Annotated in this window: 51 protein-coding genes, 2 riboswitches and 3 other annotated features (2 of these 56 only partly in view); of the genes, 13 read left to right on the top strand and 38 right to left on the bottom strand. The window is 30.1% G+C overall.

Going from position 1 to position 57,671, the window contains the following annotated elements; genetic code table 11:
- The 16 genes from grdD to ABDZ93_RS13535 form a co-directional block, all read right to left on the bottom strand.
- Nucleotides 1-1,107, bottom strand: partial view of a glycine/sarcosine/betaine reductase complex component C subunit alpha gene (gene grdD, locus ABDZ93_RS13610; RefSeq protein WP_343826955.1) — the 5' portion only. The gene continues 57 nt to the left of window position 1, outside the view; 1,107 of the gene's 1,164 nt are visible here — the first part of the coding sequence; it begins with the start codon at nucleotides 1,105-1,107; its stop codon lies off the left edge, out of view.
- Between the two features lie 100 nt (nucleotides 1,108-1,207).
- Complete coding sequence (gene grdC / locus ABDZ93_RS13605; protein WP_343826954.1) at nucleotides 1,208-2,746, bottom strand: glycine/sarcosine/betaine reductase complex component C subunit beta; 1,539 nt, start codon at nucleotides 2,744-2,746, stop codon at nucleotides 1,208-1,210.
- Nucleotides 2,747-2,921: 175 nt separating this feature from the next.
- On the bottom strand, nucleotides 2,922-4,226 hold the full coding sequence (gene grdB, locus ABDZ93_RS13600; RefSeq protein ID WP_343826953.1) for a glycine reductase complex selenoprotein B: 1,305 nt from the start codon (nucleotides 4,224-4,226) through the stop codon (nucleotides 2,922-2,924).
- A gap of 86 nt (nucleotides 4,227-4,312) precedes the next feature.
- Nucleotides 4,313-4,780 carry a glycine/sarcosine/betaine reductase complex selenoprotein A gene (grdA, locus tag ABDZ93_RS13595; RefSeq protein ID WP_343826952.1) on the bottom strand — a complete coding sequence of 156 codons (468 nt, stop codon included), beginning with the start codon at nucleotides 4,778-4,780 and terminating at the stop codon, nucleotides 4,313-4,315.
- Nucleotides 4,781-4,844: 64 nt separating this feature from the next.
- Complete coding sequence (locus ABDZ93_RS13590; protein WP_343826951.1) at nucleotides 4,845-6,131, bottom strand: glycine/sarcosine/betaine reductase component B subunit; 1,287 nt, start codon at nucleotides 6,129-6,131, stop codon at nucleotides 4,845-4,847.
- Between the two features lie 99 nt (nucleotides 6,132-6,230).
- On the bottom strand, nucleotides 6,231-6,560 hold the full coding sequence (locus tag ABDZ93_RS13585; protein ID WP_343826950.1) for a thioredoxin family protein: 330 nt from the start codon (nucleotides 6,558-6,560) through the stop codon (nucleotides 6,231-6,233).
- Nucleotides 6,561-6,632: 72 nt separating this feature from the next.
- On the bottom strand, nucleotides 6,633-7,556 hold the full coding sequence (gene trxB, locus ABDZ93_RS13580) for a thioredoxin-disulfide reductase (protein ID WP_343826949.1): 924 nt from the start codon (nucleotides 7,554-7,556) through the stop codon (nucleotides 6,633-6,635).
- Between the two features lie 15 nt (nucleotides 7,557-7,571).
- Nucleotides 7,572-7,949: a GrdX family protein gene (locus ABDZ93_RS13575; protein WP_343826948.1), complete on the bottom strand. Its 378-nt coding sequence runs from the start codon at nucleotides 7,947-7,949 to the stop codon at nucleotides 7,572-7,574.
- 69 nt (nucleotides 7,950-8,018) lie between these two features.
- A riboswitch (glycine riboswitch) is annotated at nucleotides 8,019-8,073 on the bottom strand.
- Nucleotides 8,074-8,076: 3 nt separating this feature from the next.
- Nucleotides 8,077-8,182: riboswitch (glycine riboswitch) on the bottom strand.
- Between the two features lie 593 nt (nucleotides 8,183-8,775).
- Nucleotides 8,776-9,627, bottom strand: a complete 852-nt coding sequence (locus ABDZ93_RS13570; RefSeq protein ID WP_343826947.1) for a DegV family protein — start codon at nucleotides 9,625-9,627, stop codon at nucleotides 8,776-8,778.
- Between the two features lie 14 nt (nucleotides 9,628-9,641).
- On the bottom strand, nucleotides 9,642-10,109 hold the full coding sequence (locus ABDZ93_RS13565) for a tRNA (cytidine(34)-2'-O)-methyltransferase (protein WP_343826946.1): 468 nt from the start codon (nucleotides 10,107-10,109) through the stop codon (nucleotides 9,642-9,644).
- A gap of 105 nt (nucleotides 10,110-10,214) precedes the next feature.
- The gene (locus tag ABDZ93_RS13560) at nucleotides 10,215-11,036 is read right to left on the bottom strand and encodes a Cof-type HAD-IIB family hydrolase (protein ID WP_343826945.1); all 822 of its coding nucleotides are present in this window, start codon (nucleotides 11,034-11,036) and stop codon (nucleotides 10,215-10,217) included.
- Nucleotides 11,036-13,441, bottom strand: coding sequence for a transglutaminase-like domain-containing protein (locus ABDZ93_RS13555; protein ID WP_343826944.1), 2,406 nt, complete (start codon nucleotides 13,439-13,441; stop codon nucleotides 11,036-11,038). The genes ABDZ93_RS13560 and ABDZ93_RS13555 overlap by 1 nt, the downstream gene beginning before the upstream one ends.
- 4 nt (nucleotides 13,442-13,445) lie before the next feature.
- Nucleotides 13,446-14,507: a DUF58 domain-containing protein gene (locus tag ABDZ93_RS13550; RefSeq protein ID WP_343826943.1), complete on the bottom strand. Its 1,062-nt coding sequence runs from the start codon at nucleotides 14,505-14,507 to the stop codon at nucleotides 13,446-13,448.
- A 94-nt stretch (nucleotides 14,508-14,601) separates the two neighbouring features.
- Nucleotides 14,602-15,558 (bottom strand): AAA family ATPase, encoded by a 957-nt coding sequence (locus ABDZ93_RS13545; RefSeq protein WP_343826942.1) that lies wholly within the window; start codon nucleotides 15,556-15,558, stop codon nucleotides 14,602-14,604.
- A gap of 138 nt (nucleotides 15,559-15,696) precedes the next feature.
- Entirely contained in the window at nucleotides 15,697-17,046 is a 1,350-nt protein-coding gene (locus tag ABDZ93_RS13540) for a VanW family protein (RefSeq protein ID WP_343826941.1), read from the bottom strand.
- Nucleotides 17,047-17,184: 138 nt separating this feature from the next.
- The gene (locus ABDZ93_RS13535; protein ID WP_343826940.1) at nucleotides 17,185-18,447 is read right to left on the bottom strand and encodes a magnesium transporter MgtE N-terminal domain-containing protein; all 1,263 of its coding nucleotides are present in this window, start codon (nucleotides 18,445-18,447) and stop codon (nucleotides 17,185-17,187) included.
- A 490-nt stretch (nucleotides 18,448-18,937) separates the two neighbouring features.
- Here ABDZ93_RS13535 and ABDZ93_RS13530 point away from each other — a divergent pair, with 490 nt between their 5' ends.
- Nucleotides 18,938-20,869 carry a YgiQ family radical SAM protein gene (locus ABDZ93_RS13530; RefSeq protein ID WP_343826939.1) on the top strand — a complete coding sequence of 644 codons (1,932 nt, stop codon included), beginning with the start codon at nucleotides 18,938-18,940 and terminating at the stop codon, nucleotides 20,867-20,869.
- Nucleotides 20,870-20,950: 81 nt separating this feature from the next.
- Here ABDZ93_RS13530 and ABDZ93_RS13525 read toward each other — a convergent pair whose 3' ends face one another.
- Complete coding sequence (locus tag ABDZ93_RS13525) at nucleotides 20,951-21,256, bottom strand: hypothetical protein (protein WP_343826938.1); 306 nt, start codon at nucleotides 21,254-21,256, stop codon at nucleotides 20,951-20,953.
- Nucleotides 21,257-21,672: 416 nt separating this feature from the next.
- Nucleotides 21,673-22,560 (bottom strand): YegS/Rv2252/BmrU family lipid kinase, encoded by an 888-nt coding sequence (locus tag ABDZ93_RS13520; protein ID WP_343826937.1) that lies wholly within the window; start codon nucleotides 22,558-22,560, stop codon nucleotides 21,673-21,675.
- A gap of 238 nt (nucleotides 22,561-22,798) precedes the next feature.
- Between ABDZ93_RS13520 and pssA the strand changes: the two genes are divergently transcribed.
- Nucleotides 22,799-23,311, top strand: coding sequence for a CDP-diacylglycerol--serine O-phosphatidyltransferase (pssA, locus tag ABDZ93_RS13515; RefSeq protein ID WP_035132430.1), 513 nt, complete (start codon nucleotides 22,799-22,801; stop codon nucleotides 23,309-23,311).
- 62 nt (nucleotides 23,312-23,373) lie between these two features.
- Here the strand turns inward: pssA and cax are convergent, their stop codons facing one another.
- From cax to ABDZ93_RS13495, 4 genes are all read right to left on the bottom strand, one after another.
- Nucleotides 23,374-24,459, bottom strand: coding sequence for a calcium/proton exchanger (gene cax, locus ABDZ93_RS13510; RefSeq protein WP_343826936.1), 1,086 nt, complete (start codon nucleotides 24,457-24,459; stop codon nucleotides 23,374-23,376).
- A 114-nt stretch (nucleotides 24,460-24,573) separates the two neighbouring features.
- Nucleotides 24,574-25,452, bottom strand: coding sequence for an L-serine ammonia-lyase, iron-sulfur-dependent, subunit alpha (gene sdaAA, locus ABDZ93_RS13505; RefSeq protein WP_343826935.1), 879 nt, complete (start codon nucleotides 25,450-25,452; stop codon nucleotides 24,574-24,576).
- A gap of 5 nt (nucleotides 25,453-25,457) precedes the next feature.
- Entirely contained in the window at nucleotides 25,458-26,138 is a 681-nt protein-coding gene (sdaAB, locus tag ABDZ93_RS13500) for an L-serine ammonia-lyase, iron-sulfur-dependent subunit beta (RefSeq protein WP_343826934.1), read from the bottom strand.
- Nucleotides 26,139-26,425: 287 nt separating this feature from the next.
- On the bottom strand, nucleotides 26,426-28,081 hold the full coding sequence (locus tag ABDZ93_RS13495; RefSeq protein ID WP_343826932.1) for a nucleoside kinase: 1,656 nt from the start codon (nucleotides 28,079-28,081) through the stop codon (nucleotides 26,426-26,428).
- Nucleotides 28,082-28,290: 209 nt separating this feature from the next.
- Here ABDZ93_RS13495 and ABDZ93_RS13490 point away from each other — a divergent pair, with 209 nt between their 5' ends.
- The 3 genes from ABDZ93_RS13490 to fba all read left to right on the top strand — a co-directional run bounded on the left by ABDZ93_RS13490 (nucleotide 28,291) and on the right by fba (nucleotide 30,460).
- Entirely contained in the window at nucleotides 28,291-29,001 is a 711-nt protein-coding gene (locus ABDZ93_RS13490) for a DUF421 domain-containing protein (RefSeq protein WP_343826931.1), read from the top strand.
- Nucleotides 29,002-29,018: 17 nt separating this feature from the next.
- Nucleotides 29,019-29,399: a DUF4363 family protein gene (locus ABDZ93_RS13485; RefSeq protein ID WP_343826930.1), complete on the top strand. Its 381-nt coding sequence runs from the start codon at nucleotides 29,019-29,021 to the stop codon at nucleotides 29,397-29,399.
- 113 nt (nucleotides 29,400-29,512) lie between these two features.
- Complete coding sequence (gene fba, locus ABDZ93_RS13480) at nucleotides 29,513-30,460, top strand: class II fructose-1,6-bisphosphate aldolase (protein WP_343826929.1); 948 nt, start codon at nucleotides 29,513-29,515, stop codon at nucleotides 30,458-30,460.
- A gap of 46 nt (nucleotides 30,461-30,506) precedes the next feature.
- Here fba and ABDZ93_RS13475 read toward each other — a convergent pair whose 3' ends face one another.
- Nucleotides 30,507-31,547: a nucleoid-associated protein gene (locus ABDZ93_RS13475; protein ID WP_343826928.1), complete on the bottom strand. Its 1,041-nt coding sequence runs from the start codon at nucleotides 31,545-31,547 to the stop codon at nucleotides 30,507-30,509.
- 165 nt (nucleotides 31,548-31,712) lie between these two features.
- Between ABDZ93_RS13475 and ABDZ93_RS13470 the strand changes: the two genes are divergently transcribed.
- The 5 genes from ABDZ93_RS13470 to leuS all read left to right on the top strand — a co-directional run bounded on the left by ABDZ93_RS13470 (nucleotide 31,713) and on the right by leuS (nucleotide 37,041).
- Nucleotides 31,713-32,261 carry a class IV adenylate cyclase gene (locus ABDZ93_RS13470; protein WP_343826927.1) on the top strand — a complete coding sequence of 183 codons (549 nt, stop codon included), beginning with the start codon at nucleotides 31,713-31,715 and terminating at the stop codon, nucleotides 32,259-32,261.
- Nucleotides 32,261-33,133, top strand: a complete 873-nt coding sequence (locus ABDZ93_RS13465) for a DUF5685 family protein (RefSeq protein WP_343826926.1) — start codon at nucleotides 32,261-32,263, stop codon at nucleotides 33,131-33,133. Before ABDZ93_RS13470 ends, ABDZ93_RS13465 begins: the two co-directional genes overlap by 1 nt.
- Nucleotides 33,126-33,746: a J domain-containing protein gene (locus tag ABDZ93_RS13460; RefSeq protein WP_343826925.1), complete on the top strand. Its 621-nt coding sequence runs from the start codon at nucleotides 33,126-33,128 to the stop codon at nucleotides 33,744-33,746. Before ABDZ93_RS13465 ends, ABDZ93_RS13460 begins: the two co-directional genes overlap by 8 nt.
- A 12-nt stretch (nucleotides 33,747-33,758) precedes the next feature.
- Nucleotides 33,759-34,265 carry a hypothetical protein gene (locus ABDZ93_RS13455; RefSeq protein WP_343826923.1) on the top strand — a complete coding sequence of 169 codons (507 nt, stop codon included), beginning with the start codon at nucleotides 33,759-33,761 and terminating at the stop codon, nucleotides 34,263-34,265.
- 67 nt (nucleotides 34,266-34,332) lie between these two features.
- Nucleotides 34,333-34,537: a binding site (T-box leader), on the top strand.
- Between the two features lie 65 nt (nucleotides 34,538-34,602).
- Nucleotides 34,603-37,041, top strand: a complete 2,439-nt coding sequence (gene leuS, locus ABDZ93_RS13450) for a leucine--tRNA ligase (RefSeq protein WP_343826922.1) — start codon at nucleotides 34,603-34,605, stop codon at nucleotides 37,039-37,041.
- A gap of 36 nt (nucleotides 37,042-37,077) precedes the next feature.
- On the opposite strand, the gene ABDZ93_RS13445 is transcribed toward leuS, so the two are convergent.
- The 11 genes from ABDZ93_RS13445 to ABDZ93_RS13395 form a co-directional block, all read right to left on the bottom strand.
- Nucleotides 37,078-37,488, bottom strand: coding sequence for a carboxypeptidase-like regulatory domain-containing protein (locus ABDZ93_RS13445; protein ID WP_343826921.1), 411 nt, complete (start codon nucleotides 37,486-37,488; stop codon nucleotides 37,078-37,080).
- A 71-nt stretch (nucleotides 37,489-37,559) separates the two neighbouring features.
- Complete coding sequence (yjbM, locus tag ABDZ93_RS13440) at nucleotides 37,560-38,348, bottom strand: GTP diphosphokinase (protein ID WP_343826920.1); 789 nt, start codon at nucleotides 38,346-38,348, stop codon at nucleotides 37,560-37,562.
- Between the two features lie 102 nt (nucleotides 38,349-38,450).
- Complete coding sequence (locus ABDZ93_RS13435) at nucleotides 38,451-39,140, bottom strand: metallophosphoesterase (protein ID WP_343826919.1); 690 nt, start codon at nucleotides 39,138-39,140, stop codon at nucleotides 38,451-38,453.
- Between the two features lie 41 nt (nucleotides 39,141-39,181).
- Nucleotides 39,182-39,448 carry an EscU/YscU/HrcU family type III secretion system export apparatus switch protein gene (locus ABDZ93_RS13430; RefSeq protein WP_343826918.1) on the bottom strand — a complete coding sequence of 89 codons (267 nt, stop codon included), beginning with the start codon at nucleotides 39,446-39,448 and terminating at the stop codon, nucleotides 39,182-39,184.
- Between the two features lie 16 nt (nucleotides 39,449-39,464).
- On the bottom strand, nucleotides 39,465-41,102 hold the full coding sequence (locus ABDZ93_RS13425) for a hypothetical protein (RefSeq protein ID WP_343826917.1): 1,638 nt from the start codon (nucleotides 41,100-41,102) through the stop codon (nucleotides 39,465-39,467).
- Nucleotides 41,103-41,202: 100 nt separating this feature from the next.
- Nucleotides 41,203-42,432, bottom strand: a complete 1,230-nt coding sequence (gene tyrS / locus ABDZ93_RS13420; RefSeq protein WP_343826916.1) for a tyrosine--tRNA ligase — start codon at nucleotides 42,430-42,432, stop codon at nucleotides 41,203-41,205.
- 269 nt (nucleotides 42,433-42,701) lie between these two features.
- Nucleotides 42,702-42,925, bottom strand: a binding site (T-box leader).
- A gap of 67 nt (nucleotides 42,926-42,992) precedes the next feature.
- The gene (locus ABDZ93_RS13415) at nucleotides 42,993-43,403 is read right to left on the bottom strand and encodes a P-loop NTPase family protein (RefSeq protein ID WP_343826915.1); all 411 of its coding nucleotides are present in this window, start codon (nucleotides 43,401-43,403) and stop codon (nucleotides 42,993-42,995) included.
- A gap of 289 nt (nucleotides 43,404-43,692) precedes the next feature.
- Nucleotides 43,693-43,896 carry a heavy-metal-associated domain-containing protein gene (locus ABDZ93_RS13410; RefSeq protein WP_343826914.1) on the bottom strand — a complete coding sequence of 68 codons (204 nt, stop codon included), beginning with the start codon at nucleotides 43,894-43,896 and terminating at the stop codon, nucleotides 43,693-43,695.
- Nucleotides 43,897-44,173: 277 nt separating this feature from the next.
- The gene (locus tag ABDZ93_RS13405; RefSeq protein WP_343826913.1) at nucleotides 44,174-46,609 is read right to left on the bottom strand and encodes a heavy metal translocating P-type ATPase; all 2,436 of its coding nucleotides are present in this window, start codon (nucleotides 46,607-46,609) and stop codon (nucleotides 44,174-44,176) included.
- Between the two features lie 13 nt (nucleotides 46,610-46,622).
- The gene (locus tag ABDZ93_RS13400) at nucleotides 46,623-46,889 is read right to left on the bottom strand and encodes a metal-sensing transcriptional repressor (RefSeq protein ID WP_343826912.1); all 267 of its coding nucleotides are present in this window, start codon (nucleotides 46,887-46,889) and stop codon (nucleotides 46,623-46,625) included.
- A 174-nt stretch (nucleotides 46,890-47,063) separates the two neighbouring features.
- A complete protein-coding gene (locus ABDZ93_RS13395) occupies nucleotides 47,064-47,633 on the bottom strand; it encodes an ECF transporter S component (protein ID WP_343826911.1) in 570 nt (189 codons plus the stop codon).
- A 287-nt stretch (nucleotides 47,634-47,920) separates the two neighbouring features.
- On the opposite strand from ABDZ93_RS13395, the gene ABDZ93_RS13390 reads away from it, so the two are divergent.
- Nucleotides 47,921-48,052, top strand: a complete 132-nt coding sequence (locus ABDZ93_RS13390) for a hypothetical protein (RefSeq protein WP_343826910.1) — start codon at nucleotides 47,921-47,923, stop codon at nucleotides 48,050-48,052.
- A gap of 38 nt (nucleotides 48,053-48,090) precedes the next feature.
- On the opposite strand, the gene ABDZ93_RS13385 is transcribed toward ABDZ93_RS13390, so the two are convergent.
- Together ABDZ93_RS13385 and ABDZ93_RS13380 are read right to left on the bottom strand one after the other, a co-directional pair.
- Nucleotides 48,091-49,686: a peptide chain release factor 3 gene (locus ABDZ93_RS13385; protein WP_343826909.1), complete on the bottom strand. Its 1,596-nt coding sequence runs from the start codon at nucleotides 49,684-49,686 to the stop codon at nucleotides 48,091-48,093.
- 289 nt (nucleotides 49,687-49,975) lie between these two features.
- Nucleotides 49,976-50,506: a hypothetical protein gene (locus ABDZ93_RS13380; RefSeq protein ID WP_343826908.1), complete on the bottom strand. Its 531-nt coding sequence runs from the start codon at nucleotides 50,504-50,506 to the stop codon at nucleotides 49,976-49,978.
- Nucleotides 50,507-50,809: 303 nt separating this feature from the next.
- On the opposite strand from ABDZ93_RS13380, the gene ABDZ93_RS13375 reads away from it, so the two are divergent.
- On the top strand, nucleotides 50,810-51,394 hold the full coding sequence (locus ABDZ93_RS13375; RefSeq protein ID WP_343826907.1) for an AAA family ATPase: 585 nt from the start codon (nucleotides 50,810-50,812) through the stop codon (nucleotides 51,392-51,394).
- 59 nt (nucleotides 51,395-51,453) lie between these two features.
- Here the strand turns inward: ABDZ93_RS13375 and trpS are convergent, their stop codons facing one another.
- Nucleotides 51,454-52,452 carry a tryptophan--tRNA ligase gene (gene trpS / locus ABDZ93_RS13370; RefSeq protein ID WP_343826906.1) on the bottom strand — a complete coding sequence of 333 codons (999 nt, stop codon included), beginning with the start codon at nucleotides 52,450-52,452 and terminating at the stop codon, nucleotides 51,454-51,456.
- Nucleotides 52,453-52,518: 66 nt separating this feature from the next.
- Nucleotides 52,519-52,749: a binding site (T-box leader), on the bottom strand.
- Between the two features lie 283 nt (nucleotides 52,750-53,032).
- Between trpS and ABDZ93_RS13365 the strand changes: the two genes are divergently transcribed.
- The gene (locus tag ABDZ93_RS13365) at nucleotides 53,033-53,299 is read left to right on the top strand and encodes a hypothetical protein (protein ID WP_343826905.1); all 267 of its coding nucleotides are present in this window, start codon (nucleotides 53,033-53,035) and stop codon (nucleotides 53,297-53,299) included.
- 44 nt (nucleotides 53,300-53,343) lie between these two features.
- On the opposite strand, the gene ABDZ93_RS13360 is transcribed toward ABDZ93_RS13365, so the two are convergent.
- Nucleotides 53,344-57,671, bottom strand: partial view of a GH36-type glycosyl hydrolase domain-containing protein gene (locus tag ABDZ93_RS13360; RefSeq protein WP_343826904.1) — the 3' portion only. The gene runs 4,288 nt beyond the window's last position; the window shows 4,328 of its 8,616 coding nt (coding positions 4,289-8,616); its start codon lies off the right edge, out of view — the gene reads right to left on this strand; the stop codon is at nucleotides 53,344-53,346.

The following is a 57,671-nucleotide window of genomic DNA, read 5'->3' as shown; positions in this document are numbered from 1 at the left end:
AGCTACAAGCACTATAGGTCCCGTACATCCCATTCCACTTTCTGAATATATACCTTCTTTCCAAAGTGCTTTACATGCATTTTCAAGCTCTAATATATCAATCCCTGCTATAGAGAAAGTTACTACCTTTTTAGGTGGCATTTTTACTTCTTCCTCTTCTTGAGGTTTGTTAGCTTTTTTTGTAGTTTTATCTATAATCTCCTTTAATCCAGCTACATTAGCTGCCTTAAATTCATCTCTTGCTATGTCTAAAACCTTATTCTCTGCACAAGTTGCACAGAATCTTAAAGCTTCTGAAATAAGAGGCGCTCCTGAAGCTCTTGAAACTATATTAACTAATTTATCATAGTTTTCTCCAATTCCAGGACCATATCCAGCTCCTACAGTTTCATAATTTCCACCTGTAGTAAATGATGAAAATACTTTTACTAATAGGTTTCCTGTTAAAGAATCACAAACCATAACATCTGGAGTTCCTGCTAAAAGGTCATTTCCTCTCATTACAGCTCCACCATCAGCTCTTAATGATTCAGTAAAAGATATGTCATATCCACCTTCTTGAGCCTCTCTTAGAATTCTTTCTACTTGTCTAGCACCATCAAGATTTAATATTCCAACCTTTGGATTTACAATTCCATTAGCTTTAGCTACTGATATTCCAGATATAGCATTTTTAACCATTCCCTCAACTCTATTTGTAGAAGTAGTTCCTGTAGTTGTAGCTATTATCATCTCTTTTCCTTTACCAGGAGTCATCACTTTACCTACTGTAGAAACCCCTATTGGGAAATCAAAGTGTTGTGTAACACAACCATCTAATTCTCCACACTCTAACATAGATGTCATTTTTTTATGACCTTCTTCAGCTGTTTCTACTTCTACTACTTCAAAATCAACATCTATTTTAGGACCAATTAGAACTATATCAAAATCGCCGTATTTCACTTTTGCAAGTTCAGCAGCTTTAACCATCTCTTCAATTCCATGTTCAGACCCTAATATAGTTAAGCCTATTCTAACTTTTTTCTTGAATTGTCCGCTTTTTATTCCTGTTGCTATATCATTAAAGACTTCAGCAATCATTGCCTTAGTAGCATTTTGACTCATTTCTACACCCCGTTTCTTTAATAATCTCTTCTATTTAAAGAGATAAATTAGTAATTTTTAAGCGTCATAAGGAGAGTTCCTCCTTATGAGTTTAAAGACTCTATTTATCAGAGTTCATTAAAAAGCTTGCAAAATCCTTCATAGCATCTGCTACCATTGATTTAACTTCTTCTTTACTTACACCTGATTCATTGTCTAGTTTTCCAGTATTCTTTTCAACTAGTATAGAAACTCCATCGAATAGGTTAGTCATTCTTCCTAAGAATAAACTTCCTTTTCCTACAATCATAAAGTTATTTAAAACGCCATCTTTAATGTGATCTATTCCATGTCCAACTATTGGTACTCCAGATGGGATATGACCTTGAGTTGGAGCGTAACCTTGATATCCATGAGCTTTTATAAACCCTGGTAATTCTTTTCTATCTAATTGACCCTTCTTAACAGCTAAAGCACCAATCATTTTATAGTTTTGAGTTGGCACATCTCCTGCTCCTGCAGGTTCAGTTATATCTGGTGTTTGCATCTCTGGTGCATATTTATCTACATCTGTTACTTTAAGTCCAGCTGCTGTTAATGGATCAAGTACTAATGCTTCAAGTACAGCTTGTGGGGAGGCACCATGACCAATTGTATGTCTTCCTATTATATCAGTTCTTAAAATTGGACTTACTCCATCATTTTCAGAAACAAGAATAGCAAATCCTCCTAGACAGTCTTCAAGCACTGGTAATTCTTTCTTTATGTGATCTTTACCATTCATTCCAAGCTTAGCAGTAGCTCCACCTGCAACTACTAGTACATTTTTGAATATTCCACTCTTAACAAGTGATGCTGCATTTATTAATGCATGAGTAGGTCCTGCACAGAATCCTCTCATATCTGAACCAGTAGCTCCTGAAAGACCTACAACTTCACCTATAGACTTAGCAACATTTCCACCACCTCTTTGGTTCATATCTCCTATTGCTTCTTCTGAACACTCTATTATATATCCTATTTCTTCCACTGGAATATCTAAATTGTCAACTAGGTGCATTCCAGCAAGTACTCCTGAAGATTTAACTGCTAAATTTTCAAGCATATAGTGAGCTGAAAGGTTTGGGTCAAACTCATGTGCTCTTCTTACACAACCAACAAGTTTTCCATCTATATATAATCCTTCTGCTCCAGCATTATTAACTAGTTCTTCAATCTTAGCTATTTCATCACCAGCAATTTTTTCTGCTTTTTCCTTTAGTAATGGGTGCTTAGCTAATTTTTCTTTTATAGTTTCAACAAAGGATTCTTCTAATAAAACTAAATCAAATACATCAGAGATTTTCATTAAGCCATAGAACTCATCTTGTGGCATTATTTCTCCGTATTTACCAAATCTGTTAGCATTTTCTATATTCTTTCCAACCCATGGTCTTGGCATTTCGCCTAACTCTTCTGGTGTAATGTTTCCTATATAAGTTTGGTTTGGTGCATAAGCTACAACTTCCTCAAAACTTCTTAAATGACTTTTTATAGCCTTTAAATATTCTGAATCAGGATTTGTTTGTTTTTCTAATGTTTGTGTAGTTCCATTATGTATTACCATATCTGGAGTATTCACTAAAATATAAGATGCTTTCTTTATAACTGGAAAATTCATTTTTAATTCAACCTCCCTTAATAATGTGCCTTTATAATAATTAATTTTGTAATTTGCACAATCTATAATAAATGGATAAAAACTATTCATTGTACATTGTGCAAACTAACCAATCTGCTATCAATATATTTAGTAATTAGGGGATTACCCCTAATTACTAAATTATTAATTTCAATTATTCAAATATTTTTTGTCCATCAACTTCTGTTTCAAGAGCTTTTAAAGCTTTTTCAACAAGTTTTCTTCTTAATGAATATTCATCCTCTTTTGATAAATTTGGATTTCCAAGTGGGTGAGGAATAGCAACTGTAGGAATTATTCTGTTAGCTCCAACAGTTAAAGATACTGGAGTAATAGTACACATGTGAACTACTGGAAGTCCAGCTCTTTCTATTTCTTTAACAAGCGTTGCACCGCAACGTGTACAAGTTCCTCACGTAGAAGTTAATATAACTGCATCTACGCCGTCAGCTATTAATTCTTTAGCTGCAAACTCACCATATTTTTTAGAAGATGCAACAGCTGTACCATTACCAACTGTAGAATAGAAGTATCTGTGTAATGATCCTATTTTTCCTTCTTTTTCAAGCTCTCTTAGGACATCTACCGGGATAACTCTATCTGGATCTTCGTTAGCATACACTGGATCATGACCGCCGTGTGCTGTTTCAAAAGTTTCTCCAGTTAAATCATTAATTCCTTCTATATCATATTTACCAATTTTAGAAGCTGAAGATGACTCTATGTGATCTGGGTTTCCTTTTGGAACTATACCACCAGATGTAACTATAGCAATTTTAGCTTTAGTTATATCTTTTATTGCTGGCATTGGATCAACTCTATCAAAGTCAGGCATTTTAAATTCTGTAACGAATTCTTCACCTTTTATTTTTTTAACAAGCATGTCAACTGCTCTTTTAGATCCTCTTTCAGTTGCAAAATAGTTCTTTCTTATACCTCTCTCAATGTAGTTCTCTTCTACTGGAGAACCTACTTCTTCTCCCTTAGCTAATTTAATAGCTAATTTAGCCATTTTAGGTAATGCATCTCTCATACCTACAGCACTATTTCTTGTAGAGATAAGATATAAATCTTTTTTATACATGTCTGCGCCTGGATTTTCAATGTACATTCCAGATAATACAGGTATATTTAACTCTTCTTTAACTGCCTTACATACATCTCCACATGCAACACCATATCTTCCAGCGTTAAATGCAGGTCCAGCTATAAATAAATCCGGATTATATTTTTTAACCATTTCGATAATTTCTGCTTGTGCTTCTTTTGTATTCTCAGCATAGTAAGAATCTCCACAAATAACTGTAGCAACTATCTCAACGTCTTCTTTCTTTAATAACCCATTTAATCCAAGTCCAGGTCCTACAAACCCTTCACGAACCTCAGGTTTAATATCAGCTTTTTCTTCTCCGCCTATTCCTGCGTAGAATTGGTTTATATAATGAACAACTTTTAACATAGGTTTTCCCCCTTTCATGGGTATTGGCCTCTAGAAATTCTATTTCTTAGGTCAATTAACTTAACATTTTCTATTAAAATTATTTATTAAAGATATTTACAGAATTGGTCTCTTACATTTTTAACTTCTTCTATAATAGCATCAACATCAAGAACCATTTCCATCATTCCGCATTGTTCGTCATAGATAGCCTCATCACATTCTGCTTTCATTTCTGGTTCTACAACGTGGAATACAGATAATCCAAGGTCAACTCCTGCTAAAGGACCTGCAAATGTTGGGTCTCCAGCAGCAACTGTTTCAGCAGATAATCCAGATGCTTCTGCCTCTGCTCCTCCGATTACTACTACCATGTTTTCTGCACCATATTTTTCAGTTAGATCTTTAACTCTTTGTTGGATCTCCAGATCCATTGCACCTGCAGCTGTTCAGACAAAGCACTCTGTTGATGCAAAAACAACTTCTGCTCCTGCTGATTTAACACAAGCTTCTATAGCTGGTCCTGGTATTCCGTCTCTATCTCCTATACAGATAGCTTTTTTCCCTTGTAACATAATATCTATCTCCTTTTCAATATACTAATAATCATTAAACTAAACTTTTATTTATATTTTTAAATTAATATCCTTTAGCTGTTAAGTAGTTAAATCCGACTTCGCTAGTTGCTCCAGTAATAACTTGAATTTCGGCTTCAATTGATCCATCTTCTCTTAAACTTCCCATATGTCCACCAGCAATAATATTGGCAGCATCTACATGGCCTATTACTCTTTTCATAGGTGGTAGAACAACAACTTCGTTAGCATTTCCTCCAGTTACTACAGCATCCCCCTTTGGAGTCGAGTCTGCTAATGATTGAGACATACCGTCTTGACCAGCATACTCATCTGTTACTAGAACAGTTTTAATACCTTTAGCTGTAACTTTATTACAGTTCATAACTAAGTCCGCATCTGGGTTTCCAAATCCTTCTTCAGAAATTATAGCAGCATCAGCTCCTAAGAATTCTACTAACTTAGCAACCATATTTGATGATCTCTCTTTATCAGCTAGATATACGTTTTCATTCGTTATAACGCAACCTAAGAAGTTAAAGTCCTTACCATGTCTCTCATATAAATCTTCTATTATTGGATGATTCATATGAACATAAGAAGGATTCTTATCACAAGCAGATACACAGTTTCCACTTACGATAGCTCCATCAAATACTTCTGTTGGATAAATAAATGTAGGAATTATCTTCTTAGCATCTACTCCATATACATAAGTATCATGTAATAATCCTTGTGTTTGAAGCATATATACATATACTACCTTTGGTAACTCTGGATATTGCTGAACTTGTTGTAGAAGTGGTAATGTTTCATAACTTTTCACTTCATCAGGTTCTACATTCTTACCTGCTTTTCCAAGGTATGTAGCTGCTTTAAATCCTATAGTTCTTACTGCTTCTTCATGATCATGTTGTAAAATTCCTTCTTTTGGTTCACATATAACCACAAGATTATTTGTTTTTGAGAATGGTGTGTACTTAGCACCTTCTCCACTCATATCAACTATACCTTCTTGGAAACCAACGATTTTACCAGTAGTTACAACTGCAGCTCCTTTTAAAACATGCGTTCTACCAGAACCTACTGTATCTACTTTGCTAATGAAACCTGGGAATATTCCACCATTTCCTTCTACTTTAACTCTTGGTTCAACTACGTCTTTTACAGGTATTATTCTAACTTCCTCACCTGGTCTTGCAATATCAAAATCGATGCTTGCAATCCTTTCGTCACCAGATACTTCGCTTAATAATTCCTCTTTGTTTACATAAAGAACTCCGTTCTCAACTTTTGTTTCTGGTCCAAATTGAAGATCCTTAATAAATATCTTTCCAATCTCTAGACGCAAAACCTTCACCTCCTAAAAATATATAGGTCACTTTTATTTATTAGAAGATGGGAGGTAATCCTCCTCATCTAATAACCTTTTTAACCTTGAAAATTGAAATTATAATGTTTCGTAGTATTCTTTAATGAACCCTTCGATATCATCTAGTGTAGCAATTTTATCTGGAGTTATTGTAGCTACGCAAGCTCCACCATTGTAGATTTTCATGGTTGGAAGTCCTAGAACTTTTTGTCCTATAGCAACTCTTCTTGCTCCACCTATGTTTAAGCTAGCAAATTTTATTTTATCTTCATACTTAGGTTCTAAATCGTGAACACCTGGCATTAAAGATATACATATTTCACATTTATCTCCCCAAAAATCTACGAAAACTGGTTTATCACTGTTTAAAACTTCTGACTCAAAATTATCTTTGTTTAATTCTATCATTGTATTTTACCTACCTTTCAGATTATAAATATTTATTAATATATAATTTACCTAAAGTAAATAAATTATATTCTAATGTAAATTTTCTATATAATGCTCTGCATTAGTAGCTGCAATAGCTCCATCTGCTGCTGCTGTAATAACTTGTCTTAATGATTTTTCTCTAACATCTCCAGCTGCAAATACTCCTGGTATGTTAGTTCTCATTTCTTCGTCAGTTATTATATCTCCTCTTTCGGTCATATTTACTTTATCTTTAAATAGCTCTGATATTGGTAAATATCCAACAAATACGAAGCAACCGTTAACTTCTAAAGTGCTAACTTCACCAGTTTTTCTATTTTTAATAGTCAAACTTTCTAGAATTTCATCTCCATTAGCTTCCTCTACAACAGAATCCCAAATGAATTTAATTTTAGGATTTGCAAAAGCTTTTTCTTGTAATGATTTAGCTGCTCTTAATGAATCTCTTCTATGAATTACAGTAACAGTTTCACCAAATTTAGCAAGATATATAGCTTCAGTAATAGCTGAGTCTCCACCACCAATTACAGCAATATCAAGCTCAGTAAAGAAGTCTGCATCACAAGTAGCACAATAAGAAACTCCTCTTCCTCTTAATTCTATCTCATTTTTAAATCCACCAAGTCTTGGAGTTGCTCCAGTTGCGATTATTATTGTCTTAGCTTGATATTCACCTTTTCTACATTTAATAACTTTAACATCGCCTTCTAAAACAGTATCAACTACTTCGTCTTTAACAAACTCAGTACCAAAATCTTCTGCTTGCTGTCTCATTCTTTGACTTAATGTTGTTCCAGTACATTCTTCAATTGAACCTGGATAATTCTCTAGTTCATCAGTTGTTGTTGCCTGACCACCATATTTTGCTCTCTCAATGATTAACGTTTTCATTCGTGATCTTGAAGCATATAGTCCTGCTGATAATCCTGCAGGTCCGCCTCCAATTATTATAGTGTCATAAATTTGTGACATATCAATATACCTCCCTTAGTTAATAGCATGATCTATTAAGTCTGAATCTATTAATTGAAAATCTGCTAATATTTTTTCACTCCATTGTGGAGTGTTAAAATCTCTTAAAAATTTTTCTGTTGTAACTATAGAATTTTCCATAATTTCCAAAGACTGCAAATCAACCCCATCGACAACCTCCACTGAAACACAAACAGTTCTGTAAGGAGTTTCATTAGGCTTTACACTACCCATCAATGGATGAGTAAGTATTCTATTGCCCTTATGAATATAATTTCTTACCTTTTTTAGTATATCCAACTGCGGCACATCTATAAACTCAACTTTATACTTTCCCTCAAATTTCTCCTTTGACATAGGATTGTTAGTTACAATAAATAATGGTTCTATCATTTAAATACCTCCTATTAGGTGCACATAAAAAGGCATAGGGCAAAATATTAAATATATTTTGCCCTATGCCTCTGTATTTTAACCTGAGAGTTTTGCTCCTTCGGTGCATATACGCTTTCCAGAGTTTTGTCCATTTTCGGTCCTTTTGCCTGAGAGTTTCATATTTATTCGGCAAAATAAATACTTGCTTCTTCGGCTACCTAATTTAATAGATTCTCTTCCGAAAATGTCATCCAAACTTACTATTTTATTTAATTTCTTTCTTTAATATTAGTATATAATAAATTTGTCTAATATTCTACATATTTTTATTGTTTTATTATTTGATTTTTCTATAGTTTCTATAAAGTTTTTTTAATATAAATATTCTGTCAATTATATATGTTATCATTACCTTCATATATGTTTTTTCTTAATATGGCTAAATCCCTTGCATATCAACACTAAGCGCCTATTTGTTCTACTATTATTTCTTTGGAGAAAAATATTTCAAAGAAATAAATTTCTAATATATTTAAATTTATCCTTTTATATACTTGAAAATGCATTGATATTTTTTTAACTTTTTAAATATGGTTATTATTTTTTCTATAAATTAATTTTGTACTTCATTAATACTTAAGATATTTGAAATACTTAATATACAATAAATTTATTTATATGTCATTATAAAATCCTATATCACTATTTCAAATATAATGTTATATTCTATTTGAAATTTAATATTTAAAGGATATGACCTTATAAAGTGCATCCTAAGTCAATGACATTTTATTAAATCATATCCTTTTTATTATATATAATAAAATTAATATTTAAATTAGTATTAATTTTTTCCAATAAAGAAAATGCCGCAAGCATTTTTCCCTGAATGTGTTCCTACTACACATCCAACCTCAGATTCTATAAATTCAATGTTATGTTCTTTTAAATAGTCTATAATTCCATTAAGTACACTTCTGTTTTCTTCATCAACTGTAGCATTTAAAACTATAGGTGTAACATCTTGTGAAATCCCACACTGATCTAAATAATCTATTAAACACTTAAGAGCCTTTTTACTCCCCCTTACCTTATCCCTTACAACCATTTCGCCATTTTCAACAGCTAAATTCAATTTTATTCCTAAAAGTCCACCTACAAATGCTGTAGCTTTACTAAGCCTTCCACCCTTAACTAAGTTATCTAGTGATTGGAAATTCAAGGTACTCTTTATATTAGGAATAATATCGTTGATAATTGAAGTTATTTCTTTAGCTCCTTTTCCTTCATCTCTAAGCTTACATGCTTTAAGCACTAGTATTCCCAGACCACTGGTAACATTTTGTGAATCTATTACATGTATCTTATCATTTCCTACCATATCTTTTGCTATTAAAGCTGATTGATACGTACCACTCATCTTAGAGGATAGGTGAAGAGAAATTATTTCATATTCCTCATGGATATACTCCTTATATATACTCTCAAACTTAGCTGGAGGTATTTGACTTGTTTTAGGAAGTTCTTCCGTCTTCTCCATCTCTTGAAAAAATGTTTCTACATCTATATCTACTCCATCTAAATAAGTATTATTGTTGATGGTTACTTGCAAAGGTATTACATGTACACCAAGAGATTTAACCAAATCCTGTGGTAAATCACATGTACTATCTGTTATTATTTTTACTTTTTTCAAACCTTTTTCACACCCTACTTCATATTTTCAAACCCTATTTGTCTCAATCCCTCATAAGCAATTATAGCAACTGTGTTAGAAAGGTTAAGAGATCTAGTTGTAGTATCTACCATAGGCACCTTTATAAGATTTTCTTTATTTTCTTCTCTTATATAATCAGGCAATCCCTTAGATTCTCTACCAAATACTAAAAAATCACCTTCTTTGAAATTTGGCTCATTATAATATTTAGTTCCTTTAGTAGTACAAAAATAAAATGTTCCATCCTTATATTTTTCTCTTAAAGCCTCATAACTTTCATGGATTTCTAACTCTAACTGTGGCCAATAGTCAAGTCCAGCCCTTCTTACTGCTTTTTCATCCAAGCTAAATCCTAGTGGTTTTATTAAATGCAGCTTACAGTTGGTAAGTACACAAGTTCTTCCTATATTCCCAGTGTTTTGAGGAATCTCTGGCTGAAATAATACTATATTTAAGTTCACTATTACGTCCTCCTAAAAATAAACCTATTAAGGCTTGATAAAGATATAATACTTCAATTCTATTTCTATGTAAAGTTTATAACTTTAAAAACTTTGTCTAATATTTTATTTTAATATAAACTCCTCGATGACATTAGCAACTCCATCCTCTTCATTGCTAAGGGTCACATAATCTGCTTGTTTTTTTACAAATTCTTCAGCATTGCCCATAGCTACACCTACCCCTGCGAATTTAATCATAGAAATATCGTTTTCGTTATCTCCCATACAAATTACTTCTTCTCTATCAATTCCATAATACTCACATATCTTCTTTACTGCTTCTCCCTTTGATGTTCCCTTTCTCATAATCTCAAAACTTCCATCCATAGAACTTACTACTTCAAAGCTTTTTAGCTCTAAAAACTCTTGCTTTGCAGCTATAACTCTCTCTTTATCTTCATGTACTACCATAACTTTAATTAAATTTACATTCTCTTCAAATAGTTTTTCCCATCGATCTATAATTCTTATGACTACCTGCCTATTTTTAGGTAAAGTTGCATTTGCCTTACTATATATTAATGCTGAATACTTTATCTCTTCTGTATATATTGTATCCGTACTATAAAATTGAGGCATAATACCATGCTTTTTTAATAACCTTAATATGACTCTACACTCTTCTTTATTTAAATATTCTTCATATATAGCTTTATCCATGTCTTTTTCTCTAATATATGCTCCATTTGAAGCTATAATAGGGGTTTTTACCCCTATTATATCTCCATAATAATTAGCTGATACAAATATTCTTCCTGTGGCAACTACAAATTTAGCCCCCTTATTATGTGCTTCATTAATTGCCTTTAAATTTCTTTTAGATATCTTCTTTTTATTATTCAATAATGTGCCGTCCATATCAACACAAATTAACTTATATTTCATTAGTACCTCCATATATTAAATACAAAATACTTATTAATAATGTATTTATACCATTTTTCTCTTTCCTTAATATAATTCTCAATATACATGAAATATTCTTTTTTTTCAAACGCACCTGGTAATATTTCTCCATAAAACTCATCATAGACCAAGTTTACAATATCTGTTAATCTATTTTGCAGCTCTATATCTCTTATAGAATCTACAAATTCTAGATCTCCACTGCTTTTACTTTTTGCTATACCTTGAGTCCTTAGCCTTTTTAAATAATAATTATATAAAGGTATTATGCTTTTATTCTTAACTATTCTCATTTTATTAATTTCATACAATCCAACAAATATAGTTATTATTATAATTACTGCTCCTATAGTTATATAGACTCCTATATATTTATTGAATTCACCATTTTCTCCCATTTCACCTTCATCTTCATTAAATCCTGGTTGATTTTTATTAATTTTATTATTCTTAGCTTCATTGTTTGGATTATTTTCCGTTGGTGTATTTTCTAATTCAATTTCTTCTTGAGCTTCTTCATATTCAGTTGGAGTTGGTGCTGAGTCTACTATGGCCCATTGATTTCTATATGGGTTTATAAGTATTTCTGCCCATGCATGAGCGTCAGCATTAGTTACCTTATAACTACCATCTTCTCCTTTATCATCTGACATTTTAAATCCTTCTGCATATCTAGCTGGAACACCTGCAATTCTACACATCATTACTGTTGCAGATGCAAAATAAGTACAATATCCCTTCTTATCTAAGAGTAAAAAATTACTTACAAAATCGCTATATTCATCATTCTCTCCCACATTAGTAACATACTTATAATTTTTCATCAAATAACTTCTTATAGCTAAGGCTTTTTCGTGAGTCGTTAGTTCCTCCACAGTCTTTTCTTTTGCTTGTGCTTCACTAATCAGTATATTATCAACTATTTTATATACTTCATCATTAATCGGAGCATCAAGCTGAAGATAATTCATGTAATGTAGCATAAAGTTATTTAAAAAAGCACTTTCTCTATTTACATATTCTATGCCTTTAGATGTATCTATTGATGAAATTAAATTCTCTCTATAAGAATAATCATCAACTCCAAACTCCCTTTGGGGCATTATATAATTTTCATTCAATGGAGTTTTTTTATACAAAGAATTTTGAATTCCTTCAAGATAATTATCAAAGTCACCATAAGATATATAACTAACCTTGTAAGGTTCCTTTATCTCTACATCACTCATAAATATCGGAATTAGATCTACAAACAGATTTTTACTATCATTAATGATATTATTACTATTATTAGGCGTAAAATATGAAGTAGTTTTAAAGTTCTTTCCTGGAACTATAGTTAATGTTTTTTCTTCGACTTCAAAATTTTCATCTTTTGTTGGCATTATAAGTTTATACATAGGCATATTGGAAGATTCATTAACCTCAACTTTTCTCATTACTTTTTCCTCAGATTTTGTCCATGATCTTCCTGTATAATAATCCATAGCCTTACCTCTTAAATAATAAGGCTTATCTGAAATTACTTTAAACACCTCTCTATGATTTATTGCTATAGATCCTCCTAATATTTTAGATGAATCACTATACCCACTTTGCTTCATTGAAAAGCTCCCCTTCAAAGCTTCCAAAGGTGGATTCTTTTCATTTTCTTTTTTCCTTGCAAATTCATTTTTAAAAAAAGTAGTAACACTGTTTACAGTTTTTCCTTTATATTCTTGAGGTAGTATCAATATTAATCTTGGAATTACTAGAGAAAATATGAGTATTAATGTAATCATGTATTTTATATTAATATCTATTTTAACTTCTCTACCTCTATATTCCCTACATTTTTTAATATATTCTCCTATTCCTAAGGTTATAATAACGATTCCTATAAAATAAGAAATGTTAGGAATAACATTTTTATAGAATATTTGATACCAGAAAATTATAAAAATGCCTATAGAAAAAAACAGAGGAGTATATCTAAATTTCTGAGTTATAGCTATAAGCACAGCTATAAGTAAAGGAATCGTTATGGAAAATATATGAACAAACTCCTCAAAATTAATATTTTTAGCCTTGAGGGCTGCACTATTTATATTTTTTAAATTAAGTGATATTACTTGAATTTCTTTTAATACAAATATTCCAGAAGTTGTATAAATGATTATCCCTAGTAAAATAAACGCAATTATAAAAAAGATTATTTTTTTTCTTGTATTATTAAGTACCTTAGAAAAAAACATGTAAATTAGTATACCCATAGAAAATAGTAGTATTAAAAATACAAAATTTAGTTCTTCTATTTTAAAACAATCTACTATAAGCTTTATTACTATTGTAAAATTTATAATAACTAAAAAAGATTTTAATATTTTTTCTTCAATAACTCTCATGGCATCACCTTATTTCTTCTATGCTATAACAATTTATACCCTTATTTAACATATGGGAAATAGCATCATAACTAACCTTAGGCATTTTATCTAAATAAAATAATGTAACTTGATATCCCTCTGTAGATAAACTTATAAAGTAATCTATATTCTCTTTACTCATATCATAGGTTACTATGACAACAGCACTTTTCTTATTCACATTAAACATGAACTTCTTCATAAAAAGAGGTAACTTACCTCTTCCTTCACTGTACTTACTTACCATACGAGTTTTTAATCCTTCCAAATGTTCCTTATTACTAATATTAAAAACTTCAGCATTTTCTCCTATAATTATAACTTGTGAATTAGCACTTTTATCCTGCATATAGTTTATTAGAGATAGGAAAAACTCTACAACATCTTCCTCTCTTACCCCATCTTTATCCAAACTAAAAGGATCTTTTCTTAAGTCTAAAAAAACATGTATACGTGGACTTTCACTACTTTCATATTCCTTTACAAATAATTTTCCATGCTTTGCAGTAACCTTCCAGTTTATTCTTCTATAACTATCTCCAATCCTATATTCTCTAATATTTTTGATAGTTTCTAAACTTTCAGGCCCCTTATTTAACTCTTTCATTACAGTCTTAGTATTAAACTCTCTTAGATTAGCTCCTTTTATCTTAATACTATTCAAGGGATAAATATTAGGATATACCTTTATAGTTTCATTATGGTTATATGAATTTTTCCAAGTAAAAACTCCAAATATATCACTAACTATACTAGTTGTACTACCTAATCTATAGTCACCTCTAATCGGTATATTTATACTTTTTTTCATAAATTTGTTACTATTTATATTTATAGAAATAATATCCCCTCTATATTTTTTCATAACTCCTTTTAAAAGGGAATTTTCAACTTCCATATATGATATTGGAAATATAGAATCATTGTATACCTTTATAATAATGTTATTATTTTGACCAGCAATAATTTCCTTTTTATCGCTAACTACATCAATATTTAAACTCTTTCTTACAAAATAAATATATATACTTGTAATAATTAACACTAAAAGAAGGCAATAAAAAATAGAATAGGGTAAATTTCCTCCTGAAAATAGAGCAAATATAAAAGCCAGAATAGTTAATATAAAATAGGATTTTTTAATCTTCAACATATATTCTTACCTTTGGTGCTATTACTAAATTTAAAATTTCTTCTAAAATATTCTCAGCCTTTATTCCCCTTGCAATAGAGCCATTGGTTAATATTATCCTATGAGAAAGAACTAATTTAACATTTTCCTTAACATCTTCCGGTATTACATAATTTCTACCCTTTATTAAGGCTGTAGCTTGTGCAATCCTAAGCAATCCTAAAGAAGCTCTCGTACTTCCACCTAATACTATTTCTTTATGATTTCTTGTAGCATCAATAATATTTACTATATATTTATTAATTTCATCATTAACCTTTATCTCCTTAACCTGTTGTTGAATGTTTATTATATCTTCCTTTGTTGCAACTGGAGTTAGTTCGTCTAATGGATTTTCCCTTCTATATAAATTTAAAATATATGCTTCATCCATTTTGCTTGGATAGCCAAGATGAACTTTTATCATAAATCTATCTAGCTGAGCCTCTGGCAAAGAAAAAGTCCCTTCATATTCAATAGGATTTTCTGTAGCCATTATAAAAAATGGCTTCTCTACCTCATAGGTTGCTCCCCCTTCTGAAACCTGCATTTCTTCCATTACTTCTAATAGTGCAGACTGTGTTTTAGGTGATGTTCTATTAATCTCATCCGCTAAAACTATATTTGAAAATATAGGTCCCTTATTAAAAATAAATTTTCCTGTGCCAGCATTATAAATTGAAATACCAGTAATATCTGACGGAAGTAAGTCAGGAGTAAATTGAATTCTACTGTATGATAAACTCAAGCTTTCTTTTATGGCTTTTATCAATGTTGTCTTCCCAACTCCTGGTACATCCTCTATTAAAATATGACCTCCCGAAATCATACCTTTCATGATATCATAAATCTCTTTTTGTTTTCCAACTATAACTTTTTCTATATTAGCTACAATATTTTCTATAAGTTCTACATTACTTCCCATTCCAAATCCCCCAATTTTGTCCATTATTTTATTCTTACTATTTCGGTATCATTATCAAAAAAACCTTTTAATTTTTTGAATTTTTTAAAAATTATTACCCAGATATAGACATTCTATGCCTATATCTGGGTAATAATTTTAGTCTTTTCCCATTCTAACAATAGTATTTTTACCTGCATATATACTTTCACCAACTAGAATTTTATCTACTACTTTACCACCTTCATATCTAATTCTATAGGTATTCACTATATAACCACTTTTGCCATTTTGCTCTATTACTATTTCTCCCTCAGCTAAACTATAATCATAAATGATTTCTTTTTTAGGCTTGATTTCCTTCGCAATTTCACTTTTTATTTCATAGTGTGGATCTCGCTCTTTTTCATTAGAAAATATATTAAAAGTTATTTCTTTATTTTGAACAATAACTTCAAGCAAAATAGGAAAACTATAGTTATTTTTAAACTTGAAATCTGAAGCTCCATAGGCAATCATAGCATCCTGCCCCATTGGAACATAGGATATTATCTTACTATGATTTTTCCTTTCAGTTATATATAAATTACTTTTTAATACTGCATTATATAAAGTTGAAGAAACTTGACATACCCCTCCTCCAATTTCATCTATGAATGTTCCATTTTTAATTACCTTTGCATATTCAAAACCTTTTCCTGGAGTAGTTGCTCCTACAACTCTATTGAAACTAAATTCATCTCCCGGCATAACTACTGTATTATCTATATACTTAGCTGCCATTTCAATATTTCTACATCTACCAAAGCTAGAATTTGTAAAACTAGTTGTATAAGATGCTATCTTAGTATTTATACTTTTTAAATCGTCTTCCAGAATTTTAGGATATACTTTATTAAAATCCACATTTACAATAATATCACTATCATCTAAACTATTATCTACTGCTTCTATAATACTTTTATTTAATGCATCTCCATTTATCTTTCTACCTATTTCATGGGGTGTTATAAGAAATCCACTCCACTCATGATCTATGGTTGCATTTACCGGTGATTTATTTTGTTCTTTTTCTATAATCTTTAAAAACTTGTTAAAGCCTTCTGCATCTAGGCTTGTCACTGTATAAAATTCCCTATCTATACCTTTATTAGCATTCTTATATCTATCTACAAAATTATCTTTCTTTCCATAAAGTAGTGCCATATCAACTATCTCTTCTACATTCTCACGAACACCTAATTCACTAAAAGATATTTCATAGCTTTTTTCATCAATTTGAACTTTTACATTTCTATTTACATTAATATCCGTTAAATCTTTACTTATTTTAAATATAGCTTCTTCTTTACTTAAAAGTGAAACATCTATTTTATTAATACTAACTCCTTTATATATAAGATTTTCGTGATTTCTAATAGTAATTTGCATCTTCATTAATATGAAAATACTAATAATAACTAATAATATTATTAATAAGATAGATATTCCTTTAAACTTTTTTTTCAAATCTTCCACCTCCATATGTAAAATATATGAGGCTAAGGAAATCATTATAATACCTAGTCACAAATTTTCAAAAATAAGCACTTAGATTAAATTCTTAATCCAAGTGCTTATTTAAATTTTTTATAATATTACATTGCATTATGCCATCCTCTTAATTCTACGCTTCCAGCTTGGTGACAAAATTTCATCTATAATATCTCCCATTACTGCAATCCCACATAACTTATTATCTGCATCCACCACAGGTACAGAGTATAGATCATATTTTACAGCTATAGCTATAGCAACATCAATTTCATCTGTATCTACCACTTTAAATGGTTCTGTATTCATAATAGATTTTAGTTTTACAGCTGAATCTGATATTACCAAATCTATTAGAGATACTATTCCTTGTAGCCTTTCTTCTTTGTCAACAATATATATATAATGCGCCACTTCTTCCTCCGGCTTAAGCTCTCTTATTATATTAATAGTTTCTTCTACAGTAATATCTATATTAAAGGATATAAAATCAGTATTCATTATATTACCAACTACTTCATCCTCATATTTCATAAGATCTCTTATTTCATTTTCATCATCATCATCTAAATTTACTAAAACACGATTAGTAGTTTCTTCATCCATATCATCTAACATATTAGCAATTTCATCATTAGGCATAATGTCTAATATTTTCTTTGCCTTATCTTCACTCAAATTATTCAGAATATCCTTTACCATATCATGGTCAATTTCTTCTAAGGTATCTGAAGCTAAATCTATATCTAACCCATCTATAACTTTAACTCTGTCCTCTAACGATAAATCTTCCACAATTTTAGCAATATCCGCTGGATGTAATTTACTCAACTTATTGTATGGTGTCGTTAGCTTTAAAGAGGAAGCTACCATCTCTAAAGATTGAACGCTCTCCCAATTTATTAGATTTTCTTTTGGTTCTTTATTAAATAGAGCATATACCTTCTTTATGGGATTCTCAATTTTCATTTTCCTTGCAATTGCTAAAGTACCTGACTCTACTCCAATCACAGTTACGTAGCCATTCCTTTTTACCATCTTTAAATCAACAACTCTTACTATTTTTTTACCATTTACATCTACTATATCTTTATCTAATAAATGTTGAGATAAAAGATATGAATATTTCCTTGGAATTATATCTTTAACTTGTACAACCCTTATAATATATTTCCCATTCTCTTTGTATACATCAATATTTCTAAATTCAAAGTTTTCAATTTCTCTTCCATTTTTAATCTTGTATCCAATAGCTCTTGGATATCCATAATCTGTAGTTACATAAATATCTTCTAACTTTCCTATACAATAATTTAATTCATCATAAACCCATCTGTTTAAGATACTACTTAGATAAAATTCTGATAGTTTCTCCATATTATTCCTCCTTCAATAGAGGAATATGTATATAAGTGTCTATAACTTAATAAACAGTATTCCTCTATTTCTATTCGATTTATAAATGTCATCACAGTCCTTACACAACAAAGGCCCACCGTCCATTAATTTCTCACCACCTAATTAAATATATTTTTATATATACTTATTATAGTCTACATATTTAATTTTGTAACTATATTATTCGAATTTGGTTGAATTTCTTCATATTTATTTAATATCACGACTTTTCTCTCTTTTCATTCAAATTACTACCTTATACTAAATGAATCTAACTTTTATATAGTATTTTCCTATAATAGTCCTATTCATATTTGTCTCTTATTATGTTAATATAGTTTAATGTACAAATTAGTGCGAGAAAGGAGGTATCTTATTATAAACTTACTGATATTAAAAAATTTAATACTGTCATTAGTATTCACCTTAAAAATTTAATTACTCGAGGTAAGTTTATATAAGAAAACCTATGAAAAATAATACGAAATTTTTACCTATCTCTAGAGAAGACATGAAAAAAAATCATATTTCTCAACTTGATTTTATAATAATAACTGGAGATGCATATATAGATCACCCATCCTTTGGAACTTCTATAATTGGAAGACTTTTAGAAAGTGAAGGTTTTTCTGTAGGAATTATAGCTCAACCTAGTTGGGACTCTTGTGATGACTTTAAAAAACTTGGTGAACCTAAATATGGCTTTCTTATAAACTCTGGAAATATAGATTCTATGGTAAATCACTATACCGTTGCTAAAAAGAAAAGACATGATGATCTTTATTCTCCTGGTGGTAAAGGCGGTTATAGACCAAATAGAGCTGTTATAGTATATTCAAACAGAGCTAGAGAAGCTTATAAAAATGTTCCTATAATTATAGGTGGTATAGAAGCTAGTCTTAGAAGATTTGCCCACTATGATTATTGGGATGATAAAATTAGAAAGAGTATAATTCTTGACTCTAAGGCGGATCTTTTAATATATGGTATGGGTGAAAAACCTATAGTTGAAATTGCCAATTTATTAAGATATGGAAAACCAATCAATCACATTACTTCAGTTAAAGGAACCTCCTATGTGACCAACAAACTAGATAAAATTAAAGACTATATATTACTGCCTCCCTTTGAAGAGATTACTTCTGATAAGAAAGCCTATGCTAACAGCTATTACCTTTCCTCTAGGGAGCAAGACTCAGTTTGGGGTAAGACATTAGTAGAGCCTTATGGTGACAGGTTTGTAGTTCAGAATTCACCTCAAACCCCTTTAAGCACTAAAGAAATGGATAATGTTTACAATTTACCTTATACTAGAACTTATCATCCTATTTATGAAGAAGCCGGTGGTATACCTGCTCTTAAGGAAGTTAAGTTTTCTATAACTAGCCATAGAGGTTGTTATGGCAGTTGTTCATTTTGTGCTCTAACTTATCATCAAGGTAGAGTTATTCAAAATAGGAGCCAAGATTCTATAGTATCTGAGGCTAAGCTTTTAACGGAGGATAAAGACTTTAAGGGATATATCCATGATATAGGTGGTCCAACAGCTAACTTTAGACAGCGAGCTTGTAAAAAACAAATTGACCATGGAGTTTGTAAGGATAGACAGTGCATGTTTCCTACACCTTGCAAAAACTTAATAATAGATCATACTGAATACTTAAGTCTTCTAAAAAAAGTTAGAACTTTACCTAAAATAAAAAAAGTTTTTATTCGTTCTGGTATAAGATATGATTATCTAATATATGATAAAAACTCAAAATTTTTTAATGAACTTTGTGAACACCATATAAGTGGTCAACTAAAAGTAGCTCCTGAACATATAAGTGATAAAGTACTTTGTGAAATGGGTAAACCATCTAAAGAAGTTTATGATAAATTTATAACCAAATATCATGCCATAAATAAAAACTTAGGAAAGAAACAATTTGTGGTACCCTACCTTATGTCTAGTCATCCTGGTAGTGATTTAAATGCTGCTATAGAGTTAGGACAATATATAAAATCCATGGGACATATGCCAGAACAGGTTCAGGACTTTTATCCTACACCAGGCAGTTTATCAACTACCATATATTATACTGGTATAAATCCTTTTACTAATAAAAAAGTTTATGTAACCAAGAGTCAAAAGGAAAAAAATACGCAAAGAGCTCTTTTACAATTTGGGAATCCTGAAAATCATAATCTAGTGAAATCGGCTTTAATTAGTTGCCATCGAGAAGATTTAATAGGCAACGGTAAAAATTGCCTAATCCCAACTAATCCTATTATAAGAAAAAAATCATCTTCACCTTCTAATAATAAGGAAAAAACTAATGTAAAAAGCCCTAATCTTAAAAAATCATCTAAAAATGTTACTAGAAATAAAAATTCTAAGAAAATCTCTTATAGAAAATAATTTATTAACCTTATTGTAACTGATAAAGGCTATTTAAGATTGAATACAAATCTCAAATAGCCTTTTACTTTAATATTTATTTTACATTTTCACTGTTTTATGTTTAAAGGTTCCAATACTTCCATACAATACTATAATCCAAGCCAAATCACCTATCAATAAGTAACCTATATTCTCACTACTTTGTAGTGTTATTGCAGTGGTTCCTACAAATACTAAAGAAGCTATACCAATTAACACTGTACCCCACTTCACACTATGCTTATACCTAAAGCTTTTTATACTTATAAAAAATGATAATCCATTGATACATAACAACATTTTATATGGCAACAAATTGCTTAAAATAATATTATATCCATAGGATAATGATATATAATACTCCATAGGAATCTTAAAAATACATATCAAATAAATAACTATTCCTGTAATAAAAATTCCATAAAACCAATTTATGTCTATCCTTGTATTTCTATAAAAAATATATATACAAATGTATATAATTATAGGAATATATATGATATTTAAAAACACTAAATTCTTCATTAAGTACACACTTTTCATATTATCTGCCAGAAGAAGCACTAATAAGCTAACTATTCTAAATATAATTAAAATAAAAGATATGGTAAGCACTTCTTTTATTTTAACCGGACAATATCTTATGCTTGAGGTTACAGACTCATAAGTCAAAAAAATCATGGCTAAAATCAAGAACAAGTATATATAAATATTCAATATCCACACTCCAAAATAATAATTATATTTATATATATTACTTTTTTATATATTTTATGAAAGTATTACTCCTCTTTATATCCTATTATTTTAATAGCCCTACGCTCACATGTGATTTCAAGTGGAAAATCAGGACCTTTTTCTCCATCAATATCAGTAGCTATATTCTCATCACACTCTATAGTTAGCTCCTTACATTTAAAATAAAGTATTCCATCCATATCTGTAACTTGGCCTTTTTTCATCATAATAATTAAATTATTAAAAGCATTCTTTAAAATTTCCTTTTTTATAACAACTACATCTAATAATCCATCATCTGCTTCTGAGTGATCTGCAAATTTAATATTTCCCGCTGTTTGACCATTAAACACAAGTATAGTATATATTTTTCCTTCAAAATTTACTACTGGAGAAGTAATCTTCACATTTATTTTTTTTAGATTTTTAACCTCTTCTGCAGCTTTTACATAATAAGCTAACTTTCCCATTGTATTTTTTAGATTATTATCAGTTTTTTGAGATATATCTGTAAACAATCCCGCGCTAGCCACATTTACAAAGTATTTATGATTTATTCTACCAAGATCGAAACGCTTAACCTTACCTTCTAAAATCTGTTTACAAGCAGCAGATATATCATTCGGTACTCCTAAGTATTTAGCAAAATCATTAGCTGTACCTACTGGTAAAAATCCTACAGGAATATCTATATTATTTTGCTTCATTTTATTTATTACTGAATCAATAGTACCATCCCCACCAGCTATAAGAATATACTTGTAGCTTTCATCTATTTCAATTAGAGCATCTCTAATATCCACATCATGACTAATTCTAAAAGGCTCTATAGTATATCCATACTGTTGATGAATTTTGATCACCTTATCTATGTTGTTTATTATTGAATTTTCTCCCGAGTAAGGATTATAAATAAATTTAACTCTTTCCATAATTTCCTCCTATATCATTTATAAACAATATAACTTAATTATGCCCACGAATATTATTTATAATTATATATTATACTTTGTTTACCTTAATCTCTATAATATTACCATTTTAAAAACCTTTTTTCAAATTTTAAAATTTATTCATATTTTTTAACATTTAATAATTAATTTTTACTTTCATTGCATATATATTTTACAATGGTAATCAAAATGTATATAATAAAATAGAGGTGATAGTGTGAATAAATCTATTATCCCAAATTCTATGACTTTGGGTAACTTAATTTGTGGAGTTTTATCAATACAATTTACTATAAATAATGATTTTACTACAGCTGGAATTTTAATTTTATTAGGAGGAATCCTTGATAGATATGATGGTACCGTAGCACGATTTTTAAACACTCATAGTGAACTGGGAAAAGAACTTGATTCTCTAGCGGACTTAGTTTCCTTTGGCGTAGCTCCATCAATTTTAGCCTTTTCCTTATATGGATTTAGTAATTTTGGACTTTTAGGTAAAATTTTATTAGTATTATTCCCTGTGGCAGGAGCTTTTCGTTTAGCTAGATATAATTGTACAGATTTTAATAATGTTTTTACTGGCATACCTATAACTATAGCTGGTAGTTTACTAGCTGTACTTGAGATTTTTTCTACGGTAAGACCCATCCCATCAATCATTCCAATGGTATTTATGACATTGCTTTCATACCTTATGGTTAGTCATTTTCAAATCAAAAAAAAATAAAATAGTAATATTAAAAGCAACTATTTTTAATAGTTGCTTTTAATATTACTTATAAATATATTCTAAACCACATAATAATATGAAAGAGTCACTACTATATATACTGCTATAAGCAACGCTCCTTCAAACCAATAGGTCTTACCATCTTGAAACACAAAATAAGACATACCCATAGCTATAGACATGGTTACTATTTGAAAAGCTGAAAATAGTAGGTTTACCTTGAATCCCATAAAGGAAGAGCAAATAATTAATATAGGAATTACAAACATAGTAATTTGTATACTTGAGCCTATTGCAGTTTCTAGGCTAGCGTCTATTTTATTTTCTAAAGCACAAACTATGCTTGACGCATTTTCACCAAAAGACCCCAAAAGTGGAATTAAAATTATTCCTAAAAATTCTTGTGAAATTTTATACTCTTCCACAATAGCATTTACACCACCAACTAATCTTTCACTTATAAAATATAAAAGTATAGTTACAATTATAATTAACCCAAATACTTTTCTAATTTCATTCTTATCGCCATTCTTATTCAGCATCTTTTTTTCATCTAATATAAATAAATTACTATGGGTATATAAAGAAAATATTAGCCCTAGTATATAAACACATATCAATACTCCACCTATAATTAAACTTAATTTTTGAAAGCTACAATTATCAACAAAAGAGTATCTATTTAAAGCTGATACAATTATTATAGTAAACATAACTAAAAATAACATATTTAAATTTGTACGTGCAATTATCTTATTAAATTTTTGTTCCCTATATTTTATCCCACCACAAAACACCGCAATTCCTAGACCAAGTAACATATTTGTAATAACAGCCCCCAAGAGTCCTGCCTTTGCCATAGAAATCATACCATACTTTATAGACCAAAGTCCCATCATAAGCTCTGGAACATTCCCTGCTGTAGCCGAAATGAGGCCTCCTCTTTTCTCACCTATATAATTTGATATTTTTGAAGTTGCTCTTCCCAATAAAATGGCTAAAGGAATCATTATTAATGAGTACATTATAACATTAACTATGTTAGAACCTATATTTATTAAAAGCAGTACCATAGAAACTAATACTACAGCCAATATGACTACTTCTTCTTTTCGAATAAAATCTTTTTTCTTAAAGTCTTTCATACTTTCCTCCACAATATAACATAGATATATATTTACTCTATTCATATAATAAAGAAACAGTTACATCTATATTTTTACTAAAGATGTAACTGCTATGAAATACTTTATATTTTTTTATTTATTAGAATATACTTTATCTTTTAACTTTTGGCCACATGGTGTTACAGCAAGACCACCTAAGGCAGTTTCCCTTAATTCACTAGGCAATGCCCTTCCTATTTTATACATAGAAATTACTGTATCATCAAAGGGAATTTTACTCTCAACTCCAGCCATTGCCACATCTGCCATAGTAAGAGCACTTACTGCTCCTGCCACATTTCTTTTAGCACATGGTATCTCAACTAATCCTGCTATTGGATCACAAACTAATCCTTCCACATTCTTTATTACCATAGCTCCTGCATCAAAGGCCATTTTAGGAGTTCCTCCCATCATTTCTACAATGGCAGCTGCAGCCATAGCAGCTGCACTACCACATTCTGCTTGACATCCACCTTCAGCACCTGCTAAGGTTGCATTTTGGGCAATTAGAATCCCGACCCCTGAAGCTGTAAATAATGCAGTTATCAGTTCATCATCAGTTTTATTTAATTTCTCTCCTGCTGTTATAATGGCTGCAGGTATAATACCACAGCTACCTGCAGTAGGTGCTGCTACTATTCTTCCCATGGCTGCATTAACTTCAGAACAAGATAAGGCTCTTGCCATAGCTTTAACTATAAAATCACCACATAAGGTTTCTTTTTTTTGGAAATACCTTCTGATCTTGGTTGCATCTCCCCCTATAAGTCCACTTATAGATATAATCTCTTTATCCATAGCTTCTTGCGTTGCAGACTTCATAACTTTTAGATTTTCTCTCATCATTTCTATTAATTTCTCCCTAGAAGTTTCTGAAGACTCCATTTCCTCTCTTATAGTGTATTCTGCAATGGATATATTCTCTCTATTACATACTTCAATTATTTCAGTTGCCTTTGATAAAAACATTAAAACTACTCTCCTTTCATTGGTGGTAAGATTTCCTCTACGTTTTTCACATTTTCTATGTTTCTTATTTTATCTACTACATGATTACTTACTATACCATCAGTTTCAACCACTGTTGAAGCTTCTAATCCCTTAGCTTTTCTATATACATTCATTGAGGCTATATTTATATTTTCATTAAATAAAAGATTGCTAACATTATATATCATTCCTGGTACATCTCGATGAGTAATTATAATAGTTGGATATTCTCCTGTAAAATGAATACTTTGTCCATCCAATTCAAATATAACTATATTTCCTCCTCCTATGGATGAACCTGTAACAGTGGTTTCTATTCCTTTAGAATCCTTCATTATAAATTTAACTGTATTAGGATGTACATCACCTAGATCAGTTTCTTCAAAGGTAAATTTTACTCCTCTTTCTTCTGCTATAGTAAACGACTCTTTTAATCTATAATCCCATGGATCCATTCCTAAAATTCCAGCTACTAGTGCCCTATCTGTACCATGTCCTTTATAAGTTTTTCCAAAGGAGCCATGAAGTAAAAATTTAACTTCCCTAACATCATCTTCTGCAATCTTTGCAGCTAATTTTGCAAGTCTTGCAGCTCCTGCTGTATGTGAACTTGACGGTCCAATCATTATAGGACCCAGAATATCAAACACGCTATAACTTTTCATAATTTCCTCCTATAAAATACCACTATAGAATATACCAAATTTAAACATTTCATTGACTCCTCAATTAATTATTTATTATTTAGTATACCCATTTAATATAATACCACTATTTAAAGATTAAAAATATCAAATTTTTAATCAGAATTATGTAAAAATATATCTATAATATTTATATCATAAATTTAATTTACAATATAAATATTATTTTTCGACATAAATAGAACTAGATAATAATATTACATGTGTAACAATATTATCTAGTCTATTTAACTAATATTTCTTATATTTTAATATTGGTAAAAACAACTTCCACCTATGAATTCTGTAATTAAAGAATTAGTTGGAACAACATCCTTATCTACTTCCTTAAAAAAATGTAAAAAATCTATAAGTCTTCTTGCTTCATTATAAACTGGGCTTTCTGGTTTCACTTTATATAGCTCTTCTAACGCATATTTCTTTAAAACTGCTAACTCATAGATAAGGGCTGAATTAAACATTACATCTGCATATTCTTGATAAGGAAAGATATTTTTATCTTCTCCTCGTCTTATAGATGCCCACATTTTTAGTGTATATTCCACATCATATCCTCTTGATAAATAATCTCTAACTATCCTTCTAATCATTCTTACATCAGTGGTTGCTATTCTATTGTGAGAATCCATATTTATTTGAGTTAATGGACTAATATATATTTTAAACTTATGATTATGAGGAATTGAAGCCGTTAAGACTTCATTTAAACCATGTATTCCCTCAATGACTATTACTCCTTTATCTGGAAGCTTAACTTTATTTCCTAACCATTCTCTTTTACCTGTTATAAAATTATATGTTGGAAGTTCTACTTCCTCTCCATTTAGAAGCATTTGAAGTTGTTCATTAAATAACTGCAAATCTAAGGCAGTTATACTCTCAAAATCATATTCTCCAAATTCATCCTTTGGAGTATGCTCTCTATCTATGAAATAATCATCTAGAGATATTGGTACCGGAATTAATCCATTAACTCTCATTTGAATTCCTAATCTTTTACAAAATGTTGTTTTTCCCGAAGATGAGGGTCCAGCTATTAATATTAATTTTATATTACCATTTTTCTTTATTTTATCAGCAATATTGGCTATCTTCTTTTCGTGCAAAGCCTCTGCAACCCTCACTAAAGTCACAATATCCCCATGCTCAATTTCATCATTTAAAGCACCTACATGGGCTATATTTAATATATCTCCCCACTTCTCAGCCTCATAAAATACCTTAGCTAGCTTCTTATGTTTTTCGAATCGTGGAATTTGTGTTGGCTCTTCTTGGGTTGGGAATCTAAGAATAAATCCTGGATCATAGTAAATTAAATCAAAATATTTTAGTATATCAGTATAAGGTATCATTAATCCATAAAAATAGCCAACTTCTTTTCCTAACTTATAAATTGTTATACTACCTTCATTTACATTTTTAAAAACACTAACCTTATCATCCATTCCAGCTTCTCTAAATAAATCTATAGCATCTTCCTTAATATAATTTTTCTTTTCAATTTTCATGTTAGCATCTATTATTTCATGCATTCTCTTTTTTATCGCATATACATCATCTATACCCAGATGTATGTCTTTATATATTTCACCAAATAATCCTTTACTTAAAGAATGTTCAATGATTATTTTACTCTCTGGAAATAAATCCTTAGTAGCTTTTATTAAAACAAATTGCAGACTTCTTATATAACACATCATTCCTTGCTTATCTGTAATATCAATAAATTCTATATTACAATCCTTCTCAAGAATAGTCGATAACTCCTTAAGTTTCCCATCTACTTTAACTAAAACTATTGGTGCTTTATGGTCATACCCATAATTTTTTATCAAATCATAACAAGTTATACCTCTATGAACTTCTATCATTCTTTCGTCTGTTCTTATCTTGATTTTATCCATGCCTTCACCTCTATTATAATTATTTAGTTATAATATATTGCTTCTTAATTTCTTAAAAATCTAATAAAATTTAAATTTAAATCAAATTATATATTTGTATTACTTATTATATTACATAATTGTAAATATGAAACCACCCAACCACAAATAATTTATTGTATTCTGTGCATACTATATTTAGCATTATATTAGAAATATAGGTGATATTTATGTTTATACTTATAATAAGAACAGTTATACTATATGTTTATTTAATTTTCATTATGCGAGTTATGGGTAAAAGACAACTTGGGCAATTAGAGCCTGTAGATTTTGTAGTTGCGTTAATGATTTCTGAACTTGCCACTCTTCCCATGGGAGATAATCGGATTCCACTAATATATGCTATAGTTCCTATAACCACTTTAGTTTTTCTTCAAGTAATGACTTCCTTTTTAGAACTTAAAAGTGAACACATTCGCTCTATCCTAAACGGTCAACCTAGTATACTTATAAAAGACGGACTAGTAAATGTGAAGGAATTAAAGCAAGTTAGATATAATCTTGATGACCTTTTAGGTGAGCTTAGACAAAATGGTTATTTTAATTTACAAGAAATACATTATGCAATTTTAGAAACTGATGGTTCTCTATCTATAGTTCCTTACACAGCCTATGAACCACCTACAAGGGAAGACTTTAAAATAAAAGTAGAAGATGAACCTCTTCCTATGCCAGTAATATTGGATGGTGTTATAAACAAAATCAATCTTAAGGCTATTGGAAAAGATAACTATTGGTTAGAAGAAAATTTGTCTAATAATAATATTAAAAGTTATAAAGATGTGCTCATTGCAATAGTTTATTCAAATACCCATAAATTCTACTTTCAACTTAAAAATGAAACTACTGATGCTAATGATAATGAAGAAGAGAGTTAAGGAGGAGTTCATATACAATGAAAAATTTGATAGCAACATGCATCATTTTCTTTCTAATGATATTTATTCTTTTTTTTGCCAGCAAATATATAGTATTAACTTGTGATAAGCTTTTAGACGTTTCATCAGAAATAGAAGAAAACATAGTAAATGATAATTGGGATGAAAGCTATATGCTGTCTTTTGAATTGTTAAATATCTATGAAGGACATGTGGCAAACTTAACTTTATTTTTAAATCATACAGACTTTGATAATATCTATAGTGAAATCATAAAGCTTAGTCAATATTCCAAATGTAAAAATAAAGATGAAGCTCTTTCATCTATTCATGTTGTAAAAACTCTAATTAACCAAGTAAAAGAATTAGAATCTATATCCATAGGAAACATTTTTTGATAAATTTTTGGTTACGATTTCAAAATGTGGTTTTCTATATAGCATTTAACTAAAGTTTGAACTATAATAAAATTATAGACTTAATCTTATAAATAGAAGGGTGGAATAATGTTATGGCATTAGTAACTACTAAAGAAATGTTTAAAAAGGCTTTTGAAGGCAAATACGCTATAGGAGCTTTCAATATTAACAATATGGAGATAATTCAGGGAATTGTAGATGGAGCTAAAGCTCAAAACTCTGCTGTAATACTTCAATGCTCTAGTGGAGCTATAAAATATATGAGACCAGCTTATTTAAGACATATGGTACTTGCTGCTGTAGAGGAAAGTGGAGTTGATGTAGCTCTACACCTAGACCACGGCGATTCTTTTGAGCTTTGTAAAGATTGCATAGACAACGGATTTACTTCTGTTATGTTTGATGGTTCTCACTATGATTATGAAGAAAACGTAAGACTTACAAAAGAAGTAGTAGAATATGCTCATGCTCATGGAGTGGTTGTTGAAGCTGAACTTGGAAAACTTGCTGGAGTTGAAGATGATGTAAATGTATCTGCTAAAGATGCTACTTACACTGATCCAGATCAAGCAGTTGACTTTGTTAAGAGAACTGGTGTTGACTCATTAGCAATAGCTATTGGAACAAGTCACGGTGCATACAAGTTTAAAGGTGAAGCTAAACTTGACTTTGAAAGACTTGAAACAATTACAAGAAAATTAGAAGAAGCTGGTTTTGAAAAATATCCAATAGTTCTTCACGGTGCTTCTGCTGTAGATCCAAAATATGTTGAAATGTGCAACGAAAATGGTGGAGACATAAAAGGTGCTAAGGGAGTACCTGTAGAAATGTTAAGAAAAGCTTCATCTATGGCTGTTTGTAAAATTAACATGGATACAGACTTAAGACTATGTGTTACTGGTTCTTGTAGAAAAGTATTTGCAGATAAACCAAGTGAGTTTGACCCAAGAAAATATCTTGGAGTAGCAAGAACTAACCTTCAACAATTAGTAGAAGATAAAATTACAGCTGTTTTAGGTTCAATAGATTCAATGAAATAATATAAAATAAAACATGGAATCTTTATTCCATGTTTTTTATTTTCATCTACTTCTCAGTATAATTGATAATATGCTTTATTTTCATATTTATACTACCATCCCCTACTCTTTCAATCTCAAATTTATTGATATCATTATAGGCTTCTTCCGATATATATAAATCTATATCTTTATCTATTTTCAGTCTAACTCTCTTCAGCTTCTTTTCTACCCATTGCTTATCTAAATCTACAGTTTCACTTACACCACTTTCAATGGCAAAGGTTCTAAAGTTTTCTTTTAGCGACTCATCTCCTTTAAATACCTCTTCAGCAAAATTATTTAAATCTATAGAATCTTCTTCTCTAAGCCTCTTCTTAACTTCTCTACGAACTATTTCTTGACTTTCTGCATTTTCATTTAGGGCGTTTTGAGTCCACTTTTCTGCTACCTTTAAAAATTGTTTTGTCTTATCTCTTTCATTTTCTATGATAGTACACCCTAAAAAGTTGTCTATAAAATAATTAGTACCATATTCTTTATTTTCTTTATTATTTTTACTTTGCTTATCAATAACTAATAAATCATAGGGGTTATCACTAGCCATAGCCTTAATAAATGCACACTTTTGTATTCTTGAACTACTTGAAGGGAGTCCTGTAAATTGAGGTACTATATCTATTCCAATCTTTCCATCTACAAACTCCACATTGTGCATATAATTTTTAATATAGTCCATCTTAAATACACCTATAAACGCTCCATATTCTGTAGTAAAGGATACAGTAAGCAAATCACAGGAAGGTATACTTCCTTTTGATCTCATCAAGATAAACATCTGACTAGCTAACTCCTTAGATACATTTGTTAGGCTATTTTCTCCATTTAGATATTCTTGACATACTTCCTTTACAATGTTTCTCTCCTTATTAAAAATCGCATATTTAAGCTCTTCATCCTTTAAACATCTTTGAATATGCTTAAATATAAAATTATACACTTCTTCAGTTAACTCTAGGGGATACTCATTTAAAACTGGCTCATCAGCATTGTTATCTAAAATATGAATAATTGCTTCATTTATATTAATTTCATTTATATATTCCATTACTTACCTCCATAAATTTAAATATACACGTATTTAGTATATCTACTATAGATTTTTAACCGTATAAGAATAATTATATATTTTTTTTTAACAATATCAATAAAATTTGTTATAATCTTAAACATAAGGTATAATGTCATCATTAAATAAAAAGGGGTGTTATCCTTGGAAGAAATGGAAACTAGAATTTTAAAGATAGATGTAGATGAGATAAAATCTAAATTAAATAATTTAGGATGTAAAAAAGTTAAAGATGAAAATCAAGTTAATAACCTCTATGATTTTCCAGATAGAAGAATGCTAAATAAAAAGGGTTATGCTAGAATTAGAATAGTGGAAGATAATTTAAATAATGCAGTAATAAATTATATGACTACTAAAAAACTTCTGAGCCAAGAAAAATGCAAAGTTATGGAAGAGAATGAGATTGTTATAGACAATAGTAACATTGGAAGTCAAATCTTCACTTCCCTAGGTCTTGAGCTAGTAGAATCTATAAAAAAACATAGAGAAAGCTATAAATATAAAAACTCTCTTATTGAAATCGATATAAACGATAAGAGCTTTTGTCCCTTCCCTTATTTAGAAATAGAATCAATGAATGAGGACGAAATAAAGGAAATTGTAGCTTTACTTGGGTATACTATGGAAGATACCACCTCTAAAACAATCTTTGAAATATTAAATGAGGAAGGATCAGTAAAAGGGATATAATGTTTGGTTATGTAACACCATATAAGATGGAATTGAAAATTAAAGACTATGAAATGTTTAAAGCTTACTATTGTGGATTATGTATATCTATAAAAAATAACTTTTCTAATTTGTGTAGAATGACTTTAAATTATGATATGACTTTTTTAGGTATACTTTTGGATAGTTTAGAATACAGTAAACATAAGTATGTAGTTACTAGATGTATGGCTCATCCTGTGAAAAAGAAGCCTAAGGTTATAGATAATAAGGCTTTGGATTATGCAGCTTTTTGTAATGTAGCTCTAGTTTACTACAAGTTATTAGATGATTATAATGACGATAATTCTCTAAATAAAAAATTCATTTCTATGTACATAAAAAAATTCATAAATAAATCTAAAGATGATTTATCTCCAATTTTAGTGAATATAGAAGAAAATATAAATAAATTAAGTTTTCTTGAAAAATCTCAGGATGTGATATCTATTGATGAACTCAGTGACCCTTTTGCTTCTTTAACAGCTTTTATAATATCTTACTATTATAAAGATGAGGACTTTTATAATGATTTATATAATTTAGGATATAATTTAGGACGATGGATTTATATAATTGATGCCTTTGATGATTTAAAGGAAGATATTGAAAAGCATAAATTTAACGCTATCAATAAAGCCTTTAATACTGAAAACCTATCCTATGAAGAGTTAATTATTAATCAAGGTAATAGAATTGAATTTAATCTATTAATGAGTGCAAATACCACCGTTGAAGCTTTAGATAAACTTCCTATAAATAAAAATAAAGACTTACTATTTAATATTTTACAATTAGGACTTATGAATAAAATAGAAACTATAAAATCAAGGAGTGACAAAAAACATGAATAATCCTTATGAAGTACTTGGAGTTAAAGAAAATGCCTCTCAAGATGAAATCAAAAAAGCTTATAGAGAGCTAGTAAAACAATATCATCCAGACAAGTATGTTAATAACCCGCTAAAAGATTTAGCAGAAGAAAAACTTAGAGAGATAAACGAAGCTTATGACGTATTAAGTAAAAAAGGTAATACTAGTAATGGATCTTCTAGCTATGGAAATCCTTCCTCAACCTATGGTGGTGGTTCTAACAGCTACAATGATCCTAATCTTCAATCTGTTAGAATGGATATTAATAGAGGAAATATAGGCGGCGCAGAAGCGAAACTTAATGCTATGACTAATAGAACTGCTGAATGGAACTTTTTAATGGGAGTTGTACATCTTAGAAAAGGTTGGTATGATAGCGCGAATAATTTAATAAATACAGCTTGTAGAATGGAGCCTAATAACTTTGAATATCGACAAATGCTTAATCAATTAAATCATACACAAAATAACTATAGAAGTACCTATTATGGTCAAAGAAATAGTTCTAATGATATGTGCAATACTTGCTTAAATATTTGGATGTTAGATACTTGTTGTGAATGTATGGGTGGAGATTGTATTAGTTGTTGTTAAAAGGAGGTTATTATGAAAGAAAATAAGGCTTCGAATATGGCAAAGGGCGGTATGCTTATTGCTTTTACTCTTATTATCTTGTATGCCGCTAATTTTATTACCTTTAACACTTTATTTTTATTAGGCTTAGCTTCAGCACTTATTCCTCTGGGAATACTTATTACTGATATGAAAACTACTTTATTAGTATATATAGGCTCCTCTGTATTAGCTTATTTCATAATCCCAGACAAAACTCTTTGTCTTTTTTATGTGATAATCTTTGGTCCCTATGGCATAGTAAAATTTTTTATAGAGCAAAAAAGAAATACATCTATAGAAATCATATTAAAACTAGTTTATTTTAATGTGATAACCTTTATAGCATTTCTTTTATATAAACAATTATTTATGCCTACTATTGAACTACGATATCCTTTAATAATTATGTTTGTAGGTGGAAATGTAGCCTTCTTTATATTTGACTATGTTCTTACAGTATTCATAAATAGTGTGAGAACTAAAAAATTTAAAATATAAGGACATATTATTTAAATCCCTTGACATATACTTCACTCTTAATGTATAATTTTTAAAAACTTAATTATTTATTGCAGTGATGAGGAGTAGTAATATAATTACTTATTTAAAGAGAGCTACAGCTTGGTGTAATGTAGTAATAAGCCTTATATGAACTTGCCTTGGAGCTTACTTGTTGAAAGCAAGTACGGATTTAACCGTTATATTATCAAGGGAGACCTTTTATGGTCTAAATAGAGTGGTACCGCGGAATTATAGTTTTCGTCTCTTTCATAAGAGATGAAGACTTTTTTTATTTAAAATAATATTTGATGTTTATCAAACAAGGAGGATTACTATGGCTAGATATGGAACTGTTATAGATAAAAAATGGCAGGAAAAATGGGAAAAAACAAACCTATATAAATTCGATGAAAATAATATGGATAAAAAATTATACGTCCTTGAAATGTTCTCATACCCATCAGGAAGCCAATTACATGCAGGACACTGGTTTAACTACGGACCAGTAGATTCATGGGCTAGAATGAAGAGAATGCAAGGATATAATGTATTCCAACCAATGGGCTTTGATGCTTTTGGTCTTCCAGCAGAAAACTATGCAATTAAAACTGGAATACATCCTAAAGATTCTACAGATAAAAACATTGAAACTATGGAAAAACAACTTAAAGCAATGGGAGCAATGTTCAACTGGGAAAATGAAGTTGTAACTTGTAGACCAGATTATTATAAATGGACTCAATGGTTATTCCTAAAATTATATGAAAAAGATCTTGCTTACAGAAAGAATGCTCCAGTAAACTGGTGCCCTAGCTGTAACACAGTACTTGCAAATGAGCAAGTTGTAGAAGGTCATTGTGAAAGATGTGAAAGTGAAGTAACAAAGAAAAACTTAACTCAATGGTTCCTTAAAATCACAGACTATGCAGATGAGCTTTTAGAAAAACTTGATGATCTTGATTGGCCAGAAAAAACTAAATCTATGCAAAAACACTGGATTGGTAGATCAACTGGTTCTGAGGTAACTTTCAAAGTTAAGGATTCTAATATTGAATTCAGCACATTTACCACAAGAGTTGATACTTTATTTGGAGTTAGTTACGTTGTTCTTGCTCCTGAAAATGAATTAGTTGAAAAGCTTACTACAGAAGAAAATAAGGCTGCTGTTGAAGATTATAAAGAAGCATCTGCAAAGCAAACTGATATAGAAAGACAATCTATTTCTAGAGAAAAAACAGGAGTATTCACCGGTTCATATGCTATAAATCCAATAAACAACCGTGTTATTCCAATATGGGTTGGAGACTATGTACTTAATACCTACGGTACAGGTGCAGTAATGGCAGTTCCAGCTCATGATGATCGTGACTATACTTTTGCACAAAAATATAATCTTCCTATAGAAAGTGTTATAGAAGGTGGAGATACTCTACCATTCACTGAATACGGTCCAATGATGAATAGTGGAAAATTTGATGGACTTAAGGGAGAAGGAGCTAAGGATGCAGTAGTTGCAGAGCTTGAAAAAATGGGTCTTGGTAAAAAACAAGTTAACTACAGACTACGTGACTGGCTAGTTTCTAGACAAAGATACTGGGGTGCTCCAATTCCAATGATTCACTGTGACAAGTGTGGAACTGTTCCAGTGCCAGAAGCGCAATTACCTGTAGAACTTCCATACAACGTAGAATTTGCACCAGACGGAAAATCTCCTCTTGCAAAATCTAAAGACTTCATAAATGTAACTTGTCCTAAGTGTGGAGGTGCTGCACACCGTGATGCAGATACTTTAGATACCTTTGTATGCTCATCTTTCTATTATCTAAGATATGCAGATAATAAAAATAGTGAAAAAGCTTTTGATAGTGAAATAATAAATAAGATGCTTCCAGTAGATAAATATGTAGGTGGTCCTGAACATGCTTGTATGCACCTTCTATATGCAAGATTTATCACTAAGGCTCTTAGAGATATGGGTCTTCTAAACTTTGATGAACCATTCCTATCATTAACTCACCAAGGCTTAATCCTGGGACCTGATGGACAAAAGATGAGTAAATCTAAAGGAAATACAATATCTCCTGATGACTACATTAAAGAATATGGTTCTGACGTATTTAGAATGTACCTAATGTTTGGATTTGGATACACTGATGGCGGTGCTTGGAGTGATGATGGACTAAAATCTATCGGTAGATTTGTAGATAGAATAGAAAGAACTCTTGATACATCAATTTCAGAAATCAACTGTAATAAAGCTACTAAAGATGCTATGGAAGCACCTGAAAAAGAACTTAACTATTGGAGACACTTTGCAATTAGAGGTGTTAGCGAGGATGCTGAAAAACTTCAATTCAACACTGCCATTGCAAGACTTATGGAGCTTACCAATGCTCTTAATAAATATCTAAATGAAGATATTAAAAATACTGTATTCTTAAAAGAAGTGTTAGTTGATTACATTAAGCTTTTAGCTCCTTTCGCTCCTCACTTCAGTGAAGAACAATGGGAAAACCTTGGAATGGGATATTCCGTATTTAATGAAAAATGGCCAGAATTTAATCCGGCTGCTTTAGTTAAAGATGAGGTAGAAATTGCTATTCAAATCAATGGTAAAATTAAAGCTAAAATAAATGTTTCAACTTCTTCTTCTGAGGATGAAATAAAAGAATCATCTTTAAATGATGAAACAATAAAAGCTAATCTTGAAGGAAAAACTGTAAGAAAAGTTATAGTTATTAAAGGTAGACTTGTAAATATAGTAGCAAATTAATATAATTATAAAAAACAGAGGAAAAAATCCTCTGTTTTATTTTTCACTATGATTTATTGGTAATTTCTTCTCACTATCATCAAAATTTTTACCTTCTCTTATAGTTATGCAACTATGTCTTGCCTCTTTTTCTTTTATGGTAACTGGCCTCACATAAATATCATCATACCATATCTTTATTAAATAGGTCTTATTTGGTGGTAGTGGACCAAATAAAAATTGACCATATTCGTCTGTAAAAGTATGTGTTATAGGTAATATGCTTAATGGGTCATTTGGATCTTGAAGTATGATTAACTTTGCTACAGCATCACTTACTGGTTTATTATTTTTATCAATTACTCTACCATATATAACACATCTGTTATCATCACCAGTTTCAACTTTAGCATCTATATACTTATCTCCATAAGTAGTTGATTGAAATTTAATTAATTGTTCGCTCATTTTATCCCTCACCTAATATTGCTTATATCATCATATGAGGAATATAAAACTTTTGTACCAATGAATTTTATTTATTTATACCTTTCAAGAACCTTTTTAGTTTCTTCTAATAGGCTTGTAAGCTCAAATACATCTCCTACTTCTAATAATTTATTAAGCTCTTCTGTAAACCTTGATGCCTCTCCAGTTTTCCCCATAGAAGATATGGTTAAAATATTCTCCACTATATTACTTACTAAGGAAGACTTTACCTCAAATAACTTCTGAGCATCTTTTATCTCATCTTTTATTGCTAACATTTCTGTATCTAAGTTAAAGGCAGCATCTGCTGCATTTTTAAGCTTCCCTTTAATATCAATTGGTATAGCATGCTTATATTTATAATTTAAAGAATGCTCTACGGTAGCCCAAAAGTTCATTGCCAAAGTCCTTATTTGAAACTCAGCCAAGACTTCACACATTCCAGATGCCATATTTACTGGATACTTTATAATCATGTGATAACTTCTATAGCCACTAGATTTTACATTAGTAATATAATCCTTCTCATAAATTATATTCATGTCTTTTCTTTCACGTATTATATTTACTACTTTATCTATATCATCTACAAATTGGCACATAATTCTTAGTCCCGCAATGTCTTCCATTTCATACTGAATTCTATCTAACGGTATATCAAATTTATTAGCTTTCTCTAGTATACTAGAAACCTCTTTAACCCTACCCGTTACAAATTCTATAGGTGAATATTCATTTTTTTTTCTTAATTCTCTTCTTATACTTCTAAACTTTACTTTTAATTCCTCTACTGCTTGGTCGTATGGAATTAAAAAACTCTTCCACTCAATAACTGCCATATATGTCATTCCTTTACTAACCAATTCTATTAATCCGTATTTAATTATATCATATAATGGTATATTTTATGTTATTTTATATGACTTTTATTGAAGTTTTTATTAATCTAAAATCTTTATAGGAGTAAAATCTATATAATCACAAGAGGTTAAAATATACTCAACCCCATCTTTTTCTCCTTCAAAAACATTTAAAAGTCCTCCACCATGAAGATGTCCATAGATTACCTTATCCACTTCATATTCCTTAAACATTTCTAAAAACTCATTTTCCTGCATATTAGGAAATATAGGTGGATAGTGAATCATACATATTATTTTTTTATAACCACTTTTTATGGCTGTATCCAAAGATAACTTTAATCTTATTAGTTCTCTTTCATAGATTTTTTTATCATGGGAATTAAATTTAGGATTGTTCTTTAAAACCCATCCTCTACTTCCACATATAGCATAATCCTCATATGCGAAAAAATTATTTTGGATAAACTCCATTCCCTGAAACATAGAATTAAGCTTAGTAATTCCTGTCCACCAATAGTCATGGTTTCCCCTTACAAATATTTTTCTTCCTGGAAGATTATTTATAAATTCTAAATCTCCTCTGCCATTTTCCATATTCATAGACCATGAAATATCACCTGCTACTAATACTGTATCTTCATCCTTCACAATTCTATTCCAATTCTCTTTTATTTTTTCATCATGATTACTCCACTTTTCTCCGAATATATCCATGGGTTTTTCTCCTGTGGAGGCTAGATGAAGATCTGAAATTGCATATAATGCCACTTAATCACCTACTATCTATTTCATAATCTTTTAATTAAAACTTATTTGTACTTATTATCTATCTCCATAACATAAGCTATAACCTTTGCCACTACATCATAAAGTTCATAAGGAATCTCACTATCTAAATCCACTTTAGTAAGCATATCTGCTAATTCATCATTATATACGATAGGTACATCACTTTTTTCTGCTTCTTCAAGAATTTTATCAGCTACATTACCCATACCCGCTGCTGTAACCTTTGGAGCATTTTGCCCATATTCATATTTTAAAGCCGCTGCTTTTTTTCTCTTTCTATCTTCCATATAAGCACACTCCTAGCTAAACTCTAGTATTGATTGTAGTGAAATCATCATCTTCAAAAAAATTTCTGCAATTTGAAAAAGAAAAATCATGTTTTTTTTCTTTAATAAAAATGTTAAACATATACTTACTATCCATTAGATCATTAATTAACTTTCCTTTAAATTTTTCTAAGAGCTTTACATAAGCAGCTTCACTTTCTATTTCGATAGTTGCTGAGTTTTTATTAACAGTTAAATAAGCATCTACCTTTTCCATATTTACAGTAGCTACACTAGCTGCTATTTTTATATTTTCAGTATCTAACTTCTTACCCTTACTTCTTTCATCCTTAATAATAAGCTTACAATCATATTCTTTATCCTTCATATCCATTGGTACATTGAGAAAATAATAATTATTATTTATAGTATTAAACATCTTAAACTCTTGAAACTTAGTGTCTAGATTTTGAACCACATTACTGAAAGTACTAGGGTCTTTCTGAGATAACTTAATTATTTCCATTAAATTATTTTTTATTAAGGATATCTTTTCCCTTAGTTCCTCCTTTACCATAGTACTAGTTATAATCCTATCTATCATGGTTTCTGATTTAAGCTGCTTAAAGAGTTTATTAGAACTATCTACCTCTTCTTTTCTCTGGGATACCACTTTTCCCTGCAGATCATCTTCATCACTAATTATTCCTATTGTTCTTTCATTTATAATGTCACTAGAAGACTTTCCTTCTTTGTTTATCAACTTTTCTGAAGATAATATAGCTTCTTTATTTTCTAAGCTTTCCTTTATTGATGCCATAGTTTGAGATTTATCCTTTTCAGAATAAAATACTTTATCCCCCTCTTGAAAAGTTGAATTCTTATTAACACTGATTTCTCCTTGTGAGTCTTTATTAATATTGCCAGTAATCTGCTCTTTAATAACATTAGCAGTTTCCTCTATCTCGGGTGAAACACTGTATTGATTAGAGACAACCTTCGAAAAAGCTTTAATACTGTCCTCATTTAACTTTATATCTAGAGCTTTCATAACAAATATATCATCTATCTTTAAATTCTTAATTTCATTTAAAACTTTACCTAAAGTTGATTTTATTTGTTCAGCTTCAGGACTAGTATTTTGTATTCCTTTAGCTTCTATATATTTATCAATAAATTTATTTAACTCCTTAGGAGAATTGTTGCTTTGATCTATAAATTCCTTAAGTCCCTTAATTTCTAAAAGATTTTCTTCTGTAATTGGAATATTGTTCTTAAGCATAGATTTTAATATAGGAACATCCTCTTTTCCTACAGGAAAATCTAAATTCTTAAGGAGTTCTTCCATTAATGGATCTTTAATAGCTGTATCCACATTGTTTCCTAGGTTATCTATAACATTTGATTCCAATATTCTAAGAAGGAACTTTCCTCCCTCAAATCCATCTAGTTGAAATTTAAACATATAGTCATCTAAATTTTCTTGAAGTATTTCTCCATCTACTCTTGCTGGGAATACCCTTCCATCAAGTAACTTTATTATAACATCAGTTGCACTTCCCTCTAACCTTAAAATTCTAGCAGAAAATGAATCTCCTTTTTTAAAGGTGAGTTTATTAAAATCATCCTTAGTTGTATAGTTTTGTACCATATTAATTTTCCATACATTTGACATACACTTCACCCCCTATTAAACTAATCGTATCATTTTCATTTTAGTGAAGTATATAACAAAAACAATGAGTATACCATAGGCATACTCATGAGTTTTTTTACTAAGCTAACACTAATTTATAGAATTTTTTCTTTCCTCTTTTTATTAAGGCATATCCATCCTTTTCTAGGTAGCTTTCATTAAATGTTGCATTAACATCTTCTATTTTTATATCATTTATAGTAAGTCCACCTTGCTCTATAAGTCTTCTTCCCTCTTTCTTAGATGGAACGATACCTGTTTGTGTTATTATATCAAGAATTAAAGCTGATTTCATATCTTCAGCAATTTCCACTGTAGGTACATTGCTCATGTCTGCTCCACCACTAAATAAAGCTTCTGCTGCTTTTTTAGCTCCATATGCTTCATCTTCTCCATGGATAAGTTTTGTAACTTCATAAGCAAGAACCTTTTTAGCTTCGTTAATTTCTGAACCTTCTAAAGCTGAAAGTTTTCTTACCTCATCCATAGGAACAAATGTTAATAGACGTAAGCATTTTTCTACATCCGCATCATCAATATTTCTCCAGTATTGGTAGAATTCAAATGGTGATGTCTTATTAGGATCAAGCCACACTGCTCCATTAGCTGTTTTACCCATCTTGTTTCCTTCACTATTTGTAAGTAGTGCATTAGTCATTCCATACGCTGACTTACCTTCTTTTCTTCTGATAAGCTCCATTCCAGCTAAGATGTTTGACCACTGATCATCTCCACCTAACTCCATTGTACAATTATATTTTTTGTTTAATACATAAAAATCATAACCTTGCATTAACATGTAGTTAAATTCTAAGAATGACAATCCCTTTTCTAGTCTTTGTTTAAAGCATTCAGCAGTAAGCATTCTATTAACTGAGAAATGTGATCCTATATCTCTTATAAAATCTACATAGTTTAAATCTAAAAGCCAGTCTGCATTATTTTCTAATATTGCTTTACCATCGCTGAAATCTATTAGTCTTGAAAGTTGATCTTTGATACAAGATATATTGTGATCAATTTCCTCCTTAGTTAGCATTTTTCTCATATCTGTTCTACCTGATGGGTCTCCTATCATAGCAGTACCCCCACCAACTAAAGCTATCGGCCTATGTCCTGCCCTTTGCATGTGGGCCATAAACATCATAGCTATAAAGTGTCCTACATGAAGACTATCTGCTGTAGGATCAAAGCCTATATAAAAGGTTACCTTTTCCTTTGCAAGTATTTCTTTCATTTCTTCTTCATGGGTTAATTGTTTTAAAAATTCACGTTCTTTAAGAACGTCATATACATTACGATTTTCCATAGTTTCCTCCAATATATTCTAATTTTTATTTTGCTTTAACTTTCGGCTATAGTTTCCTTTTTTACATATAATTAATTATATTATTTATACAGTTTATATGGTTTATGCTAGCTATATAAAACTTCTATAAACTTTTATTTTTTCATAATGCAGATTACTTAGAAGTCTTTACTCCTTTGTAATTTTGTATCATTATTTTAAAACTTATAATATTAAAATAAATATTAATTTAATAAATTAAGAAAAATAAAAGTCCCTAGTATAAATATACTAGGGACGAAAATTTCCGTGGTACCACCCAAATTTATAATTTAAACTCTCTAAAGCGTCTAAATTATTCTCTTCCTTAATAACGTTAGGAACCCGTAACAGCCTACTACTACTTCAACCTAAGACTCTAAAATGTATTTCATTAAAATCCTTTACTGATTTACACCAACCATCAGCTCTCTTTAAAATTCATTTAATTACTTCTTTTCTTCATCGTCTTTACTATATTTTATTTTAAATACATATTACTATTATTATTATCATTTTTCAAGAGTAAATACTAATTTTCTCTAAACAACATATTTTTTAATAGTATCTGGTATATTATTTTCTTCACAACTAACGTTGGCATAAAAGTCAACTTTAAATTTTTCTGATAAATATTCTAATTTATTTAATATTGAGTTGAAATCATCTGCATCATTACATATGTCACTTAAAATACCGTCTATAAATATACTCTCCACATCGTAGTCCTTAGATATTATGCCACATATAAAACCATAAAAATCTTTGTAATTATGAATATTAAAGTCTTTCGAACATATAAACCTTATGTTCTTATGAATGCGTAGGAGCCCTCTAGTATCATCATCTATATATACTAGATTTCCTTTAGAGCTGTTTACCTTTGAATTAGCCAAATTCATTAATGCTTTTGTTTTCCCAGAGCCTTTTTCTTTACAAAATACTTGAATCATTTTAAACGCCCCCAAACTTTTTAATAAAATACATTAACTTTAATAGTTATATTATATAATATTCAGAATATTTTATCAATAGTTCCTATCAACTTATATATTTCTGTTATTTTAATTATATGTGAATAATTAGTACATTATTATTATTTTATACACATAAGAAATTAATCTTAGATATAATTGTTTAAAAATCATAAATAGTAAAAATGCCTTAAAGTTTACTTTCATTAAAATCTAGTAAACTTTAAGACATTTTATTATTTCACTGTTATATATTTGATGTTAATTTTTACTCTATACCTACAACATCATACCCTTCTTCTTCTATAGTAGCTCTTAAAACATCATCACTTTCAGTAGCTTCTACTAAAGCATATTTTCCTTCTAAATTAACCTCTACTTCTGAAACTCCAGATAACTCTTCTAAAGCATTTTTTACGTGAGCTACACAGTTTTTACAGCTCATTCCTTCAATTAATATTTTCTTTTTCATACCTTTATCCTCCTAAAATATTTATTAATATTTATCCGATGACCACCAGCTCTAATACTACCATCTTCTTAAAAGTGGAAGTTAAGAGTTGCTACGTCCCTGGATAACGATTTCTAAAGCTTCATAAAAGCTAAGAACTCTGTTTATAATTTAATGTTATCATTAAAATTACCAATTACCTTGAAACCTGCATGAACAGAACAACTATTTAAATAGTTATATAGTTATATAGTTGTATATTTCTATAGTTCCATAGAGAAAATTTAATATAGATATATTAAGCTTTAAATCTTCTAAGTCTTAATGCATTTAATAATACTGATACTGAGCTTAGGCTCATAGCTCCTGCAGCTATCATAGGGTTCAATAATGGGCCACCAAAAATGTGTAATACTCCCATAGCTACCGGTATACCTAAGACGTTATAACCAAAGGCCCAGAATAAGTTTTCCTTTATATTTTTAATCGTTGCTTTGCTTAGTTTTATAGCTGATATTACATCCATTAAGTCACTTCTCATAAGAACTATATCTGCTGATTCAATAGCTACATCTGTTCCAGATCCTATTGCTATTCCTATATCTGCCTGAGCAAGAGCTGGAGCATCATTAATACCATCACCAACCATACCTACTCTATTTCCACCTGCTTGAAGCTTCTTAACTTCATTTGCTTTATCCTCTGGTAAAACCTCAGATAATACTATATCTATACCAACTTGTTTTGCAATGGCATCTGCTGTTCTCTTATTATCTCCAGTTATCATAGCTACTTTTATGCCCATTTTATGCAGACTTTCTATAGCATTTTTACTACTTCCTTTAACAGTATCTGCTACAGCTATAATTCCAGCAAGATTTCCATCTATAGCTATATACATTGGTGTTTTTCCCTCCGAAGCTAATCTATCAGAAATTTCATCTAAGTTTGAAATGTTAATATTCTTTTCCACCATAAGCTTCTTATTTCCTAAGAGAATATCTTTTCTATCTATTTCTACCTCTATACCGTGTCCCGGTATAGCATTAAATTTATCAATTGCTTTTAAACTTAAACCTTTTTCTTCTGCATCTTTAACAATAGCTTCACCAAGTGGATGCTCAGATCCTTTCTCAGCACTAGCCGCTAACACAAGAATTTCCTCTTTTGCCTCTCCATTAGTTACAATATCAGTAACCTTTGGTTTTCCTTCTGTTATAGTTCCTGTTTTATCAAATACTATGGTCTTTAATTTATAAGTAGTCTCTAACGCTTCTCCACCCTTAATTAAAACACCATTTTCAGCACCCTTTCCTGTTCCAACCATAATGGCAGTTGGAGTAGCAAGACCTAATGCACATGGGCACGCAATAACTAATACTGCAATAAATATAGTAAGAGAAAATATAGGTGTTTCACCAGCAATCAACCAACCTACTGAAGCAATTATAGCAAGACCAATAACTATTGGTACAAAGTATGCTGATATAACATCTGCTAGTTTAGCAATAGGTGCTTTTGAACCTTGTGCATCCTCTACTAACTTAACAATTTGTGCAAGAGCAGTATCTCTACCAACCCTAGTTGCCTTATATTTAATAAATCCTGTTTTATTAATACTAGCTCCTATTACGCTACTTCCTATAGATTTTTCAACAGGTATACTCTCTCCTGTAAGCATTGATTCATCTATAGATGTATTTCCTTCTATAACTTCTCCATCTACTGGTAACTTTTCACCTGGTTTAACTAGTACTATATCCCCAACTATAACCTCTTCTACAGGTACCACAATTTCTTTGTTATTTCTAATTATAGTTGCTGTTTTAGGAGCTAACCCCATTAAAGCCTTTATTGCTTGGGATGTTTTACCTTTAGATACTGCTTCTAGATATTTACCTAAGGTTATTAAAGTTAATATAACTGCAGCAGATTCAAAGTATAGATGCATTGCATACTCATGATCCCCTTGCATTATTTTATATATAGCAAATATTCCATATATAAATGCAGCTAAAGTTCCTATAGATATTAGTGAGTCCATATTAGGACTTAGTTTAACTAGATTTTTAAGTCCTACCTTATAGAATTTATATCCAGCTATCATTACTGGTAATGTTAGTATCAACTGAATTAATGCAAAGTTTAACGGATTGGCCATAGGATCTATTATAGCTGGAAGATGCATTCCTGCCATATGTCCCATTGTTATTATCAGTAGTGGAACTGTAAAAATTAGGGAAGCTATAAACCTTGTGAGTAATCTACTAGCCTCGTTTTTTTCCTTTCCCTGTTTTTCCTTATCTTTATCCTCTTCTTTAATTAACTTATATCCAGCTTTATCTACCGCTGCTCTTATATCACCATAAGATATTTTATCTTCATCAACTTTTATTGTAAGCTTCTCTGTAGCAAAATTTACTGTAGAATTTTCTACACCTTCTAGTTTTTTAGTTACTCTTTCTATTCTATTAGCACAGGCAGAACAAGTCATACCTTCTATTTTAAAATCATAGGTTTTTACATTTTTCTTTACACCATATCCTGCTTTAACTACGGCTTCTTCAATTTTTTGAGAACTCAATTTTTCATTATTAAAATCTACAGTTAAAGTTTCTGTAGCAAAATTTACATTTGCTCTTTCAACACCCTCTAACTTATTAATTGCTCTCTCCACTCTATTTGCACAAGCAGAACAAGTCATTCCTTCTATTTTAAATGATTTATTATTCATATTTTCACCTTCTTTATTTTGTAATTATCTTTTCTAATATATTATTTATTTCCACAATCTTTTCATCCATATTATTATTTATTGCTGCGTCTTTAACACAATGATTTAAGTGACCTTTTAGGATTTCTAAGTTGGATTTCTTTAGTAAAGCTTGAGATGCTAAGATTTGATTAGAAATATCGATACAATATCTCCCCTCCTCTATCATCTTTATGATTCCATCTATCTGACCCCTTGCCGTTTTTAACGATTGCAAAGCTTTTTTTCTTTCTTCACTCATCTTTCTACCTCCCCTCCCCCCTCAGGGGGTATACCTATATATTAGTGTTAGTTTTGTATTTTGTCAACACATAAAATTATATTTTTTTATTAATCGTAATTATTAAGTGTATTTTAATTTAGTTTGCCCAAAAATTAAAAATAAAAGCATCACTTTTAGTGATGCTTAACTCATCTATAAATATTTAGCCAAATATTTTTTTAATGATATAGAAAGCGGTAATCCTATAACAATGCCCCCTACCACTTGAAGAATATTAGCTGGTATGTCCTTTAAAGCTACCACAAACCCTTGTCCAATAGTTGGCATTCCATATACAAAGTGATTTAAGCAGCCACCAGCAAGAAAATATCCAAAGATCATAACTATTCCTGCCACAATGAATGCAAATAAATTATTCCAAAATTTTTCTCCTTCAAAGCCACTTCTATATGCTATAGCTCCTGCTATATATGCCATAACTCCTTTTATAACAAATGTAAATGGCGCCCATATATAATATGGAGAAAACAAATCAAAAAATGTCATACCTATAGCGGCAGCTACTGCTCCTCTTTTCTTTCCTAGTAAGATGGCACATAAAAATAGTACTGCATCCCCTATGTGCAAAACTGCATTGTCTCCTACTGGTATAGCTATAAATGCAGTTGCGATATATGTTAACGCTGCCATAAGTCCTATTTGAACTATTCCACTAGTGCTAAAACTATTTCTCGATGCTTTTATTGATGCCTTTTCTTTCATCTAAAGTCCCCCTTTATGATTATTTCAACATTGTACCCATACATTAAATTCAGTATCCATACAATTAAATTATACATTAAATCTAAAGAATTTCAACATTATTTTTTGATATAAAAGAATAATATTAAATATTTTACACAAAATAATTTTACCTTTGATTTTCAGATCTTATAATCCTATATGTTTTGAGAAAATAGTCAAAAGATATAACTTATTACATTACTTAGATGTAGAAAGGATTGACATATATGATGTACCTTCATTGGTTTGGTAGCTTTTTACTATTGATGGTTTTAATTGGTTTATTTTTTGTTATGGGAGGAAATTTAATTAATTTAATAATTGCAGTAGCTCTTCTAACTATTGCCATGGACTACATAGAAGAATACTTCACTGTGAGAAATAAATTTAATAGCTAAATAAAAAATTCCTCAAACAAATTTGAGGAATTTTTTTATTATTCACCTTTACTTATATTAGATAAAACTAAGCCCTTATTATGATCTAAAGCCCAACTAATACCCCAATCATTTTGGAATATAAGCAAGTCTCTATCTTTAATATCTTTAACAACTTTAGAATCACTTGTTAAACTTAAATCTTCAACTTTACCTTCTAAAGCTTCAATCCACCTAATATTTCTATATGGAAGCATATCCATTTTAATATCTACATTATATTCATTTTTTAGTCTAAATTCTAAAACTTCAAATTGAAGAACTCCTACAACTCCTACTATGATTTGTTCCGTTCCTATGTGAAGTTCTTTAAATACTTGAATTGCTCCCTCTTGAGCTATCTGTGTTACCCCTTTTATAAACTGTTTTCTCTTCATAGTATCTACAGTTCTAACCCTTGCAAAGTGTTCTGGTGCGAAGGTTGGAATTCCTTCAAACTTAAACTTCTTACTTGGTGAACAAAGAGTATCTCCTATACTAAATATACCTGGATCAAAGACTCCTATAATATCTCCAGCATAAGCATTATCAACAATTTCTCTGTCTTGAGCTAAGAATTGTTGAGGCTGTGCTAGCTTTATTTTATTTCCGCCCTGAACATGATAAACTTCCATACCTTTTTCAAATTGACCTGAACATATTCTCATAAAAGCTATTCTATCTCTATGAGCCTTATTCATGTTAGCTTGAATTTTAAATACAAAAGCAGAAAACTTATCATCTTTAGCTTCTATCTTTCCAATATCAGAATTTCTTCCTAATGGAGCTGTAGTTAGCTTTAAGAAGTTCTCTAAGAATGGTTCTACACCAAAGTTAGTTAATGCACTACCAAAAAATACAGGGGTAAGTTCTCCAACTCTCACCTTTTCTTCATCAAAGGCATCTCCAGCTATATCTAATAATTCTATGTCCTCAAGTAATTTTTCATATAAACTATCGGTTATAGCCTCTCTAACAGCTGATTCATCTTCTAAATCTATAATAGTCTCACTTACTTCTAACTGTCCATGGTCTCCAGCTTTAAAAATTTGAATCTGCTTATTATTTCTATCATAAACACCCTTAAAGTGCATTCCTGTACCTATAGGCCAGTTTATTGGATATGATTTTATACCTAACTCGTTTTCTATCTCTTCCATAAGTTCAAAAGGGTCTCTAGTTTCTCTATCCATCTTATTTACAAACGTAAATATTGGGATATCTCTCATACTACAAACATGAAATAACTTTCTAGTTTGGTCCTCCACCCCTTTTGCTCCATCAATAACCATTACTGCACTATCTGCAGCCATAAGAGTTCTATATGTATCTTCACTAAAGTCTTGGTGTCCTGGGGTATCTAATATATTTATACAATATCCTTCATATTCAAACTGCATTACCGAAGATGTAACGGAAATTCCTCTCTTCTTCTCAATTTCCATCCAGTCAGAAACAGCATGCTTAGATGTCTTTCTTGCCTTAACCGACCCAGCTAGTCTGATTGCTCCCCCATATAAAAGTAACTTTTCAGTAAGTGTAGTTTTACCAGCATCTGGGTGGGAAATTATAGCAAAGGTTCTTCTTTTCTCTATCTCCTTTATATAATCAATCATTACTTTAACTCCTTTATTTAAATTTAAAATTATCTTCATTATATAGTATCTCTTTTTAACACATTTTATATAATACCATATTAATTAATATAAACACAAATATTATTAATGATTTTATATGTACCTCCGTAAAAAGCACTACTAAAATTCTAGTTTAAGCATCATATTTAATTTGACATTTTCTAATTAATTACCATAAAAATAAAACAGTAAGATATGGTTATCTTACTGCCATTGTAGTAAATATTAAAATAATAAAATATAATTCCTCAAATATATAATCATAGTTTTAGTAAGCATAATGACTTAATAAGCCACTATAAACTACTTGTCCTTTTTCTATAGCATCGAAATCCTCTGGTTTTACTAAAGATACATCTTTATCAAAGTTTATAATTTTACCTTCTTTCAATACATATGCGACAAATTGTGAACATAAAAAATGATACCTTCTTTGATAAGGAATGTGTAGCATTATAGCTAGAATTCCTAAAAAATTATACTTATATCTATCATGTTCACTCTCAAATCGATCTATAATCTCTTTTACTTCATTATATTCATCTTCTGTAACACTTAATTCATAAACTCTACAGGTTGTCCTTTTATATAGCTTAAATATTCCTCCATCAATTTGTTCTTTTACAAAGCCAGCATGAAGTGGAAAATATATTTTTCTTCTTCCAAAACTATATAATTGCTTTAATTCCTTGTCTAGGGCTATAGATGTATGATTGTAATTATATCTAGTATATAGCTTTATAGCTCTTGAAAAAAAAGTTCCTGTCTGTGTCAATACGACATAGATTTTTCTATCCACTTAATCACCCCCATTATTATTATAATAATAAAGTATTAATTAATTATAATTTAAATTATTTAATAAGTATACTATATTTAAAATTATACTATATTTAAAATTATACTATAGTTATATTATAAATTAAAAATCTTATAAATTCATTAAGGAAATATTACAATTTATATACTTTCCTTTATTTACTTTATTCATCTTATAACCATGTATGTTTATTCTAACATTAGTCTTTTTATTCGTACTTTATTGAAAAATCCTTTACAACTTGTTATAATTAAAGCCTATTAGAATATGGAGGCTGTGATTATGACTATTAGAGTAGCTATTTTAGGTGGACCACGTTGTGGTAAAACCACTCTTATGCAACAACTTTATGTAGATATGAAAATTGCTGGATTAAATGTAGGCTGTGCTTCAGAATACAGCACTGATTATTTAAGAGAAAAGGGCATGATTGAAACAATTTCAGAGCAATATGGAATTTATCTTGGCCAATTTAAGTTAGAAGCTGAGCTTTCTTCCTTTGACTATGCAATAACTGATTATGCTACCTTTGTCCCTTATATATATGCTCGTTTTATGCTAGGCAATAAAACCCGCAGTGTAAAAGAGATTGAAATTTTAAAAGACTTGTATGGTCTTGCTATTAAGGATATTCAAAACTATGATTATGTATTCTATGTTGGAAGAGAATTTGGATATTCAAAAGATGGTGTAAGATGGCAAGATGAGGAAATTGCAAAAGCAGTAGATAGTGCAATCCTTTCTTTCCTTGAAACAGAGGCTGTTTCCTATACACCCCTTACAGGTTCTACAAAGGAAAGAGCTAGACAAGTCCTTGATATCTTAAACATAAATACCGAAGTAGCCAGTGATACTGAATCTAAATAAACTGAAAAGGTACTATATATAACCTAATAAATTATGGTTTATATATAGTACCTTTATTATTAATATTGAACTAATCCTATTTTCTTTTGCATCTTTCTTAAAGTCTTGGTAGCCACATAATTTGCCTTTTCAGCTCCTGCTTTATATATTGCTTCCAGTTTACTTTTATTATCTAAAAGATCTTTAACTCTCTTTTGAACTGGTTCAAGTTCTTTAACTATAGCTTCTGCCACATCTTGTTTAAATTGAGCATAACCTTGGCCCTTATATTTTTCTTCTATTTCTTCCATAGACATACCTTCAATTGTACTTAAAATAGTCATAAGATTTTTAACTCCAGGTTGTTCATCACAATATCTAACTTCACCTATACTATCAGTGACCGCTCTTGAAACCTTTTTTCTAATAACCTCTGGTGGATCTAAAATTAAAATATATCCATTAGGATTTTCCTCTGATTTAGACATCTTTTTCTCTGGATTTTGAAGGTCCATTATTTTTGCTCCAGCCTTGCCTACATATGGTTCAGGTATTTTAAATGTTGGACTGTATAATTTATTGAATCTGTCAGCTATATCTCTTGCCAACTCTAGATGTTGTACTTGATCTATTCCAACCGGTACTACATCTGTTTGATATAATAATACGTCAGCAGCCATTATAACTGGATAGCTAAATAATCCTGCCCCTATACTTTCTCCACTATTTTTAGATTTATCCTTATACTGAGTCATTCTACTTAGTTCTCCCATATAGCTATAGCAAGTTAAAAGCCATGCAGCTTCAGAATGAGCTGGTACATGAGATTGTACAAATAATGTATTCTTCTCTGTATCTATTCCTGCAGCAATATAAATTGCAAGAACTTCTAAAGTTCGCTTCCTAAGTTCAGCTGGTATCTGTCTTACTGTAATTGCATGTAAATCTGCAATAAAGAAATAACATTCATATTCATCTTGTAATTTTACCCAGTTTTTTATAGCTCCTAAATAATTTCCTAGTGTTAAATCACCCGAAGGTTTAATTCCACTTAACATAACTTTTTTCTTATCTTCCATGTTTTTTCTCCTTTCAATCTATAAAGACTTCCATTTAGTTATAAATAAAAACCCTATGGAATAAATCCATAGGGCATAAATAACGCGGTACCACCTATCTTGAGATAATAAAATCTCACCTCTATCAGATACAAACATATCCTAGCTCTATAACGTGAGCATCCGTGCTAGACTACTTTAAATTCACCCAACATCTCAGCGACCCATTCATATTAAGCATAATTGCGATAATCTCACCATCTATCACTCTCTGAAAATCTGTTTTTAATACTACTTACTTCGCCTCACCGATCAATTAATAATAAATTTGTTTTATATTACGTTAAAATTATTATAATTCTAATATTATATTATGTCAATATTAGAAATTGTTATTCTATTTTTTATGATTTCATCTATTTTTAACCTTACTAAATTTATTATCTTTATTCAAATTAGAATCATATGAATTATCCATAAATTTCTAGTATTTATTTGCTATATTGAAGCAAACTAAACATATTAAATACATTAGAATACTTTAATATATTTAATACAAAATTTATAATAAATCACCACTTACTTTAAGGAGGTATTTTATATGGATTCAAAAAATAATTCTAATAAGACTAATGAGTCAAAGCCTTACGGTCCTAACGAAAGAGACTTTTTAGATGCTAGTACAAAACCTATAAAAGCATATTCTCTAAAAGATTATGTGCTACTTCCAAATCATGTTGTAGATTCAATTGTGGCAAATAACATTTCTAATGCAGAATTTGATTATACCTATAACGAGGAATCGGATCTTCTAAATTTCGAAGATCAACCCTTAGAATCAATAAATAAAAACACTCCAACTAAATAGTAAAATATAGGAATTGCCATGAAAGCGATTCCTATATTTTTTTATTAAATATTTACTTTTACTTCATGTTCACCATTAGATGAAATAGGTATTATATCTCCTTCTATAACATTTCCATCTAAAGTTATAGTTGAATTACCACTTCTGATTACTTTTATATGGTATATAGCATTTTCATATCCATAGTCTATAGAGTATTCTTTAAAATCTTTAGGTAAACATGGTTTAATTCTAAAACCTTTTCCTTCTATTAATCTAAAGCCCAAAATATGTTCTAAGGCTATAGTATACATCCAACCTGAACTTCCAGTATACCAACTCCATCCACCTCTTCCTTCATGCGGTTCCACAGAATATATATCTGCAGCCATAACATAAGGCTCTGTTTTAAATACATTTGCTTCCTCTATGTTCAAGCTATGATTTATAGGGTTTAACATAGAGTATATATTGTAAGCTTCTTCTCCTCTACCTAGTTTTGCAAGAGCTAAAGCTACCCATGCAACACCATGAGTATATTGTCCTCCATTTTCCCTTACTCCGGGTACATATCCCTTTATATATCCTGGTTTTAAATCTGAGCTATCAAAAGGTGGACTCAATAGTAATATTATTTTTTCTTTAGGCTTTACTAAATATTTTTCTAAAGAACTCATAGCTATATTAGCTCTTTCCTTATCTCCAGCTTCTGATATCACAGACCAACATTGTGAAAGAGCATCTATTTTACACTCCTGATTTTCATGGGAACCTAGTGGAGTTCCATCATCAAAGTAAGCACGTTTATACCAACTTCCATCCCATCCATGAATCTCTAAATTTTCTTTTATAAAATCCATAGTTTCAATATATTTTTCATAATTATCCTCATCCTTTTTATATATGCAAAGGTCCTTAAAATCTTTTAATATAGCATATATGAACCATCCAAGCCAGATGCTCTCACCCTTACCCTTATTTCCCACAGTACTCATTCCATCATTCCAATCTCCACTTCCCATGAGAGGAATATTATGTGAACCAAACTTTAAGCTTCTATTTATAGCCCTTACACAGTGGCTATATAATGACTCTTTCAAATCTGATTTTAAAGATACATTATACCTTTCATCTTCACCTTCTCTTAAAGGCTCATCTTTTAAATATCCTACTTCCTCATCTAAAATCTTATAATCTCCTGTGGCTTTAACATATATACAAGTAACGTAAGGTAGCCATAATAAATCATCACTAAATCTAGTTCTTATTCCACTATTTACTACCGGATGCCACCAATGTTGCACATCCCCTTCTTCAAATTGTCTAGTAGCACTATAAAGAATTTGATTTTTAGTAATCTCAGGCTGTATATAAATCATCGGAATGGAGTCTTGTAATTGATCTCTAAATCCATAAGCTCCTCCACATTGATAAAATGCTGTTCTTGAAAATAATCTACAACTAATGGTTTCATAAGGAAGCCAACCATTAATCATAAAATCTAAAGCTTTATCCTCTGTTTTTATCTTTATCTTGTTTAGAGTATATTTCCAATAATCTTTTACTTTTTCTAACTCTTCCTCAACCCTGTCTATATCTGAAAACTCTTCAAGGAAATTTTGAATTTCTTTAATACTGTCTTCAGCTCCTAAAATAATTACCAGTGACTTTTCTTCATTAGATCCTAAGTTTAAGTAAACTTTCTCACTAAGTACTGGCTCTAATCCTGAGCCGCACCTTCCTGATAAGCTTATAGTTTTATGTTCAGATAAACTTTCCATATATTCTTTACTTACAATATAATCTCTTTCATCTCCACTAAAACTTTCATCTCTTCCTCCACTTATTTTTAAATAAGCATAACTAGAATGAAAATCACTACTATATGGATTTATTCCATATATGAATTTATTCTCTTCATCTATTACAGTATAAACTTTTTCATAATTGTTTTCTCTTAAATCTCCTAGACATAATCTTGCAACATAAGTAATTCCTATATTTCTATTTTTATCGTCTAAGTTCTTTAAGTTAACTTTAATAAGCTTTGCACTTCTCTCCTTTGAAGGAAATACAGTAATCTCTCCCCATATTCCATTAGTACAATGAGTAAATTTAGAATACCCAAATCCATGGGTTATTACATACTCGCCTTTGTCTCTTATTGGTTCAGGAGTTATTGACCAAAGTTTATTCCCTTCTTCTAGATATAAAACTTCGTTAGGAGTATCCTCAATGAAATCATTATTCCACGGAGTAATTTTAAATTCTCTACTATTTTTATACCAAGTATAGCTACTACCAGACTCACTTATATTAAATCCAAATCTATTGTTATTAGCTATTACATTTATCCATGGAGCTGGTGTAGATTTTCCGTCCTTTAGTATAATTGTATATTCTCCCTTGTTATTAAAACCTCCATATCCATTAAAAAAGCTTAACTCTGAAACTTCTGCTTTAGGGGTATTACTATCACTATAATTTAAATTAGTTTCTTTTAGTTCACCCATTTTCCATATATACTTTCTTGAATTGTGTGGATAAGCTTCATTTTCCATGGTTCTCTCAACTTGCTTCCATAAAGCACCTTCTGATCCTTCTACAGTTATTGCTGCAATGGAATAAAGTAAATTTATATCTTCCTTCGGTATATTTTCATTACTAATTATGAATATGCCACCTGAAATATTTTCTCTTCCATTTAAAGAGCTATTTAATATTATTCTTTTCAACGCATTATCTAGAGGTTTTTCATAGCTTATTCCTTCTTTATTAATGACTACAATATCAAACTTTAATCCCTTTTCTTCTAAATAACCATGACAATTTATAAGCTGCCTTAAAATATCACTTTCTTTTTCTTTATTAATAGTTAATAATATTATAGGCAAATCTCCTGAAATTCCATAGGCCCATAGATTTCTTTGACCTCCACTTAAATTAATCAAATTATTTATTCTATTGGTATAACTAAAGTTATTAAATAGTATATTACTTGCAAATCTTTCATAAATAACCACTTGAGTTGGTTTTATTCCTTTATTTATAAGATTTTCTTCTAAGTTTAGAGCAGATTTTAGAACATTTTCATCTAAGATAACAACATCCTGATAACTTCTTGACTTGTTTATAACATCATCCTTAGAATTCCCTGTAATTGTAATATATTTTATTGTTTTACTTTCACCTTGTGAAATTCTCACTCTTCTCTTAATAGCAATTATAGGATCCAATACATTTCCTACATTATTTCTCAAAGGTTTATTTTCTTCTAATGCCACAGGATTTTCTTTTGAATGATTTCTTCCTACAAAGCTTAACCTTGCCGTATCATACTCTACATTAAACTCATCTTCACCTAGTGTGCTTTCAAGAGTATAAATCTCCTTATCTTTTTCGCTACGAGGTCTACGTTTTGCAAGTATTCCTTTTAATTCATCTATATATTCTGTAGTAATAAATAAATTCCCAAAAGCAGGATGTGCTATATCTCCACTATATCCCTGTAAAACTATTTCACTATAGCTAATAACTTCTATGATTTTTTCTTCACTGCTATTATTTCTTATATCTATGGTTCTAATTTCACAATTATCTTCAGGAATCACTTGAACTATAGTGTTTATTTTTAGTTCTCTCCAATACTTTGTGAATTCTGCCTTATACAGATAGAAATTAACTTCGTATTTGTCACTCTGTTCCCTACAAGGTTCATAGGTAGAAGATGTATATTCATTAGAATTCAGGTCTTTAATATAAAAAAACTTTCCCCAACTACTACGAATCAAATCTTCTTTCCATCTATATACCATTACATTTTTGAACTTAGAGTAGCCACCACCTGCCGTATTTAATAAAATGTTATAATTTTTATTACCAAGGAGTATAGTTTCTGGATACTTGCTTTCACCAAATTTAAATGTTCTACGGATAGAATATTGCCTTTGCACTTCTTTAACTTCTTGTGAATTATCTTCTCTTCTATTATAAACCACATTCTTACTTATTTTTTCTTGAAGCAATATTTCCACAGCTCTAATCATTGGAATTCTATGAAACCTTCTTTGAATAATATTATTATTCATGACATTATCTAAGGCCAATAAACTCATTCCTAAATGATGTATCATATAGCATTTTACTATTTCTAATTCCTTATTTTTTATCCTTTTATCTGTATAATCTATAGCTTCATAAAATCCATATTGACCGTAACAATTAAGTTTCAAGAGATCCTTTATATTTGCCATAGACTTAGGTATATTCTCCATAAGCCCCATAATAGTTGAATATGGTGATACTACTAACTCTTCTTCTAATCCTCTTTTTATACCAACTTTAGGTACACCGAAGGCTTTATATTGATAATTTAAATCTACATCAAATTTAA

This window comes from Clostridium subterminale, assembly GCF_039521425.1.
Classification (GTDB): domain Bacteria; phylum Bacillota; class Clostridia; order Clostridiales; family Clostridiaceae; genus Clostridium_J; species Clostridium_J subterminale.
The sequence above is the reverse complement of the archived record's forward strand: the minus strand, read 5'-3'. Positions and strand labels throughout refer to the sequence as shown.

Bases quoted from the DNA above. Each gene is read 5' to 3' on its own strand.
- grdC (WP_343826954.1), bottom strand. From the start codon at position 2,746: ATGAATTTTCCAGTTATAAAGAAAGCATCTTATATTTTAGTGAATACT.
- ABDZ93_RS13585 (WP_343826950.1), bottom strand. From the start codon at position 6,560: ATGATAGAATTAAACAAAGATAATTTTGAGTCAGAAGTTTTAAACAGT.
- trxB (WP_343826949.1), bottom strand. From the start codon at position 7,556: ATGTCACAAATTTATGACACTATAATAATTGGAGGCGGACCTGCAGGA.
- ABDZ93_RS13575 (WP_343826948.1), bottom strand. From the start codon at position 7,949: ATGATAGAACCATTATTTATTGTAACTAACAATCCTATGTCAAAGGAG.
- ABDZ93_RS13560 (WP_343826945.1), bottom strand. From the start codon at position 11,036: ATGAAATATAAGTTAATTTGTGTTGATATGGACGGCACATTATTGAAT.
- ABDZ93_RS13555 (WP_343826944.1), bottom strand. From the start codon at position 13,441: ATGAGAGTTATTGAAGAAAAAATATTAAAATCTTTTTTAGTTATTATA.
- ABDZ93_RS13545 (WP_343826942.1), bottom strand. From the start codon at position 15,558: ATGGGAAGTAATGTAGAACTTATAGAAAATATTGTAGCTAATATAGAA.
- ABDZ93_RS13535 (WP_343826940.1), bottom strand. From the start codon at position 18,447: ATGGAGAAACTATCAGAATTTTATCTAAGTAGTATCTTAAACAGATGG.
- ABDZ93_RS13530 (WP_343826939.1), top strand. From the start codon at position 18,938: ATGAAAAATAATACGAAATTTTTACCTATCTCTAGAGAAGACATGAAA.
- ABDZ93_RS13525 (WP_343826938.1), bottom strand. From the start codon at position 21,256: ATGGAGTATTATATATCATTATCCTATGGATATAATATTATTTTAAGC.
- ABDZ93_RS13520 (WP_343826937.1), bottom strand. From the start codon at position 22,560: ATGGAAAGAGTTAAATTTATTTATAATCCTTACTCGGGAGAAAATTCA.
- cax (WP_343826936.1), bottom strand. From the start codon at position 24,459: ATGAAAGACTTTAAGAAAAAAGATTTTATTCGAAAAGAAGAAGTAGTC.
- sdaAA (WP_343826935.1), bottom strand. From the start codon at position 25,452: ATGTTTTTATCAAAGGCAACTGAAATAATTGAAGTATGTAATAGAGAG.
- sdaAB (WP_343826934.1), bottom strand. From the start codon at position 26,138: ATGAAAAGTTATAGCGTGTTTGATATTCTGGGTCCTATAATGATTGGA.
- ABDZ93_RS13495 (WP_343826932.1), bottom strand. From the start codon at position 28,081: ATGGATAAAATCAAGATAAGAACAGACGAAAGAATGATAGAAGTTCAT.
- ABDZ93_RS13490 (WP_343826931.1), top strand. From the start codon at position 28,291: ATGTTTATACTTATAATAAGAACAGTTATACTATATGTTTATTTAATT.
- ABDZ93_RS13485 (WP_343826930.1), top strand. From the start codon at position 29,019: ATGAAAAATTTGATAGCAACATGCATCATTTTCTTTCTAATGATATTT.
- fba (WP_343826929.1), top strand. From the start codon at position 29,513: ATGGCATTAGTAACTACTAAAGAAATGTTTAAAAAGGCTTTTGAAGGC.
- ABDZ93_RS13475 (WP_343826928.1), bottom strand. From the start codon at position 31,547: ATGGAATATATAAATGAAATTAATATAAATGAAGCAATTATTCATATT.
- ABDZ93_RS13465 (WP_343826926.1), top strand. From the start codon at position 32,261: ATGTTTGGTTATGTAACACCATATAAGATGGAATTGAAAATTAAAGAC.
- ABDZ93_RS13460 (WP_343826925.1), top strand. From the start codon at position 33,126: ATGAATAATCCTTATGAAGTACTTGGAGTTAAAGAAAATGCCTCTCAA.
- ABDZ93_RS13455 (WP_343826923.1), top strand. From the start codon at position 33,759: ATGAAAGAAAATAAGGCTTCGAATATGGCAAAGGGCGGTATGCTTATT.
- leuS (WP_343826922.1), top strand. From the start codon at position 34,603: ATGGCTAGATATGGAACTGTTATAGATAAAAAATGGCAGGAAAAATGG.
- ABDZ93_RS13445 (WP_343826921.1), bottom strand. From the start codon at position 37,488: ATGAGCGAACAATTAATTAAATTTCAATCAACTACTTATGGAGATAAG.
- yjbM (WP_343826920.1), bottom strand. From the start codon at position 38,348: ATGGCAGTTATTGAGTGGAAGAGTTTTTTAATTCCATACGACCAAGCA.
- ABDZ93_RS13430 (WP_343826918.1), bottom strand. From the start codon at position 39,448: ATGGAAGATAGAAAGAGAAAAAAAGCAGCGGCTTTAAAATATGAATAT.
- ABDZ93_RS13425 (WP_343826917.1), bottom strand. From the start codon at position 41,102: ATGTCAAATGTATGGAAAATTAATATGGTACAAAACTATACAACTAAG.
- tyrS (WP_343826916.1), bottom strand. From the start codon at position 42,432: ATGGAAAATCGTAATGTATATGACGTTCTTAAAGAACGTGAATTTTTA.
- ABDZ93_RS13415 (WP_343826915.1), bottom strand. From the start codon at position 43,403: ATGATTCAAGTATTTTGTAAAGAAAAAGGCTCTGGGAAAACAAAAGCA.
- ABDZ93_RS13410 (WP_343826914.1), bottom strand. From the start codon at position 43,896: ATGAAAAAGAAAATATTAATTGAAGGAATGAGCTGTAAAAACTGTGTA.
- ABDZ93_RS13405 (WP_343826913.1), bottom strand. From the start codon at position 46,609: ATGAATAATAAATCATTTAAAATAGAAGGAATGACTTGTTCTGCTTGT.
- ABDZ93_RS13400 (WP_343826912.1), bottom strand. From the start codon at position 46,889: ATGAGTGAAGAAAGAAAAAAAGCTTTGCAATCGTTAAAAACGGCAAGG.
- ABDZ93_RS13395 (WP_343826911.1), bottom strand. From the start codon at position 47,633: ATGAAAGAAAAGGCATCAATAAAAGCATCGAGAAATAGTTTTAGCACT.
- ABDZ93_RS13390 (WP_343826910.1), top strand. From the start codon at position 47,921: ATGGTTTTAATTGGTTTATTTTTTGTTATGGGAGGAAATTTAATTAAT.
- ABDZ93_RS13385 (WP_343826909.1), bottom strand. From the start codon at position 49,686: ATGATTGATTATATAAAGGAGATAGAGAAAAGAAGAACCTTTGCTATA.
- ABDZ93_RS13375 (WP_343826907.1), top strand. From the start codon at position 50,810: ATGACTATTAGAGTAGCTATTTTAGGTGGACCACGTTGTGGTAAAACC.
- trpS (WP_343826906.1), bottom strand. From the start codon at position 52,452: ATGGAAGATAAGAAAAAAGTTATGTTAAGTGGAATTAAACCTTCGGGT.
- ABDZ93_RS13365 (WP_343826905.1), top strand. From the start codon at position 53,033: ATGGATTCAAAAAATAATTCTAATAAGACTAATGAGTCAAAGCCTTAC.